45 protein-coding genes and 1 pseudogene (1 of these 46 running past the window's edge) are annotated in these 57,671 nt (G+C 65.6%); 17 read left to right on the top strand and 29 right to left on the bottom strand.

The annotated features are described in order from the left end of the window. Positions 1 to 21: 21 nt before the first annotated feature. The 10 genes and pseudogenes from AC1DRP_RS01495 to AC1DRP_RS01450 form a co-directional block, all read right to left on the bottom strand. Positions 22 to 1,758, bottom strand: coding sequence for a hypothetical protein (locus tag AC1DRP_RS01495; RefSeq protein ID WP_476767619.1), 1,737 nt, complete (start codon positions 1,756 to 1,758; stop codon positions 22 to 24). Beyond that, positions 1,755 to 2,279: a DUF1269 domain-containing protein gene (locus AC1DRP_RS01490; protein WP_441490722.1), complete on the bottom strand. Its 525-nt coding sequence runs from the start codon at positions 2,277 to 2,279 to the stop codon at positions 1,755 to 1,757. The genes AC1DRP_RS01495 and AC1DRP_RS01490 overlap by 4 nt, the downstream gene beginning before the upstream one ends. Further along, positions 2,276 to 3,829: a leucyl aminopeptidase gene (locus AC1DRP_RS01485; protein ID WP_476767618.1), complete on the bottom strand. Its 1,554-nt coding sequence runs from the start codon at positions 3,827 to 3,829 to the stop codon at positions 2,276 to 2,278. The genes AC1DRP_RS01490 and AC1DRP_RS01485 overlap by 4 nt, the downstream gene beginning before the upstream one ends. Positions 3,830 to 3,942: 113 nt before the next feature. Beyond that, a complete protein-coding gene (locus AC1DRP_RS01480; RefSeq protein WP_441506408.1) occupies positions 3,943 to 5,115 on the bottom strand; it encodes an efflux RND transporter periplasmic adaptor subunit in 1,173 nt (390 codons plus the stop codon). Then, on the bottom strand, positions 5,112 to 8,201 hold the full coding sequence (locus AC1DRP_RS01475; protein WP_476767641.1) for an efflux RND transporter permease subunit: 3,090 nt from the start codon (positions 8,199 to 8,201) through the stop codon (positions 5,112 to 5,114). Before AC1DRP_RS01475 ends, AC1DRP_RS01480 begins: the two co-directional genes overlap by 4 nt. Further along, entirely contained in the window at positions 8,198 to 8,611 is a 414-nt protein-coding gene (locus AC1DRP_RS01470; protein ID WP_476767640.1) for an efflux RND transporter periplasmic adaptor subunit, read from the bottom strand. The genes AC1DRP_RS01475 and AC1DRP_RS01470 overlap by 4 nt, the downstream gene beginning before the upstream one ends. A 49-nt stretch (positions 8,612 to 8,660) precedes the next feature. Beyond that, positions 8,661 to 9,221, bottom strand: a pseudogene (locus AC1DRP_RS01465) (efflux RND transporter periplasmic adaptor subunit); the annotation flags it as partial. A gap of 251 nt (positions 9,222 to 9,472) precedes the next feature. Beyond that, entirely contained in the window at positions 9,473 to 10,681 is a 1,209-nt protein-coding gene (locus tag AC1DRP_RS01460; RefSeq protein WP_476767617.1) for an MFS transporter, read from the bottom strand. A gap of 23 nt (positions 10,682 to 10,704) precedes the next feature. Continuing rightward, positions 10,705 to 11,787, bottom strand: a complete 1,083-nt coding sequence (locus AC1DRP_RS01455) for a helix-turn-helix transcriptional regulator (protein WP_441490728.1) — start codon at positions 11,785 to 11,787, stop codon at positions 10,705 to 10,707. Between the two features lie 178 nt (positions 11,788 to 11,965). Continuing rightward, positions 11,966 to 13,117: an alpha/beta hydrolase gene (locus AC1DRP_RS01450; RefSeq protein ID WP_476767616.1), complete on the bottom strand. Its 1,152-nt coding sequence runs from the start codon at positions 13,115 to 13,117 to the stop codon at positions 11,966 to 11,968. A gap of 355 nt (positions 13,118 to 13,472) precedes the next feature. On the opposite strand from AC1DRP_RS01450, the gene AC1DRP_RS01445 reads away from it, so the two are divergent. The 4 genes from AC1DRP_RS01445 (at position 13,473) to AC1DRP_RS01430 (ending at position 20,492) form a co-directional block, all read left to right on the top strand. Continuing rightward, positions 13,473 to 15,023, top strand: a complete 1,551-nt coding sequence (locus AC1DRP_RS01445) for an AbgT family transporter (protein ID WP_441506405.1) — start codon at positions 13,473 to 13,475, stop codon at positions 15,021 to 15,023. 54 nt (positions 15,024 to 15,077) lie between these two features. Continuing rightward, positions 15,078 to 16,283, top strand: a complete 1,206-nt coding sequence (locus AC1DRP_RS01440) for a M20/M25/M40 family metallo-hydrolase (protein WP_441506404.1) — start codon at positions 15,078 to 15,080, stop codon at positions 16,281 to 16,283. Positions 16,284 to 16,383: 100 nt separating this feature from the next. Continuing rightward, a complete protein-coding gene (locus AC1DRP_RS01435; protein ID WP_476767615.1) occupies positions 16,384 to 18,219 on the top strand; it encodes an SLC13 family permease in 1,836 nt (611 codons plus the stop codon). A gap of 941 nt (positions 18,220 to 19,160) precedes the next feature. Continuing rightward, on the top strand, positions 19,161 to 20,492 hold the full coding sequence (locus AC1DRP_RS01430; RefSeq protein WP_476767614.1) for an MFS transporter: 1,332 nt from the start codon (positions 19,161 to 19,163) through the stop codon (positions 20,490 to 20,492). Between the two features lie 113 nt (positions 20,493 to 20,605). Here the strand turns inward: AC1DRP_RS01430 and kce are convergent, their stop codons facing one another. The 5 genes from kce to AC1DRP_RS01405 form a co-directional block, all read right to left on the bottom strand. Then, the gene (kce, locus tag AC1DRP_RS01425) at positions 20,606 to 21,550 is read right to left on the bottom strand and encodes a 3,5-dioxohexanoate:acetyl-CoA acetone transferase (protein WP_476767613.1); all 945 of its coding nucleotides are present in this window, start codon (positions 21,548 to 21,550) and stop codon (positions 20,606 to 20,608) included. Between the two features lie 21 nt (positions 21,551 to 21,571). Next, positions 21,572 to 22,510 carry a 3-hydroxyacyl-CoA dehydrogenase gene (locus AC1DRP_RS01420; RefSeq protein WP_476767612.1) on the bottom strand — a complete coding sequence of 313 codons (939 nt, stop codon included), beginning with the start codon at positions 22,508 to 22,510 and terminating at the stop codon, positions 21,572 to 21,574. Positions 22,511 to 22,565: 55 nt separating this feature from the next. After that, positions 22,566 to 25,091: a branched-chain amino acid ABC transporter ATP-binding protein/permease gene (locus tag AC1DRP_RS01415; RefSeq protein WP_476767611.1), complete on the bottom strand. Its 2,526-nt coding sequence runs from the start codon at positions 25,089 to 25,091 to the stop codon at positions 22,566 to 22,568. 7 nt (positions 25,092 to 25,098) lie between these two features. After that, positions 25,099 to 25,974, bottom strand: coding sequence for a branched-chain amino acid ABC transporter permease (locus AC1DRP_RS01410; protein ID WP_441506399.1), 876 nt, complete (start codon positions 25,972 to 25,974; stop codon positions 25,099 to 25,101). Positions 25,975 to 26,174: 200 nt separating this feature from the next. Then, positions 26,175 to 27,440: an ABC transporter substrate-binding protein gene (locus tag AC1DRP_RS01405; protein WP_441490738.1), complete on the bottom strand. Its 1,266-nt coding sequence runs from the start codon at positions 27,438 to 27,440 to the stop codon at positions 26,175 to 26,177. 118 nt (positions 27,441 to 27,558) lie between these two features. Between AC1DRP_RS01405 and AC1DRP_RS01400 the strand changes: the two genes are divergently transcribed. Both AC1DRP_RS01400 and AC1DRP_RS01395 read left to right on the top strand, forming a co-directional pair. Beyond that, positions 27,559 to 28,323, top strand: a complete 765-nt coding sequence (locus AC1DRP_RS01400) for a GntR family transcriptional regulator (RefSeq protein WP_476767610.1) — start codon at positions 27,559 to 27,561, stop codon at positions 28,321 to 28,323. Positions 28,324 to 28,379: 56 nt separating this feature from the next. Further along, complete coding sequence (locus AC1DRP_RS01395) at positions 28,380 to 29,156, top strand: SDR family oxidoreductase (protein ID WP_476767609.1); 777 nt, start codon at positions 28,380 to 28,382, stop codon at positions 29,154 to 29,156. Positions 29,157 to 29,250: 94 nt separating this feature from the next. Here the strand turns inward: AC1DRP_RS01395 and AC1DRP_RS01390 are convergent, their stop codons facing one another. The 6 genes from AC1DRP_RS01390 to AC1DRP_RS01365 are packed head-to-tail and all read right to left on the bottom strand — an operon-like array spanning position 29,251 to position 35,247. After that, positions 29,251 to 30,456: a mandelate racemase/muconate lactonizing enzyme family protein gene (locus AC1DRP_RS01390; protein WP_476767608.1), complete on the bottom strand. Its 1,206-nt coding sequence runs from the start codon at positions 30,454 to 30,456 to the stop codon at positions 29,251 to 29,253. An 8-nt stretch (positions 30,457 to 30,464) separates the two neighbouring features. After that, a complete protein-coding gene (locus AC1DRP_RS01385; RefSeq protein WP_476767607.1) occupies positions 30,465 to 31,583 on the bottom strand; it encodes a mandelate racemase/muconate lactonizing enzyme family protein in 1,119 nt (372 codons plus the stop codon). Positions 31,584 to 31,627: 44 nt separating this feature from the next. Beyond that, complete coding sequence (locus AC1DRP_RS01380) at positions 31,628 to 32,641, bottom strand: TRAP transporter substrate-binding protein (RefSeq protein ID WP_441490743.1); 1,014 nt, start codon at positions 32,639 to 32,641, stop codon at positions 31,628 to 31,630. A 32-nt stretch (positions 32,642 to 32,673) separates the two neighbouring features. Then, the gene (locus AC1DRP_RS01375; RefSeq protein WP_441490744.1) at positions 32,674 to 33,957 is read right to left on the bottom strand and encodes a TRAP transporter large permease; all 1,284 of its coding nucleotides are present in this window, start codon (positions 33,955 to 33,957) and stop codon (positions 32,674 to 32,676) included. After that, positions 33,954 to 34,499 (bottom strand): TRAP transporter small permease, encoded by a 546-nt coding sequence (locus AC1DRP_RS01370; protein ID WP_476767606.1) that lies wholly within the window; start codon positions 34,497 to 34,499, stop codon positions 33,954 to 33,956. Before AC1DRP_RS01370 ends, AC1DRP_RS01375 begins: the two co-directional genes overlap by 4 nt. Then, the gene (locus AC1DRP_RS01365; protein ID WP_476767605.1) at positions 34,459 to 35,247 is read right to left on the bottom strand and encodes a FadR/GntR family transcriptional regulator; all 789 of its coding nucleotides are present in this window, start codon (positions 35,245 to 35,247) and stop codon (positions 34,459 to 34,461) included. The genes AC1DRP_RS01370 and AC1DRP_RS01365 overlap by 41 nt, the downstream gene beginning before the upstream one ends. Before the next feature lie 207 nt (positions 35,248 to 35,454). On the opposite strand from AC1DRP_RS01365, the gene AC1DRP_RS01360 reads away from it, so the two are divergent. After that, positions 35,455 to 35,739 carry an acylphosphatase gene (locus tag AC1DRP_RS01360; RefSeq protein WP_441506394.1) on the top strand — a complete coding sequence of 95 codons (285 nt, stop codon included), beginning with the start codon at positions 35,455 to 35,457 and terminating at the stop codon, positions 35,737 to 35,739. A gap of 130 nt (positions 35,740 to 35,869) precedes the next feature. Here AC1DRP_RS01360 and AC1DRP_RS01355 read toward each other — a convergent pair whose 3' ends face one another. The 6 genes from AC1DRP_RS01355 to AC1DRP_RS01330 form a co-directional block, all read right to left on the bottom strand. Then, the gene (locus AC1DRP_RS01355) at positions 35,870 to 36,778 is read right to left on the bottom strand and encodes a MurR/RpiR family transcriptional regulator (protein ID WP_441490748.1); all 909 of its coding nucleotides are present in this window, start codon (positions 36,776 to 36,778) and stop codon (positions 35,870 to 35,872) included. Positions 36,779 to 36,849: 71 nt separating this feature from the next. After that, positions 36,850 to 37,818, bottom strand: a complete 969-nt coding sequence (locus AC1DRP_RS01350; protein ID WP_476767604.1) for an ABC transporter ATP-binding protein — start codon at positions 37,816 to 37,818, stop codon at positions 36,850 to 36,852. Further along, positions 37,815 to 38,807 (bottom strand): ABC transporter ATP-binding protein, encoded by a 993-nt coding sequence (locus AC1DRP_RS01345; protein WP_441506391.1) that lies wholly within the window; start codon positions 38,805 to 38,807, stop codon positions 37,815 to 37,817. Before AC1DRP_RS01345 ends, AC1DRP_RS01350 begins: the two co-directional genes overlap by 4 nt. Before the next feature lies 1 nt (position 38,808). Further along, the gene (locus AC1DRP_RS01340) at positions 38,809 to 39,669 is read right to left on the bottom strand and encodes an ABC transporter permease (RefSeq protein WP_476767603.1); all 861 of its coding nucleotides are present in this window, start codon (positions 39,667 to 39,669) and stop codon (positions 38,809 to 38,811) included. After that, entirely contained in the window at positions 39,666 to 40,607 is a 942-nt protein-coding gene (locus AC1DRP_RS01335) for an ABC transporter permease (protein ID WP_476767602.1), read from the bottom strand. Before AC1DRP_RS01335 ends, AC1DRP_RS01340 begins: the two co-directional genes overlap by 4 nt. Before the next feature lie 79 nt (positions 40,608 to 40,686). Further along, positions 40,687 to 42,252, bottom strand: a complete 1,566-nt coding sequence (locus tag AC1DRP_RS01330; RefSeq protein ID WP_476767601.1) for an ABC transporter substrate-binding protein — start codon at positions 42,250 to 42,252, stop codon at positions 40,687 to 40,689. A gap of 180 nt (positions 42,253 to 42,432) precedes the next feature. On the opposite strand from AC1DRP_RS01330, the gene AC1DRP_RS01325 reads away from it, so the two are divergent. Together AC1DRP_RS01325 and AC1DRP_RS01320 are read left to right on the top strand one after the other, a co-directional pair. Continuing rightward, positions 42,433 to 43,584, top strand: coding sequence for an amidohydrolase/deacetylase family metallohydrolase (locus AC1DRP_RS01325; RefSeq protein ID WP_476767600.1), 1,152 nt, complete (start codon positions 42,433 to 42,435; stop codon positions 43,582 to 43,584). Positions 43,585 to 43,867: 283 nt separating this feature from the next. Next, on the top strand, positions 43,868 to 44,176 hold the full coding sequence (locus tag AC1DRP_RS01320) for a hypothetical protein (RefSeq protein WP_441506388.1): 309 nt from the start codon (positions 43,868 to 43,870) through the stop codon (positions 44,174 to 44,176). 7 nt (positions 44,177 to 44,183) lie between these two features. On the opposite strand, the gene AC1DRP_RS01315 is transcribed toward AC1DRP_RS01320, so the two are convergent. Both AC1DRP_RS01315 and AC1DRP_RS01310 read right to left on the bottom strand, forming a co-directional pair. After that, complete coding sequence (locus AC1DRP_RS01315) at positions 44,184 to 45,341, bottom strand: glycosyltransferase (RefSeq protein WP_476767599.1); 1,158 nt, start codon at positions 45,339 to 45,341, stop codon at positions 44,184 to 44,186. Positions 45,342 to 45,370: 29 nt separating this feature from the next. Continuing rightward, complete coding sequence (locus AC1DRP_RS01310; RefSeq protein WP_441506386.1) at positions 45,371 to 45,991, bottom strand: MarR family winged helix-turn-helix transcriptional regulator; 621 nt, start codon at positions 45,989 to 45,991, stop codon at positions 45,371 to 45,373. 338 nt (positions 45,992 to 46,329) lie between these two features. Between AC1DRP_RS01310 and AC1DRP_RS01305 the strand changes: the two genes are divergently transcribed. The 8 genes from AC1DRP_RS01305 to AC1DRP_RS01270 all read left to right on the top strand — a co-directional run. Further along, a complete protein-coding gene (locus AC1DRP_RS01305; RefSeq protein ID WP_476767598.1) occupies positions 46,330 to 48,078 on the top strand; it encodes a type I secretion system permease/ATPase in 1,749 nt (582 codons plus the stop codon). Continuing rightward, positions 48,075 to 49,430 (top strand): HlyD family type I secretion periplasmic adaptor subunit, encoded by a 1,356-nt coding sequence (locus tag AC1DRP_RS01300; protein ID WP_476767597.1) that lies wholly within the window; start codon positions 48,075 to 48,077, stop codon positions 49,428 to 49,430. The genes AC1DRP_RS01305 and AC1DRP_RS01300 overlap by 4 nt, the downstream gene beginning before the upstream one ends. 313 nt (positions 49,431 to 49,743) lie before the next feature. After that, positions 49,744 to 50,457, top strand: a complete 714-nt coding sequence (locus AC1DRP_RS01295) for a calcium-binding protein (protein ID WP_476767596.1) — start codon at positions 49,744 to 49,746, stop codon at positions 50,455 to 50,457. Positions 50,458 to 50,519: 62 nt separating this feature from the next. After that, positions 50,520 to 52,796, top strand: coding sequence for a glycosyltransferase (locus AC1DRP_RS01290; RefSeq protein ID WP_476767595.1), 2,277 nt, complete (start codon positions 50,520 to 50,522; stop codon positions 52,794 to 52,796). Then, the gene (locus AC1DRP_RS01285) at positions 52,793 to 53,626 is read left to right on the top strand and encodes a class I SAM-dependent methyltransferase (RefSeq protein WP_476767594.1); all 834 of its coding nucleotides are present in this window, start codon (positions 52,793 to 52,795) and stop codon (positions 53,624 to 53,626) included. The genes AC1DRP_RS01290 and AC1DRP_RS01285 overlap by 4 nt, the downstream gene beginning before the upstream one ends. After that, complete coding sequence (locus tag AC1DRP_RS01280) at positions 53,623 to 54,876, top strand: glycosyltransferase family 4 protein (protein ID WP_476767593.1); 1,254 nt, start codon at positions 53,623 to 53,625, stop codon at positions 54,874 to 54,876. Before AC1DRP_RS01285 ends, AC1DRP_RS01280 begins: the two co-directional genes overlap by 4 nt. Beyond that, on the top strand, positions 54,873 to 55,622 hold the full coding sequence (locus AC1DRP_RS01275; RefSeq protein WP_476767592.1) for a hypothetical protein: 750 nt from the start codon (positions 54,873 to 54,875) through the stop codon (positions 55,620 to 55,622). The genes AC1DRP_RS01280 and AC1DRP_RS01275 overlap by 4 nt, the downstream gene beginning before the upstream one ends. Before the next feature lie 4 nt (positions 55,623 to 55,626). Continuing rightward, positions 55,627 to 57,671, top strand: the 5' portion of a protein-coding gene (locus AC1DRP_RS01270) for a glycosyltransferase family 2 protein (RefSeq protein WP_441490763.1). Its footprint extends 139 nt past the window's final position; the window shows 2,045 of its 2,184 coding nt (coding positions 1-2,045); its start codon is at positions 55,627 to 55,629; its stop codon lies off the right edge, out of view.

Raw genomic sequence — 57,671 nt, 5'->3', positions numbered from 1 at the left:
ATGCGAGGCGGGTCGGCCGGGTTAGGGCGACTTCACCAATCCCGAAAAACCGGCAACTGCCAGCAGGCTCAAAGCCCAGCCGACGATCGACTGGAAGTAGAAATAGTTGATGGCGATGCGACCGCCAGGCTTGGACGGATTGGGCCGCCAGAAGGTTCTTTGCCCCATGTCGAGCACTGGCAGCAGCGTATCGAGCGAGTACATCCAGGGGCTGAAGGCCGGGTAGCTCGAGGCCTCCCAGCGCTGGCGGAAGCAGGCGAGCTGGGTCTGGCCGGGCTCGGCCAGGCCGCTCGTCTGCTGGGTGGCGATCAGGGAGCGCTGCTCGGACCGTTCGATGCCGCACAAGGTCCATTCGGGCGAACGCAGGACCACGGCGCTATTGGGCATCACGGCTCCCCGATGCTCGGCATAACCGAAGATGGCAACGCCCAGAAACCAGAAGAACAGGAGCCAGACGAAGGCCAGAAGTGGCTGACGACCATAGGCAAGGGTGATTCCAAGCACACCGTCGGCGGCTGTCAGAAGCCCGCGAAGCACGGGATTGGCCGCCCGCTTGCGCCGGGCCTGGCGTTGCAGTCGTTCCTTGACGACAAGCACGGCGCGAGAATCCTCGCCATGTCCCATCTCGCGGAAGACGGAGGCCAGTTGCTCATAGGGCTGGGGCCAGAAATCCTCGCCCCAGCGCTCGGGCGCCTGCCGCCCCAACCAGTCGAGCCGGCTCTCGGCATCGACTGGCCCGTCGATGAAGGCGCCATAGCGGCAGCGATTCAGGAGAAGATCACCTTGCTTGGGCCAGCAGGCCGCCTCGTCATGGATGGTCCCGATCGAAGCGCCGGTCAGCACCAGCGCACCGTTCACCTGGGCATCCCGGCGCAGGAAGAACGCGCCCTTGATCGCACTGCGGCTCATGTCCAGCGCAGTCTGGCCGGGGGTGCCGAGAACGGCGCCTGAGCAGTCGATGTCGCCGCCGATCTGCGAGGCGATCAGCCGGATCTCGCCTTCGATGCGCGCGCTGCGCAGCACGACGCTGCCGCGGTTCTCGATTTCGTTGGCATCGATTGCAATGCCGTCAGTGCGGGTGACGGTGGCGCCGGCACAGTCGAGATCTGCGGCAAGCACTGCACCGGACAGGTTGATGCCGCCCCGTAGTGTCGCCCCCCGCAGCAGGACGTTGCGTGCCTCCAGGCTCGGGGCGAGCAGCGCGTAGCCGCTTGGTGCGCGAATGGTGGCGCCATCGCATTCAAGATTGCCGCCCAGACGCGACTGAACGAGATCAACCTCGCCAGTGACCTCCGCGCCGCGCAGATAAACGCCGCCGCGTGCCTCGAGCCGCTCAGCCTGGAGCCCGGGAAGCGAGGAGCCGTCCAGGAACAGGCGGTTGATGATCGCGGCCCTGAAGATCGGCGCGGCCTCGAAATGGCAATCGTTCAGGCCGATGTCGCGAAAGACGCGACAGGCTTCGAGATCGAGAACATCCGTGATCCAGGCGCCGCTGATCCTGACGCCCTTTTCGTGGGGCCGACAGCCTTCCTCGCCTCCGAGCATGAGAAAGCGCAGGAAGGATGCGCGAATGACCCGCGCCGGKCCAGGTTTCTCCGGGCGCGAGCCATCTCCCAGGCGGTCGAAAGTCCCGCTGAGAAGCTTGGCGACGACCTCCTCCTCTGCTGGCAGCAGGGGGCGGAAATCGTCGAGGCGCGCCGTCGCGATGGCCCATTGGGCCTGTTCTGCTCCCGCTCCGGCGCCCCAGTCCAGCGTCATGTGGCGGCCGGAGGAGCCGCTTCGGCACTGGCGCTGGCGCTGGCTGCCAGCGCCTCACGCAGCGCAGCCTCCTTGGTCTCGTCGAAGGAGGTGCTCATCAGCGTGCCGCCGACGCCCTTCAGGTCGGCAAGGACCTTGTCGGTGGTCATCTTGCGGATCAGCAGGAAGAGCCCGGCGGTGTTGGGCTGCAAGGCGCTGGCCGCGTCCTTCATGAACTGGTCGTTGATGCCGACATCGCTGAGCTTTCCGCCCAACGCGCCTGAGGCCGCACCGAGAGCCGTGCCCAGCAGCGGGGCGAGGAAGATGAAGCCGATCAAGGTGCCCCAGAGGGCGCCCGACGCTGCGCCTGCCGCCGTCAGGTTCATCATCTGGTTGAGTTTGACCTGTCCCTTCTCGTCCTTGACGACGACAACGGCGTCGCCGAGCTCGATCAGATATTCGCGCTGGAGGGAAAGGACCTTCTGACGGACCTCTTCGGCCTTTTGTTCGGTCGGGAAGCCGATGAAAACCAGATCGCTCATGAGTGCAGCTCCATTGCTGAGGGGGAGGGGAGGGAAAGGCCATTCGGCGACGCTGCTTCCGCGGCGCGGCCGATGAGGAATTCGGCGAGCAGTGGTACCGGCCGGCCGGTCGAGGCCTTGGTGGCGCCGGAGATCGACGCGGTGCCGGCAATATCCAGATGGGCCCAGGGATAGGCCCTGGCGAAGCGGGCGAGAAAGCAGGCGGCGGTGATCGCGCCGGCCGCAGGCCCCCCGAGATTGCTGGTATCGGCAAAGCTGCTGCCGAGCTGGCCGAAATAGTCGTCCCAGATCGGGAGCTGCCAGACACGATCGCCCGACACGCCCCCGCATCTCAGGAGTTCCGCAGCGAGCGCATCGTCATTGGCGAAGAGGCCGCTCGCATGCGAACCCAGCGCCACGACGCAAGCCTCGGTCAAGGTCGCGACATCGATGACGCAGGCCGGCGAGAAGCGCTCGGCATAGGTCAGGACATCGCACAGCAGCAGCCGCCCCTCGGCCTCGTGGGTCCGGATCTCGATGGTCTGGCCCGACATCGAGGTGACGATGTCGCCGGGGCGGCTGGCGCTGCCGCCCGGCATGTTCTCGGCCGCGGCGATCAGTCCAACGACATTGATCGGCAGCTCCAGTCGGGCGACCGTACGCATCACCCCCAGAACGCAGCCGGCACCGCTCATGTTGAACTTCATTTCGTCGGGGTCGCCTCCCGGGGTCAGCGGCGTGCCTCCGATATCGAAGGTGATGCCCTTCCCGACGAGGACGATCGGCCGGCTCCGGCTCTTGCGTCCATTGGACTGCATCACGACGAGCTTGCAGGGATTGGCGGAGCCCCTGCCGACGACCAAAAAGGCGCCCATGCCGAGCGCTTCGAGATCCTCGCGCTCCAGGACTTCGACATTGAAGCCGAACTCCCTCCCCATCTCCTTCGCGGTGCTGGCGAGATAGGCGGGGGTGCAGATATTGCCCGGCAGATTGCCAAGATCCTTCGCCAAGGCGACGCCTTCGGCGACCGCGATGCCCTGCCGCAGCGCGCCGAGGAGTTCCGAGGTGAGGGTCTGCGGAACGAGCAGCATGATGCTGCGCACTGGGCGGGGCCGCGCGATCTGGCGGCGAGGATGGGTTCCGGGCAGGACGAAGACGTATCCGCCATCGGCCAGAATTTGCGCAGCCTGTTGAACCTGCCAGTTCAAGCTGCGCTTGGGGACCTCGTGTTCGGCCAGGGCGATGACGGCTTCGGCGACGACGCTCTCCGCGATGATCTTCGCCGTTGCCGAAAGAGCCCGCAGATAGGCGCGGTCGGAGAAGGCTTCGGGCTTGCCGAGGCTGACGAGCAGGATGCGGGTCGCGACGGAGCCCGGCAAATGATGGAGCAGCAAGGTTGCGCCGGCGGCCTCGCCAAGTTCGCCGCGCCCGACAATCGCGGACAGCTTGCCGGCTGCCCGTTCGTCGAGACGCCGCGCCGACCCGACCAATGCGCCGCCGCTGAATACGCCGACGACGAGGAGTTCGGTTCTGAGTCTTTCAGCCTCGCCGACCGCGGGGATGATCTCCATAGAATGTCTCCGAGAGGACATCATGGCATCGCTTGACTGGTGAATGGTGTGATCCTGCCAGGATACCCTCTGGTTGCAGGGGTCCGCCCGCGGCGGAGAAGGGGCCTCATGCGTCACGAAGGCGGGAGCGCCGGGCTTCCCGGCGGCCGGGCCGCCGCCGCAGTGCGGCCGGCCTCGCGCGCGGCGGGAAGCGGCTGCACGCGTTGGCCTGGGTGCAACGCCTGAATACCTCCGGAGACGATGACGTCGCCGGGCTCGAGCCCCTGCGAGACGATGACGAGGCCGGGGTCGAAGCGCAGGACGTCGACATTGCGCAGCGAGACCGTCGACTTCACGGGGTCGACGATCCAGACTGCCGGCGACAGGTCCTGCTGGGTCAGGGCGCTGGCCGGAACGGAGACGATGGAGGCCGAGGTGAGCTCCATGGTCCCGACCACGGTCGATCCCAGCCGCATCTCCTCCGGCGGATCGATCAGGCCGATCCTGACCGCAAAGGTCCGGGTCACGGGGTCGGCTTGCGGGGCCACCTCTCGGACACGGCCAAATGCGCGCACTGTCGGAGCCTCGGCGAGAGCGACCCGGATCGGAGTGTCGCCTTCCAGCGTTTCCAGCAGCGTGGCGGGCACGTTGAAGACGGCGTCACGGCCGTCTTCGCGCGCCAGTTGAAGCACGACTTGCCCAGCCTGCACGACTTCGCCGGGCTCGATGCTGCGCGCGGTTACGACGCCCGAGACGCCTGCGCGCAATTCGGTGAAGCCAAGCCGGTCCTGTGCCAGCTCGACTTGCGCTTCGGCGTCCTCGAGCTGGGCCTGCGCGGCCTCTTGCGCCTTGAGCGACTGATCGAAACGAGGCCGGGTGGTGAAGCCCTGCGCCATCAGCCGTTCCTGACGCTCGAACGTGTTTCGCGTCGTGTTCACCTCGCCGCGGGCCGCTTCGAGCGTTGCCTTGGCGGCCGTCAGAGCGTTGCGTTCGAGCGAGGGGTCAAGGCGGGCAACGATCTGTCCGGCTGCGACGCGATCTCCGACATTGACCGGCCGCTCGGCGACACGGCCGCCGATGCGGAAGCCGAGTCCGACATTCTTCTCGGCCTGGATCTCGCCGCTCAGCTTGATGTCGTTGGCGAGTTTGCCGGCCTCGACCTTGACCACGCGGACCGGGCGGCCCTCCGAAGGGGCGGCCTCCTGGTTCTGGCAGGCAGCGAGCGCCAGGACGAACATCGAGGCGGCAGCGGCGCGGAGAATGCGCGTGGCCGAGGGCTGGAACCGGATGGCTGAGATCGGTCTCATCGCGAAGAAACTCCCGCAGCGGCCGTCGCCCGGGCTTTCGTCTTGCTCGGTGTGGGCGAGCCTGCGCCGAAGACGGCGACATAAAGCACGGGCAGCAGGATGAGAGTGAGGACGGTCGCGACCAGGAGGCCGCCCATGATGGCGAAGGCCATCGGGCCCCAGAACACCGTTGGGGCGATCGGGATCATGCCGAGCACCGTCGAGACCGCCGTCAGCATGATAGGCCGGAAGCGCGTGCTGCTGGCGTCGAGCGCCGCCTCGACGACACTCTTGCCGCTGGCCCGCTCGGCCTCGATCTGGCCGACCAGGATCACCGCGTTCTTGGTGATGATGCCGATCAGCGCCAGGATGCCGAGCAGGGCGACGAAACCCAGTGGCTTGCCCGACACGAGCAGTGCGCTGACCACGCCGATGAGGCCGAGAGGCGCGATGCTGAGCACGATAGCGAACAGTCTGAAGCTCCGCAGCTGGGCCATCAGCACGGTGAACATGATCAGCAGCATGACCGGCACGACAGCAATGACCGAGGATTGCGACTTGGCGCTTTCCTCGACGGTTCCTCCGACGGCGATGCTGTAGGCGGGCGACAACGTCTTCCGCAGCGCGTCGATCGAGGGCTGCAAGGCGGAGACGACGGTCTCCGGCAGCGTTCCGGGCTTGACGTCCGCGGCGACTGTCAGGTTCGGAACCCGGTCGCGCCGCCAGATCAGCGGCGCGTCCAGCCCGTAGCTGAACGTCACGAACTGCGACACCGGCACGGAGCGTCCACCGGGCAACGCGACCTGCATGGTCCGCAGCGTATCCAGCGAGACGCGGTCGGCGTCCTGGGCCCGCACGACGACATCGACGAGATAGATATCGTCGCGCACCTGGGTCACGACTGTGCCGGAAACGACGGTGTTCAGGATCGCCGCAAGCGCTTGCGAACTCAGGCCGAGGCGGCGTGCCTCATCCTGATCGACGCGCAGGCGCAGCTCGCGCGCAGGCTCGATCCAATCGAAATTGATCTGCTCGGTCTTGGGGCTCGTCGCGACGACCTGAGCCAGCTTCATCGCGATCGAGCGCACCTCGGCGATGTCGGGCCCGCTGACGCGGTACTGCACGGGCCAGCCGACCGGCGGCCCGAGTTCGAGCGGATAGACGCGCGCGACGACATTCGGAAACTCCTTGGCCAGGAGCTCTTCCAGCTTGGCCTGCAGGCGGTCGCGAGCCGGCACGTCCTTGGCGACGATGACGGCCTGGCTGAAGAAGTCGTTGGGCAATTGCGCATTGAGCGGCAGATAGAAGCGGATTGCGCCGCGCCCGACATAGGTGCTCCAGCGATCGACATCCGGGTTGCCCTTGAGTGCCGCGTCGAACCGGGTCGCGAGCTGCTCGCTCGCATAGATCGAGGCGTTCTGCGGCAGTGTCAGGTCGACCAGAAGCTCGGGCCGGTCGGAGGCGGGGAAGAACTGGCGGGGCACCAGCGGCAGGGCGAGGACGGAGGCGACGAACAATGCGAGCGTCACCGCGATGGTCGCCCAGCGCAGCCTGATGGCCCCGGACAGGAGCTGCCGGAAGGTTCGTTCGACCCTGCCGGGGCCGGCATTGCTCGATGCCGGATCCGGCGCCTTCAGCATCGCGACGCCAAGCACCGGTGCAAAGATCACCGCCACGAACCAGGACACCACCAGGGCGATGCTGACCACRGCAAAGAGGGTGAATGTGTATTCGCCGGCCGAACTTGCTGCAAAACCGATCGGCACGAAGCCGGCGATCGTCACCAGGGTTCCGGCAAGCATCGCCATCGCATATTTCTTGAAGGCGTAGGTCGCAGCCTTTGCCTTCTCCTCGCCGGCGGCGAGACGCGTCACCATCGCGTCGGTCGTCGTCATGGCGTCGTCGACGAGCAGGGCGAGCGCGATGATCAGCGCACCGAGCGAGATCCGCTGCATGTCGATGCCGGCAACGAGCATCACGGCGAAGACCACCGCGAGCGTCAGCGGAATGGACAGCGCAACGACCAGGCCGGGGCGCACGCCAAGGCTGATGAAGCTCACCGCCATGATGATCGCGATCGACTGCCAGAGCGAGGTCATGAAATCGTCGATCGCGTGATCGACCGTCACGGCCTGATCGGCGACCAGGCGCGGCTCGATGCCGAGCGGCAGATTGGCGGTGATGGTCGCCATTGCACGCTGGATATTCTTGCCAAGCGCCAGGATATCGCCGCCATCGCGCATCGCGATGCCCAGTCCGATCGCTTCCCGTCCGTTGACGCGGAACATCGGCTGAGGCGGATCGGCATGACCGCGGCGCACGGTGGCGATGTCCGCGAGGCGAACCATGCGATCGCCGACGGGGAAATTGACGTTCAGCAGATCGGCTTCCGACTGGAAGGCGCCCGAGACGCGCAGCGAGACCTTCTCGTCCTCAGTCTGGATGATGCCGGCGGGGCGCACGACGTTCTGGCTCTGCAGGGCGCCGAGCAGGGCCGAGCGATCGATGCCGAGATTGGCGAGTTCCCTGACGGAGAATTCGACGAAGATGCGCTCGTCCTGGGCGCCGATGATCTCGATCTTCGAGACGTCTGGCACGAGGAGCAGGCGCGAACGGGCTGCTTCGACATGGTCGCGCAGCTCACGGCTGGTGAAGCCATCTGCGGTGAAGCCGTAGATGATGCCGAAAGTGTCGCCGAAGCGATCGTTGAAGAACGGCCCGACCGCACCCTGGGGCAGGGTATGGCGGATGTCCCCGACGAGATTGCGGACCCGGTACCAGGTGTCCTGCACGTGGCGCGCCGGGACCGACTGCTTCAGGTTGACGAAGATCGTCGTCACGCCGGGCGTAGTGAAGCTGCGGACGAAATCGAGGCCGGGCGTTTCCTCGAGCTGGCGCTCGAGCCGCTCGGTGATCTGCGTCAGCGTGTCCTCCATGGTCGCGCCCGGCCAGGCCGCCGAGACGACCATCGACTTGATGACGAAGGAGGGGTCTTCATTGCGGCCAAGCCGCACGAAGGCGAGCACGCCGGCCGCGACGGCGACGATCATGAGATAGATCACGACCGAGCGGTTCTTGAGGGCCCATTCCGAGAGGTTGAAGCTCATCGTGTTTCCGTCCCGGTCAGCCGCACATGCTGGCCTTCCTGCAAAAGGCTCGCGCCGGCCGTGACAATAACATCGCCAAGTGCCAGGCCCTTGCCGATCAGGGCCGTCGCGGGGTCGGCGCTGAGGACGTCGAGCTTGCGCAGCGACACGGTGAGCGTCTTGGGATCGACGACCCAGGCTCCGGTATCCTGCTCGCGGCGCACCAGCGCCGTCGACGGTATGGTAATGGCCGAGGCTTCGCTGCCGCGGATCGTGCCGAGGACCGCGGTCCCGAGCCGGTAGGACTGCGGAGGCTCTGAGAGGCCGACCCTGACTCGGAAGGTCCGCGTCACCGGGTCGGCCTGGGGCGAGACCTCGCGTACCCGGCCCCTGACGGTGGTGCCGGGATCGCCGGTGAGCGCGACATACACGCGCGCATCGGCCGGCAGCGACGACCTCGCCCGGCTCTGCGCCGATCCTGGTCACGACGCCTGGTGCATCGGCCTTCAAGGTGGTGAAGCCGACGACATCTTCTGCGGAATTGACGCGGGCTTGTGCGGCGTCGACCTGAGCCCGGGCAGCCGTGCGCCCCTGCTCGGCAGCCTCGAAATCAGCCTGCGTCGTGACATTGCGCTGGAGCAGATGGCTCTGGCGCTGCAACTGGTTGTCGGCCTTTCTCAGAAGGCCCTGAGCAGCCGTGAGTGCCGCCCGCGCCGAACGCAGTTCGTTGAGTTCGTTCTCGGGGTCGAGGCGGGCAACGACCTCTCCCTCGCGTACCGTCGCGCCGACCGCGACGCGCCTCTCCGCCAGCCGGCCACCGATGCGGAAGGAGAGCGACGCCTGGTCCTGCGCTTCGATATGGCCGGTGAAATTGATGTCCGCTGCCTGGCGGGGCTCGTCGACCGTGATCGTGCGGACGATCCGCACGGGCGGCGGGGCCTCGTCGGCCTCGCGCTGGCAGGCTGCGGAGGCGAGTGCAATGACGGTCAGCGCGGCTGCATGCAGAGACCGGGAGGGACCAGGGCCGCGACGCACGCTCATGCCTTCGGCCCTCGCAGCGCCGCCCTCGCACACGGCGGAGTTCTTGCAACGATCCTGCCATTCGCGGGGAACGGGTTCTCTCGCAAGCCGTTCAAAAGCATCATGTTCTTCCTCTGGCAACCGCGAGGCAGAGGCCGTGGAACCTCGGGCGCAAGACAAGTGTCCGTCGCCAATCTCTTCGGGCGGCAGGGACGGACGCTACCAACAGTCCGGGAAGCGCGGATTAGCTCAGAATCCCAACTCTGCGCTGGTCATCCCAATTTTGGGACAGGGTACTCGGCGTCCGGAGGTCCTTGCTGCGGAGCCGTATCCTCCCGTCTCAGGCTGGCTGCGACAGGGATCAGCAAGAGGAAGCCGATGCCGGAAGCGATCGCCATCAGGCCATAAACATGCTCCCCCCACGAGCCGTAGAGATAGCCGGCAAGGGTCGTCAGAGCCGCCATCACCCCGGCCCATCCGGCGGCAAGCCAGGCCTGAGCCTGGGCCAGCATGCTGCGCGGCGCGAACTTCGCGAGCAGAAAGATGCTGCCCAGATGCGTCGCGCCGAAGGTCAGGCCATGCGTCAGCTGCAGCAGGACGACGAAGGCTATATCCGGGTCGAGAGCCATGCCGGCCCAGCGCAATGTGGCGACAGCGCCGCTGGCGGCGAGCAGGACGCCTGCTCCGGCCGAGCCGCGGATGACGTATCCGAGCAGGCTGAAGAATGTGATCTCCGACGCGATGCCCGCCGCCCAGAGGCTTCCCATGGTACCCCCGGAAATGCCGAGGCTTTGCCAGTGCAACGTGCTGAACCCGTAGACGGCAGCGTGGCTCGCCTGGACGAGTGCCGCCCCGGCAATCGTCAGGATCAGCAGATGCGGCCTCTCCACCAACCCGGCCCTCTCGTGGGGAGCGGCTGATCTCTCCGGCAGGCGAATGGTTGCGGCGGCGACCGTGGCAAGCGCGGTCGCAAGCGCCGACAGCAGCAACATTCCGATGATGGACGAGATCGGCAGCCAGTCGAGCATCCAGCCCGCCGAGAGGTTGGCGAGCGCAAAGCCCGCCGAGCCCCACAGGCGAATCCGCCCGTAGCGCAGCTCTGCCGAGCGCAAGCCCTCGAGGCTGCGCAGGGTTACGGCATCGGTGAGGGCGATCAGTGGACCCTGGGCGAGCGCGATCGCAATCACCAGCAGCAGGATTGGCAGGAAGCCCGCGGCAAAGGCGAGAAAACCTGTGCCGATGACGACAGCCACCGAGCAGGCAACCAGCGCAATGGTCATGCGCACGCTCCGGTCCGCGAGGACGCCAACGACCGGATTTGCGATGATGCGGGTCAGCAGCGGTGCGGCAAGCACGATGCCGATCGCATCGTCACCAAGCGATTGCGCGCGCAGCCAGAGCGGAAAGAACGGCAGATTGACGCCGAGCTCGAAGAAAAGGGCCGCGTAGAGAAAGGAGAGGCGCCCCGTCGCCCCCTTCATGCCGAGAACCTCATGCTCTTCGGCTAGTCGGCAAGGCTGTGTGCGGCGCGTTCATCTCCGCTCCCTCCCGCTGCATCGTCCAGCGCCGCATCCTGCTGGGCAAGTCCAGATGGGAGCGAGGAGAATTTGGTCAGGTGCCGTTCGCGCGCCTCGGTGGGGCTGTAGCCGAACTCACGTCGGAACGCCCGGCTGAAGGTCGAATGATCGATAAAGCCCACTTCATTGCCGATGACGTGGATCGACAGGGCATCGCGAGTCGATGCGAGTCGGCGATGCGCCTCGCGAAGCCTTTCGCGATTGATGAAATGAGCCACGCCACCCGTGCTCTCGAACAGCCGGTAGAGCTTGGAGCGGGACATCGCCATGAGGCGCGCYAGCCGCTCGGGACCAAACTCGGGGGAGGCCATGTTCTGCCGGACGACGCGCCGGGCACGATCGATCAGAAGGGAGGTCAGCGGCACCTCCGCAGCCTCGGAACGTTCGACCCGCGGCGCGATGCAGGCCGCGACCAGCGAACGCGTCGCGGTGGCGAGGCCCTGCGCATGCTCCACCGAGATATGCGGCAGTTGTCGGGCGAGGTTCTCCATATAGCCCGTGAGCAGCGCCCCGAGTTCGGGATTGATTTCCAGATCGTGCGCCCGCTCGAAATCGACGAGTTCCTCCTGGCAAAAGTTACGAGGCAGGAACAGCGTCAGGACTTCCGTGTCCTCGGCCTGGCCTTCGAACGGCATGGCGAGCGAGCGGAAGCTGAGATTGCCTTGCCGCTCGGGGGGGCTCAGGGAAAGCAGGTTGCACTCAGGCGAACAGGAATGCGCGAGCACGACGCACCAATGATCCATGAAGGACCGCGGCCTGTGCCGCCAATGGCGAGCGGGGGCGTCGGCGTAGAGCGTCCTGGTCAGAACGACGTCGCCGAAGCTCCACGAGGAGAACTCGGCGTCGAATGGCTCGGACGCGTTCGGCGTAGGCAAGAGATCGATCGTCTCGGAGAGCAGAGAACGCCACGCGTCGAACTGATCCTCCGCGGGCAGTCCCTTGGTCGAGAAGTTCTGAACGAAGACCGCTCCGCCCGGGATCCCTGAATTGGTACTAGAGAGAGCCGACACGGCATTCTCCTCGCGATAGCGTTACGTTAATCTTGGCCCCGCGTACCAACGGGAGGTCAATGTTTCTCAGTTCCGTGAAGAAACTGTGACGCTCGGAGCTAGCAATGGCAAGCAATAAACCGCCGAGAATTGTCGTTATCAGGAGGAAGCAGGTGGTCCTCTTGCGGCACTTGGCTCGCTACTGGCGCGGGGACGCTGCGTCGAAGACGCGAATCGGCGCGGTAACGATCAGGCTGGCGGCCGAACCGAGCGCATCCGCAGCCATCAGCGGAGTGGAAACGTCGGAATCGGTGATGACCTGGCCTTGGAGCAGCCGGCCTCCAATGAGGCGGACCGCATCGGGGCTGGCGGCAAAGAGGTCGTGATTGATGCGGTCGCCGGCATTGATGGCGCTGAGATCCAGCACCGTGATGCCTGACAACCCCGCCAGCTGCTGCTGGTACTCGTCGCGCGTCAGGTCGATGCCGCCGAGGCGCGTCGCTCCGCGGGAAATGAAGCGGGAGAGCTGCAGCGCCCTGTCGTTCTGCGAGACGAAAAGCGTGATCTGCGGACGCTGGGAGCCCATGTCCTCGACTTGCCGGCGAAACACGCCGACATCGAGATCGGGCGAGGCCAGAATGAGATTGTTGATCTTCCGGGGGACGCCGCCCTGCTCGAGAGCGATCTGCCTGACGGCCTCGACGGCAGGCCAGCTCCCCATGGAATGGGCGAGGATGACGATTTCGCCGACAGAGGGGCTACTTGCAGCCGCCTTCAGCAGATAAGCGAGATCCGAGCGGGAATACGATGCATTGTCGAAATCCCGGCTGTAGTCGAGCAGATGGCCGCGCGACGGCCACGAGAACAGGACCGGGGACGCATCGGCATCGGCGTCATGGGTCAACTGCGCGAAACGAAAGACGGCGCGGTCGAACGGCGTGTTGAAGCCGTGGACGAAGACGAAGACCCGGCGCTTGCGCCCGCCCGTCGACTTGAACCATTTGACGAGGTCCGTCTTGGCGACCGGCGCGGTCGAGGTGACGACAAAATCCGKTGCCGCATTGCCGGGAGCCGTGCGCGGCAGCTGGATGGTACCGACCTCCCGATCCTTGGGGATCGAGACGACGATATTGCTGAACGAGACCGTATCTCCGCGCTCGCCGCTGAACAGAACACCCGCTTCCGCCGAGGGAGCGCGCGTCGTCGCGGCAAGCATGTTCACACGGTCGGTACCGGCAACGGGCTCGACAGGTTGAAGCAATCCGCGTGGCGCCGAAGCGCAAGCACTGAGGCCGAACGCGACGGCAAGTCCCGCCAGGCTCATCCCCAAGGTGTCGAGGCGGCGGCCCATGGTCAAAGAGCCCCAGGATTCGGGCGCGCGCCAAGCATTGCACGCAGTAACGGGCTTACCGAATTGCTCTTGCATGCCTTACCGTGCGTCGGTGTCACGTCGACGTCCCCAATCTGCAAATAGGAGATCGGAGGATCTCGAGCGGCTGTGTCAGGATAAAGAACCCATCCGGAGGCAGCAAGCTTGCCGTCAACTTTGGGACAGGCGGTCCAAGCTTTGGGATTCTGTGCCGATGCCCTCGGCGCGCAGGGAATTAAGTTGCCGGTATGACCGCCTCGGCAACGATTCCGGCGGCACACCTGCTCATCGCGACCCCCCGTGGGGCCGAAGTCCAAGGCTTAGGGGAGGGCAAGACATGTCTACCGGGAACGTCGCGTCAAAGACAACGATGCAGAGATTTCTCGATACGGTCGAGAAAGTGGGGAACATGGTTCCCCATCCCGTCGTCATCTTCCTCATCCTCATCGCCATCGTCATGGTGCTGTCGGCCGTGCTCAGCCTGTTCGGCGCGGCGGTCACCTTCGAGCGCATCAATCCCGACACCCATAAGGTCGAGATGGCGAGCACGGCGATACGCAGCCTGCTCAACGTCGAAGGCATTCGCTTCATCTATTCGTCGCTGATTCCGAACTTCATGAGCTTCACCGCCGTGGGGCTGATGATCGTCGCGATGATCGGGGCCGGCGTGGCCGAGGAATCCGGCCTGGTGACGGCGCTGATCCGGAAGCTCGTCATCGTGTCGCCGGGTTGGGCGCTGACCTATATCCTGGCCTTCGTCGGCATCCTCGCCAGCATTGCCGCGGATGCGGGCTATCTGGTCCTGATCCCGCTCGCCGGCATTGCCTATCTCGCCGTTGGGCGTCATCCGCTCGCCGGCCTCGCGCTCGGCTTTGCTGCCGTGGCCGGAGCCTTCACGGTCAATATGCTGATCAAGCCGCTCGACGCCGTTCTCGTCGAGTTCACCAATGACGCCGCCCATCTCGTTGATCCGAACCGCTCGATCGGCCTGGCTTCCAATGTCTGGTTCTCGATCGCCTCGGTGCTGTTCCTCACCGTCGTCATCGCCTTCATCACCGACCGGATGATCGCACCGCGCCTTGGCGTCTACGATCCGAAGCTGGCGGCCGAAGGCACCACGACGGAGCAGGGCGCTTCGTTGTCCGATCAGGAAACGCGTGGACTGCGCTTCGCGGGGCTCGGCCTGCTCGCGCTGGTTGCGGTGTTCTGTCTGTTGACACTGCCGCCGGGGGCGCCGCTGCGCAATCCGACAACCGGCGAGCTGATCGGCAACTCGCCCTTCATGAACGGGCTGATCGCACTGATCATGCTGATGTTCCTCACCACGGGCTGGGCCTATGGCATCGGAGCCGGGACCTTGCGGACGTTGCCGGAGGTGATCGCGGCGATCGAGAAGTCGATCAAGAATCTCGGCGGCACGATCTTCCTGTTCTTCGTGCTGAGCCAGTTCGTCGCCTATTTCACCTATACCAACATGGGCACCGTCATGGCGCTCAGCCTGTCGGGCGTCCTGCAGTCGGCCAATATCGGCGCGCTGCCGCTGCTGCTCGGCTTCATCGTCGTGGTCGCGATCATCGACCTGCTGCTGACCGGCGCGATTGCAAAATGGGCGATCTTCGCGCCCGTCTTCGTGCCGCTGCTGATGAAGCTCGGCGTCGAGCCGGAAGCGGTGCTGGCCGCCTATCGCGTCGGCGATTCCCCGATGAACGCGATCACACCGCTCAACGCCTATTTCGCCCTCGTCGTGGGCTTCGCCCAGAAATACGACAAGACCGCAGGTGTCGGCACGATCGTCTCCCTGATGCTGCCCTATGTCGTCTGGATGTTCGTGTTGTGGACGGCGCTCTTCGCGGTCTGGAAGATGCTCGGCCTGCCCTGGGGCTTGTGACGGCCGGTCGCGCAGCCCGAAACGAAATAACCCTGACCTGATCGGATGGACATCATGAGCAGCCCCTCAATCCCCCTCGACGTCGCAAGTGCCATCGACCACCTGATGAATTTCCTCTCGGTCGAAGGCGTGACCGGTCAGGAAGCCAAGATCGGGGCTGCGGTCAGCGAGGCGCTGAAGAAGGTCGGGGTGCCGGCATCCGCGATCCGCTTCGACGATGCCAACAAGCGCATCCCGGTGCCGACGGAGACCGGCAATCTCTTCGTCGATCTGCCGGGCACGCGGCCGGGGCCACGCCTGCTGTTCTCCACCCATCTCGACACCGTGCCGCTTTGCGCCGGCGCCAAACCTCGGCGTGAGGGCGACCGCATCGTCTCCGACGGGACGACCGCGCTCGGCGGCGATGCCCGCACCGGCGTCGCGCTCCTGGTCGTGCTCGCCGAGACGCTGATCAAGCACAAGCTGCCGCATCCGCCGATCACCCTGCTCTTCACCGTCCGCGAGGAGAGCGGGCTGCATGGTGCCCGTGAACTCAACCCGGCCGATCTCGGCGGGGCTGCGATGTGCATCAATGTCGATGGCCAGCTCGCCTCGGAGCTGCTCGTCGGTGCAGTCGGCCAGGAGAACTGGGAAGTCGAGATCAAGGGCAAGGCATCCCATGCCGGCGTCGCGCCGGAAAAGGGCATTTCGGCGACGCTGGTCGGCGCCATCGCGATCGCCGAGGCACAGCGTGCCGGCTGGTTCGGCAAGGTCGTCAAATCCGACGGCCACGGCACCAGCAATGTCGGCATTTTCGGCGGCAAGGGCGGCACGGTCGCGGCCGGCGATGCGACCAATGTCGTCACCGACTACGTCTATATCCGCGGCGAGGCGCGCAGCCCGGAGGCTGCCTTCGCGACCAAGATCGCGAACGGCTACAAGGAGGCCTTCGCCAAGGCGCAGGGCGAGGTGAAGGATCACGAGGGCAACACCGCGGAGGTGAAGTTCAGCCAGAAGCCGGCTTACCCCCCCTTCGAACTGGGCCAGGATGCTCCGGTGGTGAAGCGTGCCACCAAGGCGCTCAAGCTGCTGGGCATCGAGCCGACCTATCTGTTCTCCAATGGTGGTCTCGACGCCAACTGGTTTGACAAGCACGGGGTTCCGACCATCACCATCGGCGCCGGGCAGGCCGAGATCCATACCATCAAGGAGTATGTGAATCTCACCGAGTACGAAAAGGGTTGCCGCATTGGTATCCTGATGGCGACCCTGGAAGACTGAGGCCTTGGCTGGGTGCGGTGTGCCGGGGCGTAGACTGCGCCGGCATGCTGCGCCCTACGCATTTCTGCGGCCTGGCAGGGCCCAATAGGGAGCTGAGCGATTGAGCCCGATAGCCTATACCGGCACCATCATCGCCGTTGCCGTGGTCTTGTTCATCTGGAACAAGATTCCCGTCGTTCTGGTCGCGATGGGAGTAGCGCTTGCCCTTTGGGCGACCGGGGTCCTGACCCTGCCCCAGGCTCTGGGCGGTTTCGGCGACCCCGCCGTCATCTTCATCGCCTCGCTCTTCGTCGTCAGCTCCGGGCTCGAGGTCACCGGCGTCACCGCCTGGGCAGGCCAACTCCTGATCAAGGGAGCGGGCGAGGAAAGTCGAACCCGCCTTCTGATTCTCACCATGATTCTCGTTTCGCTGCTGACCGCGGTGATCAGCCTCAACGGCGCCGTCGCTGCATTGCTGCCGGTTGTTGTCGTCATCGCGGTTCGGCTCAACCGCAATTCTTCGCAACTGCTGATGCCGCTGGTCTTCGCCGCGCATGCGGGTTCGATGCTGGCGCTGACGGGAACTCCCGTGAACGTGCTGGTCTCCGAGGCCAGTAGCGATGCAGGGATGGGTAGCTTCGGTTTCTTCGAATTCGCGCTGGTCGGCGTGCCGCTGCTGGCGGGCACGATGGCGATCATCATCCTCTTCGGCCAGCGCCTGCTGCCTGAGCGCAATGGCGCGACCATGCCCGCCGATTTCAGCCGGCATGCCAAGACGCTGGTCGAGCAATACGGCCTTGCCAGCGGCATCTATCAGATGCGCGTGCGTGCCAGTTCGCCTTATCTCGGCGCTGCGCCCGCCAGCATCGACCTGTCGGCCTATCCGGGGCTGCAGCTGGTCGCCATTCAGGAGGGCGAAACCGCAAGCCCCATCCGTCGCTCGGTCATTGCCGATGGCGATCATCTTTTGGTTCGCGGTGAGGCTGACGCGGCCGCGACACTGGCGGCGGAGATGCATCTCGCCTTCCGTGAGGAGGCAAAGCAGGGGCAGGGCGCGGAGACGCTGTTCAACCAGCGCTCCGGTCTGGCCGAAGTCGTGATCCCGCCGCGCTCCGGCCTGATCGGCCAGACCGTTTTCCCGGGGATGGTCACCGACAGTGGCGATCTGATCGTTCTGGCCGTGCAGCGCGCGGGGGCGGAACTCGCCGCCGCGAATGCAACCAAGGATTCCGGTGGCATCGTGCTGCAAGCCGGCGATACCATGCTGCTGCAGGGCACCTGGAAGGCGCTCGACGTCCATCTCGACGATCCCGATGTCCTCGTCGTGAGCTCGCCCGAACTGGTGCGCCGTCAAGCCGTGCCGATGGGCCCCGGCGCGAAGCAGGCCGTCATCATTCTCGTCGCGATGGTTCTGCTGCTTGCCACAGGCGTCGTCCCGCCCGCCGTCGCAGGTTTGCTGGCTGCAGGCGCGATCATCCTGTCGGGCATCATGAATGTCGAGCAGTCCTACCGCGCGATCGGCTGGACCACCGTGATCCTCGTCGGCGCGATGATGCCGCTCTCGACCGCGATGGTGGAAACCGGTGCGGCGAAGCTGATGGCCGAGCGGCTCGTCTACATGGTTGGCGATGCCGGCCCAGTCGCCTTGCTTGCGGGTCTGTTCGTGCTGACTGCCGTCATGGGGCAGTTGATCAGCAATACCGCGACCGCGCTGATCGTCATCCCGATCGGGGTGGCCGCTGCCGCCAGCATGGGGATTTCGCCGCGGCCGGTCTTGATGAGCACGGCCGTTGCCGCCGCCGGAGCTTTCCTCACCCCGATCGCGACGCCGACCAATCTGATGGTGATGGGGCCAGGCGGCTATGCCTTCAGCGATTACTGGAAGCTCGGCCTGCCGCTGCTGATCTGGTTCTTCGTGGTGGCCGTCTTCATCGTTCCGCTCATCTGGCGCTTCTGAATTCTGTCCGACTGCCGAGAGTTTTCGCCGAGCTCGCGGTCAAAGCGGGCGGAGCAGGAACGATCGGCCGTGACAGCGGCCGATCGATTGCCTGGCGTGGTGATGCGCCGGGTCAACATTTGGCTTGAGGCCAAGGAGGATCAATTGGTTGATATTCGCGGAGCAGCGCTCGCTGCTGGGATGGTTATCGGAGCACTGTGTTCGGGCACTGCCTTTGCTGCCCCGGTATCATCGGCTGGTAGCGTTGCCACCAATCCCGGCGTCGAACTCGCACAATGGCACCGTTCGCCCCCGCGGCATGTCGCGCCACGCCATGGCCGCTGCTGGTGGGAAAACCGTCGCGTGCGCGACCATCGTGGCCGCTGGGTCGTCCGCCGCGTGCAAGTCTGCCGCCGCTGACCGGGCAATCCGGGGCGCGCCCCGGACCAGTGCGGGCGGTCGCCGCGCAGGGATGACGCCGCGTAGTGACGTATGTCCAGCTGGCCTTGGGGCCAGGATGCAGACGCCGAGAAGCGCCAAGAACTCCCACGCTTCTCGGCACACCACATCTGATCGGCAGGAGCTGCCGCTACCCCGGACTCAAACTCCGAACCACACAGATCCAGGATCCTCCGGCCTTCGGGCGTCGCTCGATCCTCCGAGACGGTCGCGTGTGATGACAGTGTCGCCGGCTCTCTTGCATTGAGAGCGATGTCGCGATGGATGCACCGATAACCCAAGCAGACATCACCCCGCTCTTCTAAGCCACGTCCCTCCCTGAATGATGCTGCCGAAAGAGCGGCCAGAACGGCTGATCTGCTCGGAATTGGGCGATATCGAGCATCTTGTTCGGTCGGCGCGGGGTCAAATCACATAGCCCCCGTGCTGCTACTCGCGGTGCCCGGGACGGTCTATCGCCAACTTGGGCAGCCGATGACGATGAAAGGGGTCTGCGCAAGCCGATGACCAATCTGCCCGTCGGCACGCCAGGGGGACAGGCCCCATGCCAGAAGCCACCGCCCGACCAACAGCATGCATTGCTGCGTATTCTCGGCCTCGCCTGCTTCGGCTCTTCGCTTGGTGTGTTCCTGTTCGACCCGGTGCTGCCCATGCTCAGCCGGGATTTTGCGGTGCCTCGCAGCCAGGTTGTGGCCATGGCGACGGCGTTTGCGCTCGCCTATGCCCTGGCACAGCCGATTGCCGGTGCTCTCGGCGACCAACTCGGCAAATTGCGGGTGATGCGCGTCTGCCTCGGGGTGAGCGCGCTTGGCACATTGCTCGGCAGCCTTGCCTCCAGTTTCGAGCTGCTGCTCGCCACCCGGCTCGTCGTCGGCTTCTTCACGGCCGRCACATTCCCGCTGTGCTTTGCCATCCTCGCGGAGCGGATCGCGCCTGAGGGGCATCAGGAGGCTTTCGGCAAGGCCAGTGCGGTCTCGGTCACAGGGTCGCTGGCCGGGGCCGTCGGGTCCGGCTTCATTGCCGATGCGCTCGGCTGGCGCGGCAGCCTGCTCGTGGCCGGCCTGATCGGCCTGAGCTGTTTCGCTATCGTCACGGCGGCGCTGCGCGATACCCGCGAAGTCTCGTCATCGCGCGCCGGGTTCGGCTCGGCGTTCTCTGCCTATCGCAGGATTCTCGGGCTGGCGAGCGCCCGCCGCGATCTTGGGCTGCAGCTTGCCCTGACCGGACTGACACAGGGCTTGTTCCCGCACATTGCCTTTCTCGTCGGAGCCAGTGCGTCCACCGTCGGCATCGTGCTCTCCGGCTTCATGATCGGCAGCATTGCCTATGGGGTCAGCCTGCGCCGCACCCTGCGCTGGATAACGCCAGTCCATTTCACCCTGGCCGGCGGTCTGGTCATGGCGCTCGCCATGGCAAGTCTGAGTGCCCATCTTCCCTGGCCTTTGCAGTTCGGCGCATTGCTGGCATTCGGCTTCGCACTATCGCAGTGCAGCCATTCCACTTCAGACCTATCTGGCGACGCTGACCCCGCATACGCAGGGCGCGATGATGGCGTTGCACTCGATGGCGGCCATGCTCGGGCAGTCGGCCATGCCGCTGATCTATGCGGCAGGGTTCGACAGGGCCGGCATCATGCCGACCCTGCTTGTCTCGGCATGTCTGCTCGGCCTCTGCGCCGCGGCGGTCGCCTCAATCATGCATTCCAGCAAACGCTGCCGTTGAACCGAATCGTCGGGGGCGCGAGGGACGATGCATCTTCCGCCGCGCAGATCGAGGCGTTCCGCAACGTCATGATGACCGGCAGTAGGTCGGCCGCGATTTCGAGGCGGAGTTAGATCAACGGACCGGATATCGTATCCAGTCCGATGATCTAACCCTTTGTCCTTGCATCGGCTTTCCCGAAAACCGCAATCCACTTTTCGGGCCGATGCTTTAGTAGCGGCGCCGTTCAAAAGGCGACCTTGTCTGCCCCCTTGAGCTGCAGCAGTTCGCGCGCATCGTCCGGAGTCGCCAGCTCCAGTCCGAGACCTTCGATGATCTTCCGCGCCGCCCGGACCTGTTCGGCATTGGATTTTGCCAACTGTCCCGGCCCGATCCAAAGCGAATCCTCCAGACCGACGCGCAGGTTGCCACCCATCGCGACAGCCATTGCGGCGATCGGAAGCTGGTGACGCCCGGCGCCAAGCACCGACCAATGGTACTGGTCGCCGAAGAGCCGATCGGCCGTGCGCTTCATATGCGCGACATCTTCCGGGTGCGGCCCGATGCCGCCGAGCAGGCCGAAGACCGACTGGACGAAGAAGGGCGGCTTCACCAGCCCGCGATCGACGAAATGCGCCAGCGTGTAGAGATGTCCGATATCGTAGCACTCGATCTCGAAGCGCGTGCCGTTCTCGGCGCAGGTCGTCAGGATGTTCTCGATGTCCTGGAACGTGTTCTTGAAGATGCGGTCCTTCGAGCCTTCGAGATAGGGCTGCTCCCAATCATGCTTGAACGCCTTGAAGCGGCTCAGCATCGGATACAGACCGAAATTCATCGAGCCCATGTTGAGCGAGGCGACTTCGGGCTTGAAATGGGCGCAGGGTCGCAGACGCTCCTCGATACCCATGGTCGGCGCACCGCCCGTGGTGATGTTGATGACGCAATCGCTGCGCTGCTTGATCACTTTCAGGAAGGGCTCGAAGGCCTCGGGGGACTGGTCCGGCTTGCCGGTGACGGGATCGCGAGCATGGACATGCACGAGCGCCGCTCCCGCTTCGGCGGCGCCGACCGCAGCGTCGATGATTTCATCGGCGGTCACCGGCAGGTAAGGCGACATCGAGGGGGTGTGGATCGCACCGGTCACGGCGCAGGTGATCATGACTTTGCGGTTCTTGGCCACGGCGGCTCCCATCAGCGGTCAGGATGAAGGATTTCAGACGGGTTTGCGCGCGGCCGCGCGCTTATGGGCCTGCAGTGCGGCCAGCCGCGTGTCGCGCCAGTCGCTCAGGCGCTTCACCCGCTCGGCCGATTGCGTTCCGGGCCATTCGCTCATGACCGTGGCGACGGTTTCCGCGCCAAACGGGTCGCCGCCAACGGCTTGTGCCGCCATGGTCGCGATGGAGGCGCCGTAACGGGCGCAGTAATCGGGAATACCGCCGGGCGCGTTGAGCTCGATCGTCTCGAACGGCCCCATGAAGGACCAGCGCAGGCCGAGCCCGTCGCGGATCGTCTTGTCGACGTCTTCCGCACTCGCGACGCCCTCGCCGACGAGGCGAAAGGCTTCCGCCAGCAGCACGGCCTGCAGGCGGTTGAGGACGAAGCCCGGCTTCTCCTTGCGCAGCACGATCGGAACCTGCCCGGCCTGTTCATAGATCGCCTTGGCCCGGGCGAGGACGGCCGGATCCGTCCAGGGCGCCGGTGCAAGTTCGACGATGGGTACGAGATGCGGAGGATTGACGGGATGGGCGACGACACAGCGGGCCCGCCCCGGGAGCGTCTCGCTGAACACCGAGGCCATGATGAACGAGGTCGAGGAGGCGAGAATCGTCTCCGGCGCGGCAAGCCTGTCCATCTCGGCGAAGAGGGCGCGCTTGGTTTCCACGGCCTCCGGCCCGTTCTCCTGCACGAGGTCGGCGCGGTTCAAGGCATCCGCCAGGCCCGAGGCGACGCGGATACGCGCGAGCGAGCCCCTTGGGTCCTCGACGAGGCCGTGGCCGGCGAGTTCCTCAAGATTGCTGCCGATATGGGTGCGGGCGGCCTCGGCCGCTCCGGGCGCGACATCATGCAGTGCGACGTCGAAACCATGGCTGGCGAAGATGGTGGCCCAGGCACGGCCGATCAGTCCGGAGCCTATGATCGCGATCTTGGTCATGCGTGTTGATCCTGCGGGAAGCGACGAAGGTCGGGATAGGGTTGAGGCAGGGCGCTCACAGCCAGAGCACCTGCCGGCGTAGCGCCAGGTCCTGGCTGAGAGCCTTCGACGGGCCGACATGAGTGACCTGGCCGCGCTCAAGCACGACCGTGCGGTCCGAAAGTGCCAGCGCAAGGTCGAGATGGTGGTCCACGATCACGATCGCGATCTCCTGTCTCAGCTTGTCGAAGGCCTCGAAAAGTTCCTCGACCACAGCCGGGGCGAGGCCCTCGAAGGGCTCGTCCAGCAGCAAGACACGTGTGTCACCGGAGAGCGCCCGCGCCACGGCCACCATCTGCTGCTCGCCACCGGAGAGGTAGTCGGCCGGGGAATGCCAGCGCTGCTTGATGCGTGGGAAGAAGGCGAAGATCTTGTCGTCCTCCCAGCGCGTGCCGTTGCCGGTCAGGCGCTTGAGGCGGCCGAGCTCCATATTGTCCTTGACGCTCATGCCGGCGAAGAGACCGCGCCCCTGCGGCACATAGGCGAGGCCGGCGCGCGCGATCGCGGCCGGCGGCAGGCGTGCGATGTCGGCACCGGCAAGATTGATCGTTCCCGTGGCGGGCGGTGCAATGCCGGTGATCGTCTTCAGCAAGGTCGATTTGCCGGCGCCGTTGCGGCCGAGCAGCGCCACGATCTCGTTCACGTGGACGTCGAAGCTGACGTCGCGGAGAATGTGGCTCTTGCCGTAATAGGTGTCCACGCCGGAAAGCCCGAGCAGAACCGTCTCCCCTGCCGCACTGGGGCGTGGCTTCTCGGCCAGCGCATGCGCGCCCGAGCCGATATAGACCGCCTGAACCTGCGGGGAGGAGCGTGCATCCTCGACCGTGCCGTCGACCAGCACGCTGCCCTCGTTCATCACCGTGACATGGTCCGCGATCTGGAAGACGCGGTCGATATCGTGCTCGACCAGCAGCACCGGCAGGTCGGCCGAGATCGACTTGATCAGGTTGCCGACGCGTTCGCGCTCGGCTGCTGCGAGACCGGCGAGTGGTTCGTCCAGGAGCAGGACACGCGGCTTGGTGGCAAGGGCGAGACTCATGTCGAGCAGACGCTGGCCGCCATAGCTGAGCGAGCCGGCCTCGGCGCTCTCGATGCCGCGCAGGCCCATGGTCTCGATGACCTGCCGCGTCTCGTCCGAAACCTGTCCCAGCGACTCCGCCGCCCGCCAGAAGCCGAAGCGCTCCGGAGCGCGCGCCTGCACGGCGAGACGGACATTCTCGGCGACGGAAAGCGACGGGAACAGATTGGTGATCTGGAAGGCGCGGCCGATGCCGGCGCGGGTGATCGCTTCGGGCGAGAGCCCCGTGATCTCGCGCTCGCGCAGGCGAACCTCGCCATGATCCGGCCGAAACTGGCCTGAGATCAGGTTGAAGGCGGTCGTCTTGCCGGCACCGTTCGGGCCGATCAGCGCATGCAGCGACCGGTCGCGTATCGCGAGAGTGACACCCTCGACCGCCTTGATGCCGCCAAAGCTCTTGGCGAGGCCGGTCGCGGTAAGGATTGCGCCCTCGACCCAGTTCTGCGGCTTCATGAAATCCGGGAGCGTGACCGCACCGACCTTGCGCGCCGACATTGCCGCGTCCTCGGCTGCCTGCTTGCGGAAGGGCCGCAGCAGGCGCTCGCCGACGCCAACGAGCCCCATGGGTGAGAAGACGATGAAGCCGACGAAGAGCAGCCCGAACCAGAACAGCCAATTCGGCGTGAGGCTGGAGAGATAGTCGCGGAAGATCACGAAGAAGAGCGCGCCGAGAGCCGGGCCCAGGAAGGAGCGCATGCCGCCGATCACGACCATCGCCAGCAATTCGCCGGAGAAGGCGACCGAGATCGGCTCGGCCGAGGTCATGCGGTTGTTGAACAGCAGCAGCGTGCCGGCAAGCCCGGTCAGGGCCGCCGAGATGGTGAAGGCGACGAGCTTGTAGCGGTTCGTCTGGTAGCCGAGAAACCGGGCGCGCTGTTCGTTCTCGCGGATCGCGACCAGAACGGTGCCGACMGGAGAGCGCTGGAAGCGCCAGAGCCCGTAGACCACTGCCATGCCGATCAGCGCGACGAGGATGTAGAACGGCAGCGCCTGATCGAAATCGACGCCAGCGAAGAGCGGGCGCCTGATGCCGCCGAGGCCGTCCTCCCCGCCGGTCACGGCGGTCCAGCGGAAGGCGATCGAATAGGTCATGGCGGCGAGCGCCAGGGTCAGGAGCGAGAAATACACGCCCTTGCGGCGCAGGATCAGGGCGCCGAACGCGAAGGCGAGCACGCCCACGAAGAGCACCGCGAGCAGGATCGGCAGGGCGAACTGGCCGGGCAGCCAGTTGCGCTGGATCAAGCCCGCGGCATAGGCGGCGAGCCCGAACCAGGCGCCATGGCCGAAGGAGACGAGTCCGGTCGTGCCGACGAGAATGTTCAGGGCCATGCAGGCAATGGCGAAGACGACGATCTCGGTCGCCGAGGTGGTGCCGAGCCCAATGAAATGCATCAGGAAGGGCAGGGCGGCGAGGCCGATGGCGGCAATCAGGAGAGGCGCGCGGTCGCGCTGAGAGGCTGTCATTTCGCCCTCACTCGAAGCGCTGGATGCGTTCGCCGAACAGGCCGCGCGGCCGGAACAGCAGGACGAGCAGCATCATCAGGTAGATCACCGCGGTCGACCATTGCGTGAAGCCGAGGCCGATGGTGATGCCCTTGACCACGCCGACCATCAGCGCCGCCACGACCACGCCCCAGAAGGAGCCGAGGCCGCCGATGACGACGACGACGAAGGCCGGGGTGATGATCTCCTGCCCCATGGCGGGATGGATCGAGTAGATCGGCGCGAGCAGGACGCCGGCCAGGCCGGCAAGCCCAATGCCGATGCCGGCTACAGCCATCATGTAGGGCTGCAGCGAAATGCCGAGCGCACCGACCATGTCGGGGTTCTGCACGCCGGCCCGGACGACGCGACCAAAGGACGTGCGCTGGAGCAGGAACCAGAGCCCGAGTACGCAAGCTGCTGCGATCAGGAGCAGAAGCGCGCGATAGCGCGAGTAGATGAACTCGCCGAGGAAGATCTGGCCGCGCAGTGCAGGCGGGATCGAGAACGAGAGCGGTGGCGCGCCGAAGATCATGCGCAGGGATTGCTCCGCCACCATCGCGAGCCCGAAGGTCAGCAGCAGCGAGAGGATCGGGTCCGAGCGGTAGAAGCGCTGGAACAGGCCGCGCTCGACGACGATGCCGATCAGCGCCACCAGCACCGGCGACGCGATGATCGCGCCGCCGAAGCCGATATGGGGCGCGAGCACGATCGTGAGATAGGCGCCGATCGCATAGAAGGCGCCATGCGCGAGATTGACGATGCCGCCGAGCGAGAAGATCAGCGACAGGCCGAGCGCGATCAGAAGGTAATAGACGCCGTCGAGCAGTCCGTTCAGTACCTGCTGGATGAAGAGAATAAGCAAGGGGACGCCTTTGCTTGATCGACAGGGCCGGGCAGGGGCGCGGCGCGCCCGAGAGGTTCGGGAGGCGCCTTCATCCCGGCCGCAACGAAGCGGAGTGCCGGGGCCATCCCAGGGCGCTGGGCTCTACGATGGCTTCCGGATCGGCGCCGCTGGCGCGGCCGATCCGGAATGACGGCGCGGATCTGGCAAGGGGGAGCGCCTCAGCTCATCTTGCAGACCGCCTCGTCCCCCGTCGTCGCGATCACTTCGAGGCTTTCGTTCGGTCCCGGCACGGGCGGCGAGGAGGTGAAGAGATCCCACTGGTTCTTGACCTGCGCTGCCGGCAGCGCCGTGATCGTGTACATCTCGCTCATCAACTGATGGTCCGAGGCGCGGAAATAGCCTTCCCGCGTCTTCATCACGTCGAATTTCGCGCCCTTTTCCCAGTGCTCGAGGATCTTGGCCGTGTCGGTGCTCTTCAGCTCGTTCATCGACTGGGCCATGATCTTCACGGCCATGTAATCGCCCCAGGCCTGGTTCTCGGGCGGCTTGCCGTATTTCTTGGTGAAGGCGGAGACGAAGGTCTTGCTCGCCGGCGTGTCGATCAGGTGGTGCCAGACGCAGGGCCAGACGCCGCCAAAATTGTCCTTGCCGGCAGCCCAGGCGAGCGCCGTGTCGAAGCCGAACCCGGCGACCGGGAAGGTCAGGCCGAATTCGGAATACTGCTTGAGGAAATTGGTGATCTGGTTGCCGGCAAGGTTCGAGATCACGATGTCGGGCTTGGCGGCGCGGATTTCGATCAGGAGCGCCGAGAAATCGGTTGCGTCGGTCGGCACCAGCTTGTCGGCGGCGAATTGGCCGCCATTGGCTTCCATGAAGCGCTTGGCGACCTTGAGCAGGTCATGGCCGAAGGCGTAGTCGGCGGTCAGCGAGAACCACTTCTTGCCCTTGACCAGCCCCTGCGCCATCAGCGAGCGGCCGCAGCTCTTCACATACATCGAGTTCTGGTGCTCGACATGGAACATGTAGCGGTTGCAGCTCTCGCCGCGCAGGGCATCGGAGTTGCCGCCGGTGTTGACGAAGAGGATCTTGTTGCGCGCTGCGACCTGCGAGATCGTCAGGCAGGAGGCCGAGGAAATCTCGCCGAGAATGCACGCGACCTTGTCACGCTCGATCATGCGCTCGGCCTTGGTCGAGGCGGTCTGCGGATTGACCGAATCCTCCTTCAGGGCCTCGAGCTTGCGGCCGTTGATGCCGCCCGCAGCATTGATCTCCTCGACGGCGAGGTCGACGGCCATGACGCCGTACTCGCCGAGCGGACCGAGGAAGCCGGTGCGCGGGGTCAGGTGGCCGAAGCGGATGGCATCCGGCGTCTGCGCCAGGATCAGCGACGGACTTGCAATCAATCCGGTGGCGGCACCGGCTCCGAGCCCGGCAAGGGCCTGACGTCGTGACAAACGAAATTTCGACTGCTGATGGTCTGCCATTGCGTTCCTCCCAGAACGGTTCCGCGCTGTACGCTGGAGATTGTCGACCTGCTGTCTGCTCTGCTGGCGGCTTGATATCCACTTGTCGTGATCTGTGATCACAGTTAGGTTGGCAGACATGGTTGCCCCTGTCCAGTCCTTCGCCAATCCGGTTGCCGACGAGGGGATCGGCGATGTGTCGGCTGGCCGCGATGCATCTGCGCTCGACGAGGTCGGGGCGCTGACGCGCGAAACCCTGGGGGAGAGGGTCACCGGGGAATTGCGGGCGCTGCTCGTTGCCGGCCGGCTTGCTCCGGGCGAAAAGCTCTCGTTGCGGCGTGTCGCGGAGGCTCTTGGTGTCTCGATGATGCCGGTGCGCGAGGCGGTCAGCCGGCTCGCTGCGGATGGCGCGTTGGAGGTGCTGCCCGGACGTGCCGTACGCGTTCCGCTGCTGAGATTGGCACAGTTTCGCGAATTGACGCGCCTGCGCCTGGTCGTCGAGGGCTTTGCGGCCGAAGAAGCAGCAAAGACGGCGAACGAAGCCGAGATCGAGGAGATCGCCCGGCACGAAGCCGCATTCCGACAGGCGGCAAGCGCCGATCCTCCAGACGCCGCAGGCGCAGTCGCAGCCAACCGCAATCTGCATTTCACGCTCTATGAGGCGGCGCGCATGCCGACCTTGGTCGAGATGATCGAGCGGCTCTGGCTGAAGGCCGGCCCCATCCTCAATCTCGATATGCGCCACGAACCGCGCCGCCTCGACGGTGGCAGCGCCGTGGTCTCCCATGCCGCCCTGCTCGATGCCTTGCGGCGCCGGGATCCGCAGGCTGCAAGGGCCGCGCTGGAAGTCGATATCGCTGCAGCCGCCGCCCACATCGAAAGCACCGGCGGCCTGGCGCCATAGTCAGGTTCGCCGCAATCTGAGAGGCGCTACGGCGCGGGCATCGGGGGGAGACGACAATGGATTTGCAGATCAAGGGATTGCGCGTTCTGGTTACGGCGGGCGCCAACGGCATTGGCCGGGCGACGGCGCGCGCCTTTGCGGCGGAAGGCGCCAGGGTCCATATCTGCGACGTCGATCGCGAGGCCCTGGCAGCGATGGCGTCCAGCGATCCGGCGATCACGCAATCGGTCTGCGACGTCTCTGACCGCGACGCGGTGGCCAACCTGTTCAATGAGGCGCTGGCGGCGCTCGGCGGGCTCGACTGCCTCGTCAACAATGCCGGTATCGCCGGGCCGACCGGCCGCGTCGACGAAATCGATCCCGCGGACTGGGATGCCTGTGTCGCAGTCGATCTGACCGGTCAGTACAACTGCACCCGGCTCGCCGTGCTGCATCTCAAGCAATCCGCCAATGCCAGCATCGTCAATCTGTCGAGCCAGGCCGGCAAKCACGGCTTTCCGCTGCGCTCGCCCTATGGCGCGGCGAAATGGGGGGTCATCGGCTTCACCAAGGCGATCTCGGCGGAGCTCGGCGAGTTCGGAATCAGGGCCAATGCGATCTGCCCCGGCCTGGTCGACGGTGCCCGTATCCAGAGCGTGATCGCCAACAAGGCGCGCAGCTTCAACATCTCGCATGAGGAGATGACCCAGCGCCTGTTCGCGGGCGTCTCGATCAAGCAGTTCGTCGACCCGAACGACATCGCCAAGCAGATCGTCTTCCTGGCGTCCCCCTTCGCCAAGACAATCTCCGGTCAGGAAATCTCGGTCTGCGGCGACACGCGCATGCTCAGCTGAGCGGGGAGCAGAGCAGGGCGCGAGATCCTTGCAGCGACCCGGCTTCGCYCGGAGGCCGGGTCGGAAATGCGACGGCGGGCGCCGATACCGAAGTTCAGAGGTCGGAGAGGCGGCTGAAGCGCACGATAGCGTCGGCGCGCTTCTCCAGCCCAGGGAGCAGCTCGAGGCCGAGGCCGGGCGCGTCCGATACGGTGATCATCCCGTTCTCGGCCTTGGGCAGGTCGGTGACCAGCTCGGTGTACCAGCCGGTATAGAAGGCGCGGACCGATTCCTGGATCAGCGTGTTCCGGGCATGCATCGAGAAATGGCACGATGCCGCGTAGACGACTGGGCCTGTGCAGTCATGCGGGGCGACCGGCGTGTGCCAGGCCTCGGCCATGCCTGCGATCTTGCGGGCTTCCGACAGACCGCCACACCATGACAGGTCGAGCATGACGACCCCGGCGGCACCGGTCTCGAGATAATCTCGGAAGGAATGGGTATAGGCCAGCGTTTCCGAGGCGCAGACCCAGGCCTTGGAGTGGCGGGCGTACTCGCCGAGATCGTGGACATTGTCGAGCCGGAACGGGTCCTCGTGCCAGTAGGTGTCGAATTCGGCCAGGCGCTCCGCCAGCTTCTTCGCCATGGGCAGGCTCCAGAGCGAGTGGAACTCGACCATGATGTCCATCTTGTCGCCGACCGCCTTGCGGATCTTGCGGAACGGCTCCAGCGCGGTGTTCAGTTCCTGAGGCGTGATGTCCCAGCCGGCCGAGCGTTCTGCCGCGATATCGAAGGGCCAGATCTTCATGCCGGTGATGCCCTGCTCGAGCAGGGAATGGGCGAGTTCGTCGGCGCGATAGAGGAAGCCTTCGAGATCCTCATAGGGGCCGCCTTGCTCGCCGACATGCCAGTTGGCGACAGCCTGCGAGCGCGCATCGCGAATATATTTGTAGCCGGCACAGGTGTTGTAGGTGCGAATCGTGTCGCGCGTCTTGCCGCCGAGCGCGACGCTGACCGGCTGGCCGATCGCCTTGCCGTAGATGTCCCAGAGCGCGATGTCGACGGCCGAGTTGCCGCGCGTCTCGACGCCCGAGCCGCGCCAGCCGAGATAGTTGTTCAGGCTGGCATTGCGCGCCTCGATCTGGAGCGGGTCCTTGCCGAGCAGCTTCGGCGCCACGGTCTCGTGCAGATAGGCTTCGACCGCGGCGGCGCCCATGAAGGTCTCGCCGAGACCGACCAGGCCCGCATCGGTGTGGAGCCGCACCCAGATGATGTTGCCGAACTCGGTCAGGCGGATGGTTTCAACAGCAGTGATTTTCATGAGGTTTCTCAAGCGAGAGGCTTGGCGTAGCGGGTGAGGGCCCCAGCGGTCGGCGTCGTGCCGGCGCCGGGCTGCTGGGGTCTTAGGAAATAGCCATCGGCGACATTGGCGGGCTCGACGAAGGCATCCTTGATCCAGGGAATGTATTCGAGGATCGGCGTCGCCTGATGCCAATAGGCGAGATGGACATGGACCTGGCTCATCTCGCCAGCATGGGGCGCGACCGGCAGGCGGCTGGCGAGTGCAAGCTCCGCGACCTGGATGTACTCGGTGATGCCGCCGAGGCGGGTCACGTCGGGCTGGACGTAGTGGATGGCGTCGGCCGCGACGAAGGCGCGGAAGGCGTCGAGCGAATAGAGCTGTTCCCCGAGCGCAATCGGTATCGAAGTCGCCTTCGCCAGCGCGGCATGCGAGCCGACATCGTCATACCAGAGYGGCTCCTCGAACCAGAAAATGTCGAGCKCCTCGGCCCGCGCGCAGAAGCGCTTGCAGGTCGGCAGATCCCATTTGCCGTTGCCGTCAATGGCGAGGGAGACATGGTCACCAATGGCATGGCGCACGGCTTCCAGTCGGGCGATGTCGATCCCGGGGTCGGCATGGCCGACCTTGACCTTGAGACGCCGGAAGCCGTCGCGTTCGACCGCCATGCGGCAGCCCTCGACGAGCTCTTCCCGCGGGATCGAAAGCCAGCCGATATCGGTGTTGTAGGCTTCGAGCTTCGGCTTGGTCGCGCCGCCGAGCAGGTGCCAGAGCGGTACCCCGGCCGCCTTCGCCTTGAGGTCCCAGAGCGCGACATCGACCGCGGCAAGCGCGAGCTGCGTGATACCGGCGCGTCCGACCCATTGCAGGGCAGGGTGGCGGGCGAGCTTCAGCCAGAGCCGGGTGATCTCGGAAGCATCCTCGCCGATCAGCAACGGGGCGTAGCAGTCGCGGATGCAGGAGGTGATCAGCCGGTCGGAGGCGAGGTCGGCATGCGTGCCGGTGAAACCGTAGCCTTCGAGGCCGTCCTCGGTGACGATCTTCGCGCCGACGACGCCCCAATGGCTGATGCGGTGGGTCGAGTCGGCAATGGAGCCGCCCGTCACCGGGATATGCAGGATGAAGGGTTCGATGCGGGTGATGCGCATGGCGGTAGCCCCGGAGCTGTTGTGCGGCTCCGGGGCTCTCCTGATCAGTTGGTGCCGCGGATCTTGGCGAGATCGGCCTTGAGGCGGTCGATCGTCTCCTTGCCGATCGAGGCCTCGTGGCGCTGGTAAACGGCCGCGGTGGCCTCGCGCATCTTGGTCAATTCGTCGGCCGAGACGTCCGAAACCTGCATGCCCTGCTTCTTCAGGTTCGCCATCGACGTGTCGTTGAGCGTGCGCGAGACGCGGCGCTCCTCATCGCGGCCGACGGTCGAGCACTCGTTCAGGATCGCCTGTTCTTCGCTGGAGAGCTGGTCCCAGAGCTTCTTGGAATAGAGCACCAGGAACGGGGTATAGGCGTGGCGTGTCATCGTCAGGTACTTCTGCACCTCGTAGAGCTTCGAGGTGTCGATGGTGACGAGCGGGTTCTCCTGGCCGTCGATCGCGTGCGTCTCGAGCGCCGCGAAAACCTCGCCGAACGCCATCGGCGTGGCATTGGCGCCCATGCTCTTGAAGCTGTCGAGGAAGATGTTGTTCTGCATCACGCGGACCTTGAGGCCGGTGAGCTCTTCAGCCTTGGAGACGGCGCGCTTCGAGTTGGTCAAGTTGCGGAAGCCGTTTTCCCAGTAGGAGAGATTGACGACGCCGAAGGCAGGCAGCTTGTCGGAGATGTACTTGCCGAAGGCTCCGTCGAGGACTGCATCGGCTTCCTTCTCGTTGGTGAAGAGGAAGGGCAGGTCGAAGACGCCGAGCGCAGGCATGATGCCGACCAGCGGCGAGGAGGAGGTGATGACCATCTCCTGCGTGCCGGCACGCAGCGCCTGCGTCGCCTGCAGGTCGCCGCCGAGCGCGCCGCCCCAGAACCCCTGGAGCTTCAGCTTGCCGCCGGACTTTTCAGTCATGCAGGCGCGCATCTTGGCGACGCCGTTGCCGACCGGGTGGTCCTCGTTGATGCCGTTGGAAACGCGGATATTGCGTTCCTTGATCTGCGCCTGGGCGGACCCTGCAAGCGCCGCAAGCGCGACGCCGGCGAGGATGGAGACGAGACGTGAGCTCAGCATGGGCTTTCTCCCTGATTGCCTTGGTTTTTGGATTAGCGGCCGCTCAGCCAGGCAAGCGGAACGGTCACGAGTTGCGGGAACAGGATCAGCAGGAACATCGCGACGGTCTGGGCGACGAGGAATGGCCAGACGCCGCGGATCACAAGAGACATCGGGATGCGGGCCACGCCACAGACCACGTTGAGCACGATGCCGACCGGCGGCGTGATCAGGCCGATGGCGTTGTTGATGATGAAGAGCACGCCGAAATAGATCGGGTCGATGCCCGCCTGCTTGATCACCGGCATCAATACCGGTGTCAGGATCAGCACTGTCGGCGTGAAGTCGAGCGCAGTGCCGACGACCATGACCAGCAGCATGATGACGATCATCAGGACCGTCTTGTTGTCCATGAAGGGCTCGAGCACGCTCGACAGCTCGGCCGGGATATTCGCCTGGGTGATGAGCCAGGCCGAGACGACGGCCGCGGCGACCAGCAGCATGACTGCGCTCGTCGTCTTGGCGGCGGTCAACGCCACCTTGTAGAGGTCGCGCGGCTTGAGCTCGCGATAGACGAACATGCCGACGACGAGCGCGTAGACGGTCGCGACCACGGCCGCCTCAGTCGGCGTGACGATGCCGAAGCGGATGCCGCCGAGGATTGCGAGCGGCATCAGCAGGGCAAGCGAACCATCCCAGGTCGCCTTCAGGCGCTCGGCGCCGCTGCGCCGCGGCAGGACCGTGATCTTGTCGTGGCGGCAGACGATGAACCAGGCGATCACCAGCGACAGTCCAATGAGCAGCCCGGGAAAGACACCCGCGAGAAAGAGCTTAGTGATCGAGAGATTGGCGGCGACGCCGAAGACGATGAAGCCGATCGAAGGCGGGATGATCGGGGCGATGATGCCGCCGGATGCGATCAGGCCGGCCGAGCGACCGGTATCGTAGCCGGCCTGGCGCATCATCGGCAGCAGGATCGAGGCGAGCGCAGCGGTATCGGCCGCAGCAGAGCCTGACAGCGAGGCCATGATGATGGAGGCGAAGATCGCGACGTAACCCAGGCCGCCATGGAGATGGCCGACCAGCGAGAGCGCGAAGTTGACGATGCGCTTGGACAGGCCGCCGGCATTCATCAGCTCGCCGGCGAGCAGGAAGAACGGGATCGCCAGGAGCTGGAACGAATCCGCGCCGATGATCATGTTCTGGGCGATGATCTGGGTGTCGAAGACGCCGAGCCAGAGCATCAACGCGACCGCGCAGACGATCAGCGCAAACGCGATCGGCATGCCGAGCGCCATCGCCCCGCAGAGCGAGAGGAGGAAGATGGTGATCGTCATTCGAGGTGGCCCTTCAGGTCATGTGAAGGGTTGCCGCTGTAGTCGCCGGCAAACTCGGCCAGTTCGAATTCGCCGAGTTTTCCCGTCAGGGCGCGAACGAGCCGGGCAAGCGTGATGAAGCCGATGCCAATCCCGGCGAAGTGCAGCACACCATAGACATAGCCCATGCTCAGCCCGGTGACCGGCGCGACCGCGGTGGCGTTGATCTCGTGCTGCTTCCAGGTTCCGTCGAGCAGCATCACGCAGCAGGCCAGGATGAAGGCGTCGCTGATGATCATGCAGATCAGCCGGCCCTGGCGGCCAAGCGCACCAACCAGCGTGTCGACGCCGAGATGACCGTTTTCGCGCATCACCACGACGGCGCCGATATAGGTCAGCCAGACGAAGAAATAGCGCGACAGCTCCTCGGACAGGTCGAGGCCGGAGTTGAAGGCATAGCGCAGGACGACATTGCCGAAGACCATCACGACCATCCCGGCAAGCAGGATGACCAGGACAGCCTCAAGCCCTCGTAGGATCCATCTTTCGGCTTTTGCGAGCATGGTGCGTTTCCTGTGAGTTTCTTGTTCCCTCGCTCCTTTCCGCGACGGAGGTCGTCCGTCCGGGGACGAGGTCGATATCGGCCTGGGCCACTTTCAGAAGCGCGATCATGCTCTCGCGAGCCTGCTCGGGCCTGCGCGCAGTGATCGCTGATGCGACATGGCGGTGGATCGCAACGGACGCCTGGGCCCGCTCGTGGTCGTGCATCGACAACCGGAACGAGGCCCTCAGCACGGCGTGCAGGATCGGCTTGAGTTGAAGCAGCAGACTGTTCCCGGACGCCTCCAGAATCGCCTCGTGGAAGCGAAAATCGGCCGCCTCGTGTTCCGCTTTGCCCGGAGCGCCGGACATCCCTTCCAGCGCCGCCGCGACGGCCCCGATCTGAGCGGGAGTGCCGCGCTCGGCGGCGAAGGCTGCTGCCGCAGGTTCGATCATGCTGCGGAGCTCGAGAAGATCGCGCTCGAACCCGCTCGCCATGTCGGCATCGGTGATCCAGTCCATCACCTGAGGGTCGAGCAGCCGCCACGATGACATCGGCTGGATGCGCGAGCCTACGCGGGGCCCCGTCGTGATCAGCCCGAGCGCCTGAAGGGTCTTCGTCGCTTCGCGGATCACCGTGCGGCTGACGGCGAATTGGGTGGCGAGCTCGTCTTCCCGCGGCAATGCGCCGTCGTTGCCGATCTGGCCTCCGACGATCATGCGGCCAAGGCGGTCGACCAGATGCGAATGGAAATTGGAGGGGCGCGCCATCGTATGATCATATCATCATATGATTGATTGGCGCGCAAGCCGTCGGTCACGCGCCCGCATCGGCATTGCCGGGGATGCTTCGTCGAAGGGTGTCCGGTAGTATGGGGATGTCCGTTCGCCCGGCTGCGAGGGCCAGCCTGAGGGAGCGACCGTTGAGCGATGCGGTGCGCGTGCGGTTATCGCGGGTGCGCAAGGGACGGGAAGGGCATGAACCTTCACCTGATCATCTCGGGCCGCGTTCAGGGCGTTGGCTATCGGCAGTGGTTCTGTGCGCGCGCACGCGCTGCGGGCGTGGCGGGCTGGGTGAGAAACCGGGCCGATGGCACGGTGGAAGCCGTGGTCTCGGGGCCGTCCGACATCGTCGAGACGCTAGCCGCGGATGCCTTCGATGGGCCTCCTGGGGCCGGCGTCCAGGACATCGATCGGAGCGAGGTTGATGGCTCGCTCGTCGGGGCTCCGGGCCGGGGCTTCGTCATCGCGCCCAGCGTCTGAACGGGTGATGGGCACGGCGACAGGAAGAGAACGAGGTCCCGCGACGGGCCGGTCTCCCGCGTTGCCCGCCATCGTGGCGCGATCGGACACGAAGAGGTTGGCCTGTGCGGAGCCGCACCGGCCCCCACGATCAGTCCTTTGGATCGGCGTTCGGGTCGGAGTCCAGCATCTGGCGCCAGCCCGCATGCAGCACCGACGGGTCTTCACGGTCGACGCTGTAATGGCGCAGGACGTGCTGAACATCGTTCATGCGGCCGATCAGCTGCGGGCCCTGACGCAGGCCGACAAGGATCATCAGCACTTCGATGGCGATGAGCTGGACCACATAGGCATCCGTCCCGACCAGCATTGCGGTGTCGTGCGGAACATCCAGCGGCAGCGCGACGTCGGCAAGCTGCGCAAGCGGCGTTCCGCCCTGGGCCAGCGCGATGATCGTCGCACCACGGGCCTTGCCGACCTCGACGGCGCGCAGCAGTGCCGGCATGCGGCCGACGAAGGAGATCGCGACCAGCACATCCTCCGAGGTCAGCGTTGCCGCTGCGACGAGCTGAAAATGCGCATCGGAAAAGGCATTGGCGTTCAGGCCGAGGCGGAACAGCCGCGCCTGCAGATCCTGCGCCAGGAAATGCGATGTCGCGCCGGTGCCGAGGCAATCGATCCGCCTTGCCTTGCTGATCGCAGCCGCGGCGCGATCGAGATCGAGCGGATCGATGCGGCGTTGCCATTCGGCGAGCACGGTCGTGATGCTGCCCGTGACGTTGCGCAGCACGTCGCTCGCGGTCTCCCCCATCCGCACGGAACGGTGCAGGAACGGCGCGCCGAGCGCCACCGCGCCGGCGAGCTTCAGCTTGAGGTCCCTCAGGCCCTGGCAACCGACCAGCCGGGCAAAGCGTACGATTGTCGGCGCGCTGACCCCGGCGCGCGCCGCGATATCTTCGACATTCGCCTTCACCACCCATTCGACTTCGTCGAGGAACAGGCGCGCCACCCTCTGCTGGCTCTCGGACATCGCGCCGAGCCCCTGCCTGATGGAGCTCATGATGTCGGAGGCGCCAATCGAATCGTCGGGGCCGCTGGGGCGGCCGGCTGCGTCAGCAGGGACGACGTCTGTCATGCGCTCGGACTGTGGCTGATATCGAAATGACAGGCAAACTGATGTTCCGATCCCGTCCCGCGCAAGACCGGAGCCTCCTTGGCGCAACGCTCCGTCGCGTGCAGGCAGCGGGTGCGGAAAACGCAGCCGGAGGGCGGAGCGAGCGGAGACGGGATGTCGCCGGTCAGCATGCGCTCGCGCGGCGGCGCGTCCGGGTCAGGCCTCGGCGATGCGGCGATCAGCGCCCGCGTATAGGGATGGCGCGGATGGCGGGCGACCTGCTCCGTCGAGCCGATCTCCATGATGCGGCCGAGATAGAGCACGGCGATCCGGTCACACATCAGCTCGACGACATCGAGGTCATGCGAGATGAACAGCATCGCCAGGCCGAGCCGCCGCCGCAGGTCCTGCATCAGGTTCAGCACCTGTGCCTGCACCGAGACATCGAGGGCCGAGACCGGCTCGTCGGCGATGATCAGTCTCGGTTCGACGGCGAGAGCCCTCGCGATGCCGATGCGTTGCCGCTGACCGCCGGAGAACTCATGGGGGTAGCGCTCCATATGTGCGGCGGGAAGGCCGACGAGTTCGAGCAGTTCGGCGATCCGCGCCTTGCGTGCCGCCCCGCGCGCAAGGCCATGGGCATCGAGCGCCTCGCCGACGATGCTGCTGACGCGCAGCCGCGGATTGAGGCTAGCATAGGGGTCCTGGAACACCATCTGCGCCTGGCGACGGAACAGCCTCAACCGGCGTTCCGGCGCTGCCGTGATGTCCTGTCCTTCGAAACGGATCTGACCTGCCGATGCATCGATCAGGCGCAGCGCAAGCCGGCCGATCGTGCTCTTGCCCGATCCGGATTCGCCGACCAGCCCGAGCGCTTCGCCGCGCGCCAGCGAGAAGCTGACGTCGTTGACGGCGCGCACCGGGTGGGGTGCCTTGCCAAAGCTCTTGGAAAGGCCTGCAATCGTGAGGAGCGGTTCCGTGCTCATGCAAGTTCCCTCCAGCGCAGGCAGCGTGTCTGCCGCCCCGCATCATTCTCCAGCATGGGGGCCTCGATGGAGCAGGCAGGCGTTGCATCAGCGCAGCGCGGCGCAAAGGCGCAGCCGCGCTCGACGCGCGAAACCTGCCCCGGGATCGAGCGCACGACGCGCCGACCGCTTGCGTCCTGGATTGCGCGCGACGGCATGCACTCCAGCAGGGCGCGCGTATAGGGGTGGCGCGGTGCGTTGAAGAGGTCCCGAACCGGCGCGCTTTCGACCACCTCGCCCGCATACATCACCGTCACGCGGTCGGCGATCTCGGCGACGACGCCGAGATTATGCGTGATGAAGAGCACGCCCATTCCAAGCTCGCGCCGCAGCCGGTCAAGCAGTGTCAGCACCTGCGCCTGGATCGTGACGTCCAGTGCCGTGGTCGGCTCGTCGGCGATCAGCAGGGCCGGCCGGCAGGAGAGCGCCAGCGCGATCATGACGCGCTGACGCATGCCGCCCGACATGTGATGCGGATAGTCCGAGGCGCGGCGCGCCGCATCGGGGATTTCGACGAGGCCAAGCATCTCGACGGCGTGAGCCCAGGCCTTGCGCCGGTCATAGCCGAGATGCAGCCGCACCGCCTCGGCGATCTGCTCGCCGACGGTCAGCACGGGGTTCAGGCTGGTCATCGGCTCCTGGAAGATCATCGCGATCTCTGCGCCGCGCAGCGCCTGCATGGTGGCCCGGGGCGCGGTGGCGAGGTCGATCGTATCGCCGGAGCGGCGACGGAACAGGATGCGGCCCTGCGAGACCCGCCCCGACGGGCGTGGCAGCAGGCCCATGGTGGCGAAACTCGTCACTGACTTGCCGGAGCCGGACTCGCCGACCACCGCGACGGTTTCGTTCTCCGAGATCTGCAGCGAAACGCCGCGCACCGGCGTCACCTCGCCTTCTTCGGTGCGGAAGGAAACGGCGAGATCTTCGATGGCGAGAAGGGGCGCGGTCATCTCACAGCGCCTTTCTGAGCTTGGGGTCGAGCATGTCGCGCAGGCCATCGCCGACGATCTGCAGCGAGAGCGCGACCAGAACGATCGCGACACCGGGAAATCCGACGACCMAGAATCCGTCCTCGGCATATTGCTGGCCCGACGCGATCATCGTGCCCCAGGTCGGCGTCTCCGGCGGCACACCCGCGCCGAGGAAGGACAGCCCGGCTTCGGCAAGGACCGCATAGGCGAAGATGAAGGTCGCCTGCACCAGGAGGGGCGAGGCGACGTTGAGCAGCACATGCACGAAGAGGATGCGCCAGATCGAGACGCCGAGTGCGCGTGCCGCCTCGACGAAGGGCAGTTCCCGCACCACCAGCGTCGAGGCGCGGATCACGCGGACGACGCGCGGCGTGTAGACGATGGCGAGCGCTAGCACGACATTGCCCGCGGAGGCGCCGAGCACCGCGACGAGGAAGATGGCGAGCAGGATGTCGGGCAGCGACATCAGCGCATCGACCAGGCGCATGATCACGGCGTCGGCGCGCTTGAAATAGCCGGCGACGAGGCCGAGCGCGGCCCCGATCGAGATCGAGATCACGACGACGGCAAGCCCGATTCCCAGTGAGGCGCGCGCTCCCCAGATCACCCGGGAGAAGACGTCGCGGCCGAGCTCATCCGTACCGAACCAGTTCACCTCGCCGGGCGGGCGCAAGCGCCTTGCCATGCGCATCGAGGCAGGATCGAACGGCGAGAGCCAGGGCGCCAGCAGGGCGAGTGCGAAGGCAATCACGAGGATCACGGCTGCGAGCAGCACCAGCTTGCGGCGGAAGAGCCGGCGCAAGAACAGAAGTGTCGGAGCTGAGGTCACGGCGGAACTCATTGGCGCACCCGTGGGTCGACGAGGGTGTAGATCACATCGATCGCCAGGTTGATCAGTGCGTAGATCGCCGCGACCGCCAGAAGCGCGCCCTGGATCACGGGATAATCGCGGCGCAGCACCGCCGACACGACGAGATTGCCGACGCCGGGCAGGCCGAACACGGTCTCGGTCACGATCGCGCCGCCGATCAGCAGGGCGAGCGTCAGGCCGAGCACGGTGATGATCGGGACGAGCGCATTGCCGAAGGCGTGGCGCAGCACCACGCGCAGTTCCGAGATGCCCTTCGCCCGTGCCGTCCGCACGAAATCGGCATCGAGCACATCGAGCATGCTGGCGCGGGTGAAGCGCGTGATGAGGGCGGAGTTGACGACGCCGAGCACGGCGGATGGCAGAAACAGGTGCTGGAGCCGCTCGAAGAAGGAGGCGTCGGGCGCGCCATAGCCAGCGRCGGGGAACCAGCCGAAACGCACGGCAAAGAGCTGGATGAAGATCAGGCCGAGCCAGAAGCTCGGGATATTGGCCGCGAGCATGGCGAGCCCGCTCACCGCCTGGTCGATCGGGCGGCCGCGCCAGACCGCGGAGGCGATGCCGGCCGGGATGCCGATCGCCGCGGCAATGGCGAGCGAGAACATCGCGAGGAAGAAGGTCGGCTCGGCGCGCTGCAGCAGCGCCTGGGTCACAGGCTGCTGCAGGAAGATCGACTGGCCGAGATTGCCGGTCGCGCATTCCTTCAGCCAGAGCACGAATTGCAGCAGGAGCGGCTTGTCGAGCCCGTAAGCCTCGCGCAGGCGCGCCACATCCTCCGGCGTCGCCTGGTCGCCGAGCATCAGGGCCGCGGGGTCGCCGGGCGCCAGCCGCGTCAGGAAGAAGACCAGCGCGGCAACGAGAAAGAGGACCAGCAGCAGGCCGGCGAGGCGACGTCCGATATGTGCGAGCACCGGATGCGCTCCTTTCGCGGGAAGCGGATACGACTGTGGCGGGGCGCGCGAACGCACCCCGCCACATCAAGCTTGCGCCTTACTTGGCGAGAGCGACGTTCCAGAAGGACGGCCACGGCATTGCCGCATAGCCGGACAGCTTCGGCGAGGCTCCCGCCAGTGCGGCGAAGTTGCCGGCGCGGATATAAGGCACCTCGTCATAGACGACCTGCTGGACCTTGCCCCAGAGCGCGCCGCGCTTCGCCGGGTCGGGCTCGTTGTTGAAGGCGCTGAGCGCGGCCTCCTTGGCCGGGCTCGACCACCAGCCCGGAGCGCCTTCGCCGAGTTGCGGTGGAGACAACATCGGTTCGGGGAGGAAGGCCGAGTGGGTGATGTAGATGTCCCACAGCGCCGGGTCGCCGCGACGCTGGACCAGGGTGGCCCAGTCGACGACATCGAGCTGGACCTTGAAGCCGGCGGCTTTGAGTTGTTCGGCCATCACCAGCGCCATGCGGTGATGGAAATCATACTGCTTCGAGTTGAGGATACGGAGCGGCGCTCCGTCATATTTGGCCTCGGCCAGCAGCTTCTTGGCGCCGGCGACGTCCGGCTTGCTGTACTTGTCCTTGCCGGCCTCCGAATAGAACGGCGAGCCCTTCGGGAAATGCTCGGCCGCCAGTGCGAAGAATTTCGGCTCGCCGAAGCCGGCCATCATCACCTCTTCGAGGTCGAGGGCCATCTGGAAGGCCTGACGGACCTTCAGGTCGGCCATCGGCCCCTGCTTGGTGTTGGTCGGGAAATAAGGGAAGCCGAAGGGCATGGTCAGCACGGGGCGCGTGCCGCTCGCGGCTGAGACCTTCTTGTAGCTCTCGACCGGCAGCTGGTCGGCGAATTGATACTGGCCGGCGATGGCGCCTTCGACGCGGGTATTGGCGCTCGGCACCGGGATGAAGCGCAGTTCGTCGATCTTGGCTTCGCGCTTGCCGGCATAGCCCGAGGCGGGCTCGCTGCGCGAGGCGTAGCCATCATGCTTCACCAGCACGACGAACTGGTCCGGCTTGCGCTCGCGGAACTTGTAGGGGCCGGTGCCGACGAATTCGGTCAGCGGGGTGGCGATCGATTCCTTTGCCATGATCGCGGCGAAGCCGGAGGGCAGCGCCAGATGGGCGAGCAGCGCCGGCTCGACCTTGCTGAGCTGGATCTCGACGGTCGACGGGCCCTTGGCGGTCAGACTCGCGATGCTCTTAGCCAGACCCTTGCCGCGCGGCGTCATCTCGAGCCAGCGCTTCAGCGAGGCGACGACGTCCTCGGAATCGAGGTCCCGGYCGTTATGCAGCTTCACGCCCTTGCGCAGCTCGATCGTGTAGGTCTTGCCGTCCGCGGACACCGTCGGCAGTGCTGCCGCCAGCATCGGCTGCGTCGCCCAGTTCGCATCGAAGGTGAACAGCGGCTCGTAGACGTGCTGCATGATCGTTCCGACCAGATCTGCGGTCGACGCCATCGGATCGAGCGACTGCGGCTCGCCGACCATGGCGAGATTGGCGCTGGATGCGCTCTGCGCCATGGCCGCCATCGGCATCAGCGCAGCCGAGGCGCCAAGGGCCGCTGCCAGGACGCCCAGTCCGCGCCGGGTGACAGAATTCTGATTGTGATCGCGGTTCCGCATTGGCCTCTCCCTGCCGTTCGCGTTGCCTATTGTGAGGGTGATGAAAATTTATTACGCAAATAGCATCTGTCAATCGCCAAATTTCATGCTGCATGGCAATATAAGGGTGAATTTGCGCCGAAGTGATTGATACTTCTATCTGGCTCTGTAATTAAATTCCATATGACCCGGGGGTAACCAATGTCCTCTCTCGATCTGGTTCTGCGCGGCGGGCGGGTTGTCGACCCCGGCCAGGGCATCGATGCGGTTCTTGATGTCGGTGTCGCGGACGGACGCATTGCAGCCCTGGCGCCGCGCCTGGACGCTCCGCAGATCCACGATGTTTCCGGCAGGATCGTCACGCCCGGCCTGATCGACCTGCACACTCATGTCTATTGGGGCGGGACGTCGCTGGGTGTCGACCCGCTGATCCTCGCGCGCCGCGGCTGCACCACGCTCGTCGATACCGGCAGTGCCGGTGCCGGAAATTTCGATGGCTTCCGCCGGCATGTCATCGACACCTGCCCCGTGCGAATCATTGCCTATCTCAACATCTCCTTTGCCGGCATCTATGCGTTCTCGAAGACCATCATGGTCGGCGAGAGTGGTGACCAGCGCCTGCTGGCGCCGATCGACACCCTCGCGGTCGCCGAGGCCAATCGCGATGTGCTCGCCGGTCTGAAGGTGCGCGTCGGCCATCACGCGTCAGGTACTGCCGGTCTCGTCCCGCTCGAAATCGCGCGCCAGACGGCGGAGCGGCTCGACATGCGCATGATGGTGCATATCGATCACCCGCCTCCGACGCTCGGGCAGGTGCTCGCCCTGATGCGCTCCGGCGATGTGCTGACCCATTGCTTCCGGCCGTTCCCGAACTCGCCCGTGACGCGCGATGGCGGCGTGCTGCCGGCCGTCAGTGCGGCGCGCGAGCGCGGCATCATCTTCGATATCGGCCATGGCATGGGCTCGTTCTCCTTCGACGTCGCCCGCACCATGCTCGCCAACGGCTTTGCTCCGGACACGATCTCCAGCGACGTCCATGCCCTGTGCATCGAGGGGCCGGCCTTCGATCTGACGACGACGATGTCAAAGTTCCTCTGCCTCGGCATGCCGCTGGACGAGGTCATCAGGCGCACGACGGTCAATGCAGCGCAGGCGATCGAGCGTCCGGAGCTGGGCACGCTTGCCCCTGGGACGATCGCAGACATCTCGATCCTGTCGCTTGAGGCCGGGGCCTTCGACTATAGCGATTCGACCGGCGCGATCCTGCGGGGCGCCGAGCGCCTGACGGCGGCGGGGATCGTGATCGGCGGCCGCCTCTGGGAGGCTTGCCAAGAGACGAGGCAGGTGGGCTGACGCATCACGCCTCGAGATGCGGCACGGCCTCGCTCCCGGGGAGCTTGGTGCTGTTGCGCGGCTGTGACGGCGGCCTGATGCCGCGGACGACGCGCTCGCGGCGGTCCATTCCCTCCGGATTCGTCGGCCCAGGAGCTCGCGGAACGACGCCCGGCACTTTCCTTCCTCAATGAAACGGTAGTATAGTTCTGCATTCTGCATCCGATGGCGGCCGGACGCAGGATTTTCTACTCGCGGTAGTAATAGGTCCGGTTCTGCCGGGCAGACGGAAAGGCCGGCAGCCATGATGAGGGGAACTGAACCGCTCGAAGTCTGGGAGATCATTTCCTCCCCGACCGGCTATGCGGCCCTGCAATACGCAGCCGAGCAGGGGGATCCTCCTCTCGAGCCTTTGGTCACACTCATCGAAGAAACCTGCGGAACTTGGTTATCCTGCGATCCCGCTACCCATCTCAAGCGCATTCACAGGATGGTGGCGCGGCTGATGATGGCCGATGGCTGGCAGGAGGCCGGCGTGAAGCCGATGCGGCGCGGACGCCTGATCACCGAGGCCATGACCTTCCAGCGCGGCCCTGATCAAATGGTGCAATAGCGCGGCTTCAGCCGGCCTCGACCCAGGGCATCTCCGTCCCCGTGGGATCGCCCTGTGCCGCCACTCTCTCGATCAGGCGCATATGTCGGTCGAGGCAGCTTTCCAGTTCGAATCTCGCCTGCACTGTCGCCCGTGCCGCGCAGCGCAGGCCCTCGAGCTCGCCCCGCCGTTCGAGTGCCTGCACGATCGTGGCTGCCAGGGCCGGCACGTCGTGAAACGGAGCGAGCAGCCCGTTGCGGCGGTCGGTAATCACCTCCTGGACCGGCGGTGTGCGTGAGCCGACGACCATACAGCCGCAGGCCATCGCTTCCAGCAGGGACCAGGAGAGCACGAAGGGCACAGTCAGATAGACATGAACCGCGGAGACCTGGAACAGTCGCCGCAGCTCCTGATGTGCCAGCCAGGAAATGTGAACGAGGCGCTCGCCAAGCCGGGTTTCCTGCAGCATCGCATCTCGCCAGAGCTGCCCATCCGGACGCGGCCGGCCATAACCTGCGCCATCCCCGCCGACGACAATGAAGCGGGCATCGGGTCTTGCCTGCGCGACCAGCGCGGCGGCGCGCATGAATTGCGGATAGCCGCGATAGGGATCAAGGTCGCGGGCGGCGAAGGTGACGATCTCGTCGCCGGCGCGAATCACCTCGCCATCGGGCAGCGTGAAACTGGCCTCCGCATTCGGCCGGCATAGCTGCGTATCGATGCCGTCATGGCAGATCGCGATCCGGTCGCGGATGCTGGCAGGGTATTGCCGGTGCTGCCAGCGCGTTGGGGTATAGGCGGCGTCGATGGCCTGCAGGGTCAGGAGTTGCGCGGCATTGCGCATTCTCAGCCGCATGCGCTCTGCGTCCGTCGCTTCGTCCGCGGGTTCGAAATCGAAATCCGAGTCCCGATCGTTGTAATAGTACTCGCAATAGCCGATCACCGGCGTGGCTGGCAGCGCGTCCTTCGCGAAGAGCAGCCCACCCCAGCCGGTATGGCCGATGATGACGTCGGGTCGTTCATTGCGCGGCAGTCGCCGCAGGACGGAGGCCACGGCTTCGCCTGTCCTGACGTGATATTCCGTCGCGGCGAGGCTGGGGCTCGCCGTTATGGGTCCGCTGACGGTGTAGAGAATCTGGCGCAGCCCGGGACGGACGGCTTCCGCATGTTCCGTGACCAGCGTCACCTCGGCGCCGTCGCCGAGGAGGCGCCCGATCAGGTGAGCGAATTGACCAGATCCTGTACGATGAACGAATAAGACGCGCATGACGCCAGCAGAACCCCTCCATAGCGCAGGGCGTCGCTCCAGAGTTGCTCGAGACGCCGCAAGGTGTCGTAGGCCGTCCGCATGTCCGGTTCGACATCGAGATCCTGGCTCGGGCCGAACTGATTGCTCTCATCGAGCTGCTTGAGGCGCTCGACCAGAAGCTGGCCCTTGGGGGACAGCGAGATTCGGGCTAGCCGCCGGTCACGCGGCGAGGCGCCGCGCTCGAGATAGCCGCTCTCGACCAGCTGCTTGAGGTTATAGGAGGCGTTCGAGCCGAGATAATAGCCACGGTCGAGCAGGTCGCGCACCGCGATCTCCCCAGTGCCGATCGTCAGCAGAACCATCACCTGCGAGGGCGAAACATCATCGACGCCCAGCCGGGTCAACTCCAGGCGCAGATAGTCGAGAAAACGCCGGTGGACCCTGTCGATCAGGCGGGCGAGGTCGAGCTGGGTGACGGTGTTCCTCGAAATTCCATTGTCCGAATCAGTTCTCCGCTCTGGTCGGCCGGGCTGGCCGTTGACTGCGGCACCCAGGAACTGGGCGCCGTATTGCGGTTTCGAATGCATTCTCTACTCCGCCTGGTTTGAAAATGGGCACCCCGCCCGAAGAAAACCCCTTCTGGAGTGGAATAGCCTATACGCAAAGCACATGCCATCGACGATATGTGGAAACTAAGATTGTAGCAATTTTTTGATATGTATAAACTGTTTCAAAATTCAAAGTATTGCGTTTTTTGGCCATATTCCTCTTTAATAATCGCAGATATTCGATTCTTTATCTGTCATCATAACGACACGCCTAGCGCAACAAGCTAGTATTCGATCGTGTCCCTGCTGGCGATATTTCATGGTTGATGGTTGGCCGTCACCCTGGCCGATCCGGACCCTCTGCAACGGAGATATGAATGAAGGTCGCAGCTTCGGCGCCCGATGGTTTGATCCGTGAACTGCAGCGCTCCTTTGCCGGTGGCCTTGCCTATGCGGCCTTCCTGAGTTTCTGCGTCAACATCCTGCTGCTGACAGTGCCGATGTTCATGGTGCAGGTGCAGGACCGCGTCATCGTCAGCCGCAGCTTCGACACGCTCACCATGCTGCTGGTGATCGCGATCGCTGGTCTCGTTCTCTATGGTGCCATCGAGTTCATTCGCTCCCTGACCTTCCAGACCATGGCAAGCGGCTTCGCCCGGCGCCTCAATCTGCCGGCGCTGGAAGCGGCGGTCAGTGCTTCGCTCGAACAGGGCTCGGCCCAGGCCACCCAGGCGATTCGCGACCTGAACGATATCCGCTATTTCATCGCGAGCTCGGCCATCGCGACGCCGCTCGAGGCGGCCTGGTCGCCGATCTTCCTTGCCGTGCTCTTTGCCTTCCACCCGGTTTATGGGCTCGTCGGCGCGATCTCGCTGATCATATTGCTGATGCTCGGCGTGCTCTCCGACGTGCTGACGCGCCGTGTGCTGAAGGAGGCCAACGAAGAAGGCGTCGCCAGCATCAACGATGTCGGCGCCAGCCTGCGCCACGCCGAGACGATCGAGGCCATGGGTATGCTGCCGGCTTTGGCCAGGCGCTGGCGCGGCAAACAGGTGGCGATGATCGAGCTGCTCGATCTCGGCACGCGCCGCGGCAAGCTGATTGCAGCGGTGACCCGCGCCTCGCGCATGACGATGCAGCTCGCGATCTATGCGACCGGTGCCACGCTGATCATCAGGAACGAAGTCTCGGTGGGCACGCTGATGGCGGCGAGCATCCTGCTCGGCCGCCTGCTGGCGCCTTTCGATTCGATGATATCCGACTGGCGGCAATGGGTGCTCGCGGCCGCCGCGTGGAAGCGCGTGCGCGATCTGCTGCTGCTCGGCTCGTCACGGCGCCAGACCACCGCCAATCCACCGACCCAGGGCGATCTGGTGATCGACCGCGTCGTCTACGCTCCGACCGGGGCAGAGCAGACCGTCATCAAGAGTGTCTCGTTCTCATTGGCGCCGGGCGAAGTGCTCGGCATCGTCGGCCCGTCCGGAGCCGGCAAATCGACTCTGGCGCGGCTGCTCGTCGGGGTTCTGAAGCCGAATGTCGGCGGCGTCTATCTCGACGGTCACAATGTCTATCTCTGGGAGCGCGCCTCCTTCGGCGCCATGGTGGGCTATCTGCCGCAATCGGTCTCGCTGCTGAACGGTACCATCGCCGACAATATCGCCCGGATGCGGATTCCGGAGCCGCAGGCCATTCTCGAGGCCGCTCGGACTGCCGGCGTGCATGAGCTGATCGGGCGCATGCCGCTCGGCTACGACACGAACGTCAATGACGGCGACTTCAAGCTCTCGGGCGGCCAGCGCCAGCGTATCGGCCTTGCCCGGGCGCTATACGGCGCGCCGCGCCTGCTGGTGCTGGACGAGCCCAATGCCAATCTTGATGCGGAAGGCGAACAGAGCCTGATTCGCGCCATCAATGCCGCGCGCGAGGGCGGTGCCATGGTCATCCTGATCGCGCATCGCCCCTCGGTGATGCAGATCGTCGACAAGATCCTGGTGCTGCGCGAGGGCAGGATCGCTCAGTTCGGACCGCGTTCAGCGATCGCCGGCATGATCACGCCTGGTGGCCTCGTCGAGATCGAACCCAAGTCGCAGACTGGCATGAGCAAGCCCCGCGAGGTGACGGCATGAGCAAGCTCCCAGCCCCCATGAGCACGAGCCGCGCGCTCATTCCGGTGACCCCCGTCGAGGAGCCGGAGGAGCGGATGCCCTCGCTGCGCAATCTCGTGCTGGCCGGTGTCAGCGCGATCGCGATCGGCTTCGGCGGCTTCGGGGCCTGGGCGGTGACGGCAAGGCTCGACAATGCCGCCGTCGCGGTCGGTACCGTCGTGGTCGACAGCAAGCGCAAGACCGTCAGCCATCTCGAAGGCGGCGTCCTGAAGATGCTGCTCAAGCTTGAAGGGGACCGCGTCGTCAAGGATGAGCCCCTGCTGAGGCTCGAGGATGCACGTGCCCGCGCCGAGCTGCAGCAGCTCCACGGCAAGCGCGTCGGCTTCGAGGCCAGGCTGGCCCGGCTGCGCGCCGAGCAGAACAACGCGACGGAGATCGACTTTCCCGATGATCTCAAGATGGCCGGAACGCCGATTGCGCAGGAGGTGATCAGAGCGGAACGCAAGCTCTTCCAGGCGCGCACCCAGGTCTATGACGGGCGCATCAGCATCCAGAAACGTGTCATCGAGCAGCATCAGGCCGAGACCGAGGCGCTTCAGGCCCAGATCGAGGCGACGCGCTTTCAGCGTAGCCTGATCGACGAGGAGGTCCGCGTGGTCGGGGACCTCTACGAGAAGCGCTATGCCAAGCGCAGCCAGCTTGTCGAACTCCAGACCAAGCAGAGCGAGCTTGCCGGACGCAGTGGCGAGGCCGCGGCCCGCAAGGCCAAGGCGGAGCAGGCGGTCGCAGGCGCGCAGCTCGAGATCACCTCGCTCGGCCTCGAACGGCAGAACGAGATCGCCAAGGATCTGCAGGATAGCCAGCTCGCCTTGTCCGAGGTGGTCGAGCGCATCGTCCAGGCTGAGGACGTGCTGCGCCGCCTCGTGGTCATGTCCCCGCAGGAGGGTATCGTCGCCAATATCCGGGCGCGGACCGCCGGAAGTGCGATTGCCGCCGGGGAGGCCATTCTCGACATCGTGCCCGAGCGCGAGCCCCTGATCGTCGAGGCCAAGGTCGATCCGCGCGACATCGACTCGGTTAAGCTCGGTGCCGAGACGCGGGTGCGGCTGACCGCCTTCAATGCGCGGCTGATGCCGCCGCTGATCTCGAAGGTGACCTATGTCGCTGCCGACCAGCTTGTCGATGAGAAGTCCGGCGTCGCCTATTTCATTGTCCGGGCCGAGATCACGCCAGAGAGTCTCGCCCAGAACAAGGTCACCCTTCATGCCGGCATGGCCGCAGAGGTCCTGATCGTGAACGGCTCGCGGCGCGCCGTGGACTATCTGCTGGCCCCCTTCKCCGAGAGCTTCAACCGGGCATTCCGGGAGGACTGAACAGGGGCGGTCGGTGCGAATTTTCGCAGTGAATTCAGCAAAGTAAGAATACGTTTCGATTTATATTTCGAATTTTGAAATTCATTCAATGTATAACGTCTGGCAATTAGAGAATTAACGCCAGTAAATCTTTTCGCGCCATAATATTGTCACAACAAATCTCTTGCTGCATCGCACATATTCGGTAGGCTTAGCTCCGTTGAGCAATGACGAGTCATCTGATCGTCATTGGGGCGGCGCCGTTTTGCGAGGTGTTTTGGCGAATGCGCGCCGAGACCCTCGGGGCGCCTCAGTTCATTTCCAGGAGGTGACTATGGCCACGATAGAAGGCAGCGCGTTCGACGACTTCTTGATCGGGACACGGTTCAGCGATGTGATTCATGCCGGTGCCGGCGACGACGTCGTCAAGGGCGGCCATGGAGCAGACGTCCTGTTCGGCGAAGACGGCGACGATGTCCTCTTCGGCGACCAAGGCGATGACGTCATCTTCGGTGGCGAGGGGCGCGATATCCTCTTCGGCGGTCAAGGCGACGATGTCCTTTCCGGCGACGAGGGCAATGATCTGCTCTCCGGCGGCCAGGGGGATGACGTGCTCATGGGTGGCGAGGGGAACGATCTGCTGCAGGGCGACTCCGGCAACGACGTTCTCATCGGTGGCGAAGGGAACGATATCCTCCAGGGCGGCTCCGGCAATGACGTGCTCGAGGGTGGTCTCGGCAACGACCTGCTCTTCGGCGGGGAGGGCAACGACATCCTGTCCGGCGGTGCCGGCAACGACGTCTTCGTCTTCGAAGGGGGCGGCGGCAACGATCTCGTGCTCGATTTCGATGCCGGTCACGACATGTTGCAGATCGCCTCCGACATCAACGGCACCGGCGTTACCTCGGCAGACGACCTCGCCGCGCGGACGACGACGGTCAACGGCAATGCGGTTGTCGATCTCGGCAACGGCGATTCGCTCACTCTCGTCGGCGTCACCGCCGAGGACGTCCAGAGCGATCCGAACTCCTACTTCACCGTCGCGTAACGACCTCGCGACGCCGGCTACTCCCGGCCGGCGTCGCACCCTGACACGTCGGAAGTTGAGCCATGTTGACGATCACGACGACCCAGTTGGTCGGAGACCAAAACTCCAATCCCGAGTTGCTGCGGCTCTGTGGTTCCGTGTTCCTGCTGAGCTGGAGCCTCGACGGACCGCTCGCTGATCGGCAGGTCGTATCGCTGGCAAGCCGGGAGCGGCGCGTTTCCTCCGCCTCGCTGACGCTGGGTCTGGGCGACGGGCGCACCCGGATCGTCTCTGTCTTCCGGCATTCCGGCCATGACGAGATCGTCGCGACCTTGTCCGGTGGCAATCTCGGTCCGGATCAGGCCGTCTCCTTCGATCCCGAATTCGTGCATGCAATGGCGGAGGCGCCCGAGATTCTGCGCGAGCTGACGCCGGCCGCGAGGATTGCGCTGGCAAACGCCCTGATCGCGACCTGGCCAACCCTGTTCAACCTGCGGGAGACGACCGCCTATCTCGCCTTCCTGCGCCAGTTCCTGCTCGCACTTTCCCGCAAACCGACGCCTGTGTTGCCGGTCGCTGCGCTGCCCGACGGCAAGATCCTTCTTGAATCCTCGGTGCCCGGGCGCCTCGACGCGATCAAGGTGGCATACTGGCTCGGCCCCGCAAGCCTGACGCGTATCGCTGCGAATCCGAGGCTCGGCAAACCTGACCGGAGTGCCCGCCGCTCGCTGCACCTGGTCCTTGATGAGCCCCAGCCGCGCGGAGCGGGGCTGCTCGTCCTGCAAAGCGATGTCGGGTTGATCGTCCGGGCCCTTCCCGAGCGCGCCACGGCGCCGACGCTTGGCCGCTGGTGGGCCGGGAAGGCCAGTGAGCGCGACGATCTGCGCAGCTGGCTCGTCGAGCAACTGGCCGGCCAGTCCGAACAGGGGCGCCTGCTCGCGATCGAGATGCAGAGGCGACTGCCCTTGCCGGTCCAGAGCGTCCGTCGTCACGACGACCTGCCCTCGGCCGAGCTCGATCTCGCCGTCTCGACCTCCGCCGGCCTGCTGCTCGGTGGTTGGTACCGCGACCTGGACGGCTTGCTCGATCAGATCCTCATACACCGCAGCACCGGCGCGCCGAGCCCGATCGGTGACCGGATCGCGCGGTTCCGGGCCGTGATGGCAGAGCCCGGCGGCGACAACCGAGCCGTGACCGGCTTCCTGGGTCTCGTGCCCGACTATGCCGGCGGCGCTCCTGTCCTGCAGCCGCGCTGCGCGCTGAAGCTGCGATCGGGGACCACGCTTTTCCTGCGCCCGGCGCCGCAGCCCGCCGACATTGCGACCATCCGCGCCCGGGCCCTGGCCTCGATCCCGCCGCAGCATCTCACGGCTGAAATCCTGCAGCAGAGCCTCGCTCCCGTGCTTGCCGCGTGCCAGTCCGCGCTGCGCGACAGCCTGCCGGAGCCACGTGTGCGGACGATCGGCTCCTTGCCGGACCGGCCGAGTGTCTCGGTCGTGGTCCCGCTCTACCGGGTCTATGACTTTCTGCGGRTCCAGGTGTCAGCCTTTGCGGCTGATCCCTGGTTCGTCGAGAAGGCCGAGCTGATCTATGTGCTCGATTCCCCCGAGCATGAGGCTGAGGTCGCGCATCTGCTCGGCGGCCTGCACCTTGCCTATGGCCTGGCGATCCAGCTCGTGGTGATGGGCCGCAATGGCGGTTTCTCGGCCGCCTGCAATGCCGGGGCCGAGGCGGCGCGTGGCGATGTGCTCGCCATGGTCAATTCGGATGTGATCCCGAGCGAGGCCGGCTGGCTGCCCGCGCTGGCGCGCAAGCTCGACCGGCGCGGGCGTGTCGGCGCAGTCGGGCCGAAACTGCTCTATGACGACGGCTCGCTGCAGCATGCCGGCCTCCTTTTCAAGCGGGACCGTCACGGCGTCTGGCTCAACCATCATTACTTCAAGGGCATGCCGGGCAGCTATCGGCCCGCCAATGTCGAGCGGCTCGTACCCGGCGTCACCGGTGCCTGCATCGTGCTGCCGCGTGCGCTCTTCAACGAGGTCGGTGGCTTCGACGACAGCTATGTCATCGGCGACTACGAGGATAGCGACCTCTGCCTGAAGATCCGGCAGGCCGGCTTCGGTATCAAGTATGTGCCGTCCGTCGCGCTCTACCATCTCGAGCGCCAGTCGATCTCCAAGAGCCTGGATTACACCCGCGGCGTTGCCTCGCAGCACAATGCCTGGCTGCAGACGGGCCGCTGGGACGCCCAGATCGAAGCGCTGATGGCCGATGAATCGGCTCTGCCGCGCAAGGCCGCGCCCGCGCGCGATCCCGACATTCTTCCCCGCACCGTCCTCAGGAGGGCAAGCGCTGCATGACGGCGACCCTGGCACTGCGTCCCATAGAGCCCAGCCCGGGCGCGATCCTCAGCCCCCCCGGCAAGGAATTCGACTGGCTGCTCGACCATATCCGTACCAACCGCTTCCTGCCGCATCCGCCGGCCGAGAACATTTTTGTCGGTGACGGCGACTACCGCGAGATCGGCGCGGAATTCCTGGGCCATTACGTCCGGATCGGCCGCCTGAAGCCGACGGAGCGTGTCTTCGACATCGGCTGCGGCATCGGCCGCATGGCGGTGCCGCTGACGCAGTATCTCGATCCGTCGAAAGCGAGCTATGACGGCGTCGACCCCGTGATGGACGGCATCCTCTGGTGTGCCCAGACGATCACGCCGGTCTACCCACGCTTCCGCTTTCAGCGGCTCGACATCGCTCATCCCCTCTACAATCCGCAGGGTTCGCTGCCCGGCACCGAAGTCGCTTTCGGCTTCGCGAACCAGAGCTTCGATTTCATCACGATGGTCTCTGTGGCGACGCATCTGCCGCCGGAGGAACTGACGGTCTACCTCAAGGAGGCCTGCCGCCTGCTTGCGCCGGGCGGACGCCTGTTCCTGACCGCCTTCGCCATTGACGGGCAGCCGACGGGACAGGAACGCCTGAAATTCAAGCGCTGGCGTGATGGGCCGGGCTGGTACGCGATCGAGGAGGCACCGCTCGCTGCCGCYGGCATCGAGGAGGAGTTCCTGATCGCGCAGACGCAAGCTGCCGGGCTGCTCGTCGAGAGCCTTGGACGCGGCCATTGKCGCGGCATCAACGCACCACATTACCAGGACGTGCTGATCGCGACCAAGCCGGAGCGCAGCCGATGAGCCGCCGCATCCTCGTCGTCGCGCATAACCATCCCGATCTGCATCCCGGTGGCACCGAGATTCTGGCTCATGACCTCGCCGGTGGTTATCGCGAGCAGGGCTGCGACGTGCTCTTCCTCGGCGCGACCAACGCGATCCACCGTGAGGCGCATCCCGGCACGGCCTTGCAGGCTACCGGAACCGATGGCGATGTCCTGCTGTGGAGTGGCCATTTCGACCGCTTCTATCTCAGCCAGATCGATCACTACGGCACACTCCAGGATCTCGCCAGCCTGCTTCAGGAATACCGGCCGGATGTGATTCACATCCACCATCTCGTGCTGATCGGGGCCGAGTTCCTGACGCTGGCGCGGCGCCTCCTGCCGGCGGTGAAGATCGTGATGACGCTGCATGACTATTACCCGATCTGCCATAATGACGGGCTGATGGTGCGGCCGACCGACAAGGAGCGCTGCACCGCGGCCTCTCCGACACGCTGCCGKGGCTGCTTTCCCGGAATCGGCTCCGACCGCTTCCTGCTGCGCGAGCGCTTCCTGAAGACCCATCTTGCAGCGGTCGATCAGTTCGTCGCGCCGAGCCGCTTCCTGCGCCAGCGCTATGTCGACTGGGGGCTGGCGGGCGACCGCATCGACGTCATCGAGAACGCGCGCCCGGCTCGCGAACCGGCACCGCACCGGGCCAAGCGCGGGCCCCGCGCCAGCTTCGGCTATTTCGGCAACGTCAATCCCTGGAAGGGGGTGCTGGAGCTGGTCAAGGCAGCCTCGCTGCTCAGTGCCTCGGGCCTGCGCGGCTTCGAAGTGCGCATCCATGGCGGGGCCCCGTTCCAGAGCGAGGCCTTCATTGCGGAGTTCGAGGCGGCGCTCGCGGCCTCGGACGGCATGGTGACCCATTGCGGCCCCTATCATCGCGAGGAGATGCCGGAGCTGATGGCCGAGATCGATTGGGTGGTGATGCCCTCGATCTGGTGGGAGAATGCCCCGCTCGTCATCCAGGAGGCGTTCCAGCACCGCCGCCCCGTCATCGCCAGCGGTATCGGTGGCATGGCCGAGATGGTGCGGGACGGCATCGACGGGCTGCATGTCCGCCCGGGCGATCCGGCCCAGCTTGCCCGCACCTTGCGGCGCGCGGTCGAGGAGAAGGGCCTGTGGGATCGCCTCGTCGACGGCATCCGGCCCCAGCCGACCATCGCTGAATGCACCGCGGCGCATCTCGCGCTGTTCGACAGGCTCACACTCGCGGAGGCGGCATGACGGTCATGCGCGATCCCGACGGAACCGAGCGGCTGCCCAATGTCGTGCCGGCGCGCCTCAATGGCCGTGTCGATGCCCTCGACGGCAACCGCCTGCATGGCTGGATCTGGGATGAGACCCGTCCCGAGGAGCGGCTCAAGGTCCGGCTCAAGCTTGATGGGCGGGTTGCGATGGAAGCCGTCGCCGACCAGAGCCGCATCGACCTTCGCCGCAACGGCATTGGCGACGGGCGCCATGCCTTTGCGATGGAACTCGATGACACGCYGGTCGCAGCCCGCGATCGACTGAGCATCGTCGGCGTCTCTCCGAGCACGGATGTCGAGCTCGAGCTCAGATTGCCGCCGCCGGCCGAGCTCGCAGCCGAGGCTGCGATCGCGGTGCCGCTTGCGCGCTTCTTCGATCGCGTCGAGGCGTTGATCGCGCTCAACCGGCGTGGGCAGCTCGCCCAGAAGGAACTCGTCGAGAAACTCGACGAGATGACGACGCGCATGGCAGGCAGCGGTGTACAGCGCGACGAGGCCGCGGAGGCCGCGCGCGCCGACCATATTTCCCAGCGCCTGGCCGAGCTCGATGTCTTCCAGCTCCGTTTCGATGCGACGCTACGCAGCTTCGACGAGCGCCTGGTCACGATCCGCAAGGAGGCGCAGCGCCCGATGCGGCAGGCGACCATCCTGCTCGGCTCGCTCTCCGGGCTCGCCGCGCTGATGTCTTTCGTGACCCTGACCCTGATCCTGCTGGACCGGTGATGCGATGAGTGAAGTGATCGTCCCCGATCAGACCCGGATCAGCCCGGCGCCGACCGTCGCCTGGACGCCGCTCGGCGAGAACGCCATCCTGATCATGAGCACCTGCGACGCGATGCCGGGCAAGGTGCCTGTCGCCGTCGACGGCAATCCGCGCAACAAGGCCGAGACCATGGCGCTGACCTGGCGCCGGCCGCAGGCCGAAGCCTCGGCAGCCATCGGCTTCCTTTGCCTCGCACCCGCGCCCGCGACCGACCGCTCCGGTTCCGGCGCCCTGCTGCTCGGTCGCCCCGGCCGGCCGCTGCGCCTCGTGCTGGCGTCGAAGCCGCTGCCGCTGCAATCCTTCCTTGCCGGCCTTGCCGAGGATTCGGGGCAGGCTTTCCCGATGGTTGTCGACGGGCTCCTGGAGATCCTGCTCGCCGGAAAACCCAATCCACGCCGCCTGCGCGCAGCCTCGATGCTGCTCCAGTCGATCGCCAAGCCCGGCGGCTTCGTCGAGGTCATGGGGCCGATCGACGACGGTGTTTTCATTCAGGGCTGGACCTCCGATTTCACGGCAGGCCGGACCAAGCTGCTGATCGCCCATGGCGGGCTGTCCTTCGCCGTTCTGGAGGCAGGAACCTTCGAGCGCGACGATCTTGCCGACGGCGCGCGAGGCTTCTTCGGCCTGCTGGAAGAATGCCAGATCCGCCATCCCAGCGAGATCGAGCGGCTGTTCTTCCGCGCCACGGATGGCTGGCGCGCGCTCGATGTCTATGAGCGCCATGTCCTGCTCGAACCGATCACGGTTCCCGGCCATTTGCGCGACGGGCTGCAGCGCGGCAGCGCGCCGCAGGCGACGTCCGACAAGCTCCGGCGTGCCTCGCAGCGCTTCGATGGCCGGGACACGGTCGCATTGCTGGAGGCGCCGGTGCGGGCCGGCATCGACGACGCGACCATCGTGGAGGGCACCGGCACCCTGATCATCGGCTGGCTGTTCGATCCGGACCGTCATGTCAGCGCGGTGACGCTGCGCTCCGGAAGCCAATCCTGCGTGCTCGACCGCGTCTGGACACGCGTGTCGCGTCCGGACGTCGCCGATGCCTTTGCAGGCGATCCGCGCTTTGCCCATATGCTCGGCGGCCGGCGCAACAGCCACGGCTTCATCGTCTTCGCACCGAAGCTCACGCCTGAGCCCGGCCAGCCGCTCTATCTCGAGTTCGAGATCGAGGGATCCGGCCCTGCCTTCCTGCCCCTGGAGGCCGGGCGCGGCCAGCCGCGGCGGACGCTCGAACGCGTCTTCGCGCTGCTTGATCCGAAATCCTCGACCGCAGCCTCGGTGGTCGAACGCCAGATCGCTCCCGCCTTGCAGGCCGCCGAGATCGCCCCGCCGCGCGTGATCGAGACCATCGATATCGGCGCCTTCAAGGCTGATGCGAATCTGGGGCTGGTGATCGGCCTCGACCATCGCCAGCGCGAGCTCTCCTCGCTCTTCGCCCTGCTCGCGATCGACCCCGAGATACGCCCGGTGCCTATCGTGCTCGCGGTCCCCGGCGAGAGCTTTGACCGGGTCGGTGCCGAGGCACGCCGGCTTGCTCGCTTCTACGGCCTCGCCGTGCGGCTTGCGCTCGTCGATGGGGTCGAGGACGCCTGCGACGCGATGGAGGCCGGCGCGCGCGCCTGCCGCTTCCAGACCATCGCGTTACTCTCGGGGGCCGCGCAGATCCGCATGCCCGGTTGGCTTGGCCGGCTCGAGCGCGCCTTCAAGGCGCGTGGCGGACAATGCGTCGCKAGCCCCACGCTGCTTTTCGAAGACAACTCGATCCGCTGGGCCGGCGCCTGGATGGAAGGGGAGGGGCCGAGCCGGCGTGTCTTCAATCGCTTCGTCGGCTATCCCCTGGAGGCGATCGGCAATCTCGGTCCGATGGAAGTCGCGGCCGGCGCCACCGAATGCTGTGTGATGTCGCGCGCCGCCTTCATCGAAGCCGGGGGCTTCGCCCGCAACTACTTCACGACGGCCGAAAAGGGCCTCGATCTCTGCCTGAAGCTCAGGATGAACGGCTTCCCCTCGCT

Source organism: Allobosea sp. 01N443, from assembly GCF_056399325.1.
This window is presented reverse-complemented; position numbering and strand designations above follow the sequence as displayed.

What these genes read in the sequence shown, in the direction of transcription:
- AC1DRP_RS01365 (WP_476767605.1), bottom strand. Translation starts at nt 35,247, where the DNA reads ATGGCGCGCCCCTCCAATTTCCATTCGCATCTGGTCGACCGCCTTGGC.
- AC1DRP_RS01305 (WP_476767598.1), top strand. Translation starts at nt 46,330, where the DNA reads ATGAAGGTCGCAGCTTCGGCGCCCGATGGTTTGATCCGTGAACTGCAG.
- kce (WP_476767613.1), bottom strand. Translation starts at nt 21,550, where the DNA reads ATGGGAGCCGCCGTGGCCAAGAACCGCAAAGTCATGATCACCTGCGCC.
- AC1DRP_RS01360 (WP_441506394.1), top strand. Translation starts at nt 35,455, where the DNA reads ATGAACCTTCACCTGATCATCTCGGGCCGCGTTCAGGGCGTTGGCTAT.
- AC1DRP_RS01390 (WP_476767608.1), bottom strand. Translation starts at nt 30,456, where the DNA reads ATGAAAATCACTGCTGTTGAAACCATCCGCCTGACCGAGTTCGGCAAC.
- AC1DRP_RS01355 (WP_441490748.1), bottom strand. Translation starts at nt 36,778, where the DNA reads ATGAGCTCCATCAGGCAGGGGCTCGGCGCGATGTCCGAGAGCCAGCAG.
- AC1DRP_RS01400 (WP_476767610.1), top strand. Translation starts at nt 27,559, where the DNA reads ATGGTTGCCCCTGTCCAGTCCTTCGCCAATCCGGTTGCCGACGAGGGG.
- AC1DRP_RS01310 (WP_441506386.1), bottom strand. Translation starts at nt 45,991, where the DNA reads ATGCATTCGAAACCGCAATACGGCGCCCAGTTCCTGGGTGCCGCAGTC.
- AC1DRP_RS01460 (WP_476767617.1), bottom strand. Translation starts at nt 10,681, where the DNA reads ATGAAGGGGGCGACGGGGCGCCTCTCCTTTCTCTACGCGGCCCTTTTC.
- AC1DRP_RS01405 (WP_441490738.1), bottom strand. Translation starts at nt 27,440, where the DNA reads ATGGCAGACCATCAGCAGTCGAAATTTCGTTTGTCACGACGTCAGGCC.
- AC1DRP_RS01445 (WP_441506405.1), top strand. Translation starts at nt 13,473, where the DNA reads ATGTCTACCGGGAACGTCGCGTCAAAGACAACGATGCAGAGATTTCTC.
- AC1DRP_RS01325 (WP_476767600.1), top strand. Translation starts at nt 42,433, where the DNA reads ATGTCCTCTCTCGATCTGGTTCTGCGCGGCGGGCGGGTTGTCGACCCC.
- AC1DRP_RS01345 (WP_441506391.1), bottom strand. Translation starts at nt 38,807, where the DNA reads ATGACCGCGCCCCTTCTCGCCATCGAAGATCTCGCCGTTTCCTTCCGC.
- AC1DRP_RS01375 (WP_441490744.1), bottom strand. Translation starts at nt 33,957, where the DNA reads ATGACGATCACCATCTTCCTCCTCTCGCTCTGCGGGGCGATGGCGCTC.
- AC1DRP_RS01370 (WP_476767606.1), bottom strand. Translation starts at nt 34,499, where the DNA reads ATGCTCGCAAAAGCCGAAAGATGGATCCTACGAGGGCTTGAGGCTGTC.
- AC1DRP_RS01320 (WP_441506388.1), top strand. Translation starts at nt 43,868, where the DNA reads ATGATGAGGGGAACTGAACCGCTCGAAGTCTGGGAGATCATTTCCTCC.
- AC1DRP_RS01490 (WP_441490722.1), bottom strand. Translation starts at nt 2,279, where the DNA reads ATGAGCGATCTGGTTTTCATCGGCTTCCCGACCGAACAAAAGGCCGAA.
- AC1DRP_RS01295 (WP_476767596.1), top strand. Translation starts at nt 49,744, where the DNA reads ATGGCCACGATAGAAGGCAGCGCGTTCGACGACTTCTTGATCGGGACA.
- AC1DRP_RS01485 (WP_476767618.1), bottom strand. Translation starts at nt 3,829, where the DNA reads ATGGAGATCATCCCCGCGGTCGGCGAGGCTGAAAGACTCAGAACCGAA.
- AC1DRP_RS01380 (WP_441490743.1), bottom strand. Translation starts at nt 32,641, where the DNA reads ATGCTGAGCTCACGTCTCGTCTCCATCCTCGCCGGCGTCGCGCTTGCG.
- AC1DRP_RS01480 (WP_441506408.1), bottom strand. Translation starts at nt 5,115, where the DNA reads ATGAGACCGATCTCAGCCATCCGGTTCCAGCCCTCGGCCACGCGCATT.
- AC1DRP_RS01440 (WP_441506404.1), top strand. Translation starts at nt 15,078, where the DNA reads ATGAGCAGCCCCTCAATCCCCCTCGACGTCGCAAGTGCCATCGACCAC.
- AC1DRP_RS01350 (WP_476767604.1), bottom strand. Translation starts at nt 37,818, where the DNA reads ATGAGCACGGAACCGCTCCTCACGATTGCAGGCCTTTCCAAGAGCTTT.
- AC1DRP_RS01420 (WP_476767612.1), bottom strand. Translation starts at nt 22,510, where the DNA reads ATGACCAAGATCGCGATCATAGGCTCCGGACTGATCGGCCGTGCCTGG.